Raw genomic sequence first — 57,051 nt, forward strand, 5'->3', positions numbered from 1 at the left:
CTGCAGCAGCTGGCCGCGGACGAGAAGGTCGGCGGCCCGGTGCACGGCGTCGTCTTCACCGGCCGCCGCTATGACACCGGCGACCGGGGCGACTATCTGCGTGCCATTGTCAGACTCGCATGCGAACGTGAGGATCTGGGTCCGGACTTCCGGGCCTGGCTTCGCAGTTACGTCACCGAGGAGATGTAGCACCTTGAGCAGCGCGACCACCTCGTCCCCCGCCGGCCGCCCGCACCTGTGGTCGGTCGACGAGCACCTGGAGGACATCCTCAGCACCGTCCGCCCGCTCGACCCCATCGAGCTGCAGATCCTCGACGCCCAGGGCTGCGTGCTCGTCGAGGACGTGACGGTCCCGGTCTCGCTGCCCCCCTTCGACAACAGCTCCATGGACGGGTACGCGGTGCGCGTCGCCGACGTCGCGGGCGCCAGCGAGGAGTTCCCCGCCGCGCTCACCGTGATCGGCGACGTCGCGGCCGGCCAGACCGAGCAGCCCACCGTCGGCCCCGGCGAGGCCGCCCGCATCATGACCGGCGCCCCGCTGCCGCCCGGCGCCGAGGCCGTGGTCCCCGTGGAGTGGACCGACGGCGGGCTCGGCGCGGGCCCGGTCACCTCCATGCCGGCCCACTCCAGCGCCCCCGAAGGTGCCTCGGGAGAAGTTCGCGTCCACCGCCCGGCCGAAGCACGCGCGCACGTACGCGCGCAGGGCAGCGACGTCCAGGCGGGCGACCGCGCCCTCGCGGCGGGCACCGTCCTCGGACCGCCGCAGATCGCCCTGCTCGCCGCCATCGGCCGCGGCACCGTACGGGTGCACCCGCGCCCGCGCGTGGTCGTCGTCTCCACCGGCAGCGAACTCGTGCAGCCCGGCGAGGAGTTGCGCCACGGCCAGATCCACGACTCCAACAGCTTCTCCCTCACCGCCGCGGCCCGCGACGCCGGAGCCATCGGCTACCGGGTCGGCGCGGTCTCCGACGACGCCGAGACCCTGCGCTCCACCATCGAGGACCAGCTGATCCGCGCCGACCTCGTCGTCACCACCGGCGGCGTCAGCGTCGGCGCCTACGACGTCGTCAAGGAAGCCCTCTCCTCGATCGGCGACCCGGACGAGGAGTACGGCATCGGCGCGGGCAGCGGCGTCGAGTTCCGCAAGCTCGCCATGCAGCCCGGCAAGCCGCAGGGCTTCGGCACCGTCGGCCCCGACCACACCCCGCTGCTCGCCCTGCCCGGCAACCCGGTCTCCAGCTACGTCTCCTTCGAGCTGTTCGTCCGGCCGGCGATCCGCGCCCTGATGGGGCTGCCCGGCGCCGACCTGCGCCGCCCCACCACGCGCGCGGTGCTCACCGCCGACAAGGCCCTGACCTCTCCGCAGGGCCGCCGCCAGTTCCTGCGCGGCGCCCACGACGCCGAGGCGGGCACCGTCGCCCCGGTCGGCGGCTCCGGCTCGCACCTGATCGCCGCGCTCGCCCAGGCCGACGCGCTGATCGTGGTGGCCGAGGACGTCACGTCGGTGGAGCCCGGCACCGAGGTGGACGTCATCCCGCTGGGCTGAACGACCGCCGCCCCACCGTGCGGCTCCGGGCGGCCCGGCCCCGCTGTTTGCGCCGCACCCGCGATACCGTGTCGCGCACAACAGTCCGGCGCGCCGCACCGCGCACGGCTCGGATCGGGAGCGCCACAGCACCATGAGCACTTCGCAGGACCGACTCACCCACCTCGACGACGCGGGCGCCGCCCGCATGGTCGACGTGTCGCAGAAGGACGTCACCGCGCGCACCGCCCGCGCCAGCGGCCGCGTCCTCGTCTCGCCGCGCGTGGTCGAACTGCTGCGCGGCGAGGGCGTACCCAAGGGCGACGCCCTCGCGACGGCCCGCATCGCCGGGATCATGGGGGCCAAGCGCACCCCGGACCTGATCCCGCTCTGCCACCCGCTCGCCGTCTCCGGGGTGAAGCTGGACCTGGCCGTGACCGACGACGCCGTCGAGATCCTCGCCACGGTGAAGACGACCGACCGTACGGGCGTCGAGATGGAGGCCCTCACCGCGGTCTCCGTCGCCGCGCTCACCGTCGTCGACATGGTCAAGGCGGTCGACAAGGGCGCGGTCATCACCGACGTCCGCGTCGAGGAGAAGACCGGCGGCAAGTCCGGCACCTGGCAGCGCGGGGAGCGGTCATGACCGGCTCCTACCGCGCTCTCGTCGTCACCGCCTCCAACCGGGCCGCCGCGGGCGTCTACGCCGACCGGGGCGGCCCGCTGATCGCCGACGCCCTGCGGCAGCTGGGCTTCACCGTCGAAGGCCCCCAGGTCGTGCCGGACGGGGACCCCGTGGAGGCCGCGCTGCGGGCCGCGGTCGAGGCCGCGTACGACGTCGTCGTCACCACCGGCGGCACCGGGATCTCGCCGACCGACCGGACCCCGGAGGCGACGGCCCGCGTCATCGAGCGCACCGTCCCGGGCATCCCCGAGGCGATCCGCGCGTACGGGCGCGAGCACGTGCCCACCGCCGCCCTCTCGCGCGGCCTCGCCGGCGTCGCCGGCCGCACCCTGATCGTGAACCTGCCGGGATCGAGCGGCGGCGTGCGGGACGGCCTCGCGGTCCTGGAGCCGCTGCTCGTCCACGCCGTGGACCAGCTGCGCGGCGGTGACCATGCCAGACCCGTCACCGACGCCGGGGGTGCGCACTGAACGGCCCGTCCTGGCCCGCGGTCCTGGTGGAGGGCGACGTCGTCCTGCGCCCCATAAAGCTGCGCGACCAGAGCGCCTGGCGGGACGTCAACCGCCGCAACCGCGACTGGCTGCGCCCCTGGGAGGCGACCATCCCGCCGCCCACCCCGAGCGGCCCGGTCGCGCACCGCCCGACCTACCGGCAGATGGTCCGCCACCTGCGCGCGGAGGCGAACGCGGGCCGGATGCTGCCCTTCGTCATCGAGTACCAGGGCCGCCTCGTGGGCCAGTTGACGGTCGCCGGGATCACCTGGGGCTCCATGTGCTCGGGCCACGTCGGCTACTGGGTGGACCAGGGCGTGGCCGGGCGCGGAGTGATGCCCACCGCCGTCGCGCTCGCCGTCGACCACTGCTTCCGCACGGTGGGCCTGCACCGCATCGAGGTCTGCATTCGCCCGGAGAACGGGCCCAGCCGCCGGGTGGTGGAGAAACTCGGATTCCGCGAGGAGGGGCTGCGGCCCCGGTATCTGCACATCGACGGCGGCTGGCGGGACCATCTCGTCTTCGCGCTCACCGCCGAGGAGGTGCCCGAGGGGCTGCTGAGGCGCTGGCGGCGCGGGCAGCGCGGCAACCCCGCAGGTCCCGGGGGAGCCGGCGCGGTCGATCCCGGCACCTCCTCGAAATAAAATAAATGTTCGAAATTGATCGGCGGTCGACCGCGGGAGTCATTGAATTCCCGGCCCGGGCGGCCAGTTGATCGCACCAGTCGCAAAAAAAGCTCGAAATATCAGCCAGATCGTGCGACACACCGGCTCAATTGGCGGATGGCTTCCCGCAAACCCCTCTACGGTGTGAGGCGTGAGCAGCAGCGGCCTCATCTACGCAGTCATCGTCGGGGCCTGGGCCGCCTACTTGGTGCCGATGTGGCTCCGTAGGCAGGACGAGCTGAACGAAGCCCGTCCGACGGAACGCTTCAGCACCGCCATCCGACTCCTGTCCGGACGAGCGGGCATGGAGCGCCGGTACGCCAAGGACCTGGAGACCCGCTCGCCGCAGACGCAGGAGCGGCGCGGCACCCCGGACGACCCGGACGCGGCCACCGAGGCGGTGGACGTCCGGCCCCCCGCCGTGCCCCCGCCCGCCGATCGGCAGCGCCCCGAGCCCCGCCGCGAGCCGGAGCCCGACCCCGCACCGCAGCCCGACCCCGTGGCCGCCGCCGCCAAGTCCCGCCGCCCCCGCGTCACTTCCGCCGAGGCCCAGGCCCGCGCCCGGCGCACCAAGGTGCTCGCCCGTCGCCGCCGCACGACCGTGATGCTCTTCATCGCCTTCAGCGTCGGCGCGATCGTGGCCGGCGTCGGCGGCATCGCGTTCCTGTGGGCCCCCGCCGCCCCCGCCCTGCTGCTCAGCACCTACATCGTCTACCTGCGGGCCCAGGAACGACGCCGCTTCGCCTACGTCATGGACCGCCGCCGCGCCGAGATCGCCGCGCAGCGCCTGCGGGAGCGCCAGCCACGCCGACGCCAGGCGGCCGCCCGGCGCGGCGCGGCCGAAGAACCGGAGGACGGTCCAGCCACCGAGCCGGGCACCGGCACCGGCCTGGACTCCCTCGCCGCCGACCGGCGCGCGCTCGTCGAGCAGACCGACCACGCCGAGTGGGTCGACCAGCAGCGCGAGCGCCAGCGCCGCCCGGGCCCCGGCGAGAGCTGGGACCCCGTCCCCGTCCCGCTGCCCACGTACGTCACGGCCCCCGTCGCCCCCCGGGCCGGCGGCGGCATCGACTACGGCGCCCCCGAGACCTGGAGCGCCACCCGCTCCTCCGCCGCCGAGCAGTCCGTCCCCGACCGGCCCGAGCAGGATCCGGAACCGGCCGCCGACGACGGACGCAGCGACGCCCGCCGGGCCGCCTCCGCGCGGCGCTCCCGCGAGCGCGGCCGCACCCCCCTGTTCGATCAGTACGACGCCGGCGCCGCCGGGAGCGCCGGTTCCGACGGGCGGCCCCGGGCCGCCAACGAGTGACCCGGCTGACCAGCCAGGGAGCGGATTTCCGAGCACCCCGATCGGGATGCTAGAGTTTCACTCGTTGCAAGGGCCTGTGGCGCAGTCTGGTAGCGCACCTCGTTCGCATCGAGGGGGTCTGGGGTTCAAATCCCCACAGGTCCACCGCAATTGAGAACCCCGCCGGGTCACCCCGGCGGGGTTCTTGCTGTTCCCCCGGGCGGAGGAGGCCCACCGGGGCGGGCCCGGCGGGCGGCTACAGGGACTTCGCGTAGCAGCGGCTCAGCTCCTCGAACCGGTAGAGGCCGAACTTGGCGCACGGCTCGTACCCACCGGAGACGTAGAGCGCTATCGCCTCCGGCTGCTTCGTCCCCGTCTCCAGGACCATGCGGGTGCGGCCCGCCGCACGGGCGTCCGCCTCCAGCTCGGCGAGGATCCGCCGGGCCAGCCCCAGGCCGCGCGCCTCCGGCGTGACGTACATCCGCTTCAGCTCGGCGTCGCCGTCCGCGTACGCCTCCTCGTTCGCGTCCTGGGCGCGCCAGCCGCCGGTCGCCAGCGGGGTGCCGTCCGCGTCGTACGCGATCAGGTACAGGCCCCGCGGCGGGGAGAACATCGCCGGGTCCAGCGGTGTGACATCGCCCTCATCGCCGTAGCGCTCCGCGTACTCGAGCTGGACGCGGTCGTTCAGGGCGCGTGCGTCGGGGTGGTCGAAGGAGACGCGCCGCAGGGCGGGCGCGATGGCGGGGCCGGCGGACGCGGGATGAATACTCATGCGGGTGATCGTATCTCTATGCTCGCGGGTGGGGGTACCCGCCAAGTGTGCCGGTACCGTGGCCCGGTGCTGACAGTGACCACCGTGAATGTGAACGGGCTCCGCGCCGCCGCCAAGAAGGGCTTCGTCGCGTGGCTGGCTGGAACCTCCGCCGACGTGCTGTGCCTCCAGGAAGTACGCGCCGAGCCGGCGCAGCTCCCCGCCGAGGTGCGCGAACCGGAGGGCTGGCACGTCGTGCACGCCCCGGCCGCCGCCAAGGGGCGGGCCGGCGTCTCGCTCTACACGCGGCGCGCGCCGGAGCGGGTGCGGATCGGCTTCGGGTCCGCCGAGTTCGACACCGCCGGCCGGTACGTGGAGGTCGACCTGCCGGGCGTCGTCGTCGCCAGCCTCTACCTGCCCTCCGGTGAGGTCGGCACCGAGCGCCAGGACGAGAAGGTCCGCTTCATGGCCGAGTTCCTGGAGTACCTGAAGGAGCTGCGGGTCCGCGCCGCCGCCGACGGCCGCGAGGTCGTCGTCTGCGGCGACTGGAACATCGCCCACGCCGAGGCCGACCTGAAGAACTGGCGGGCCAACAAGAAGAACTCCGGCTTCCTCCCCGAGGAGCGGGCCTGGCTGAGCCGGGTCCTCGACGCGGCGGACGGCGGCTACGTCGACGTCGTGCGGGCACTGCACCCGGAGGCGGAGGGGCCGTACTCGTGGTGGTCGTACCGGGGGCGGGCCTTCGACAACGATGCAGGTTGGAGGATCGACTTGGCTGTGGCCACGCCCGGGCTCGCCGCCCGCGCGGTCAAGGGGCTCGTGGAGCGGGCCGCGAGCCACGAGGAGCGCTGGTCGGACCATGCCCCGGTGACGGTGGTCTTCGCGTAGTCCCCGAGCGGGCCGGTCAGGGCCGGGGACCCAGGGTGCGGTCCAGGGCCATCGAGAGTTCCGCCTCGACCACCGACTTGGCCAGGGGGCGCAGGCGCTGGACGTCCTTGTGGGTGCCGTGGGCGAGGACCATCTCGGTGAAGAGGGTGGCCATGGCGTCGGCGTGCTCGCGCAGGCGGCTCGCCGCCGCGAGGACCTCGGCCAGCGGGATGCCCTCGCGGACCAGGGCGGCCGAGACCTCCAGGAGGCGGCGGCTGATGTGGACGATCTCCTCGCCGTCGGTGCCCAGGTAGCCGAGGTCCAGGGCGGCCTGGAGGTTCTCGGGGGTGTCCTGGCCGGCGAAGTGGTCGGCCAGCTCCTCGGGGGTGAGGCGGACCGGGGTCTCCTCGGTGGGTTCGCCGAGGCCGAGGAGTTCGCCGACGTCGCGGCCGCGGTCGAAGGCCTCGGAGAGCTCCGCGATGCCGTTCAGGGTGTGGCCGCGGTCCAGGAGCGCGGCGATCGTGCGCAGCCGCGTGAGGTGCGTCTCGTCGTACCAGGCGATGCGGCCCTCGCGGCGGGGCGGTCTGATGAGGCCGCGCTCGCGGTAGAAGCGCACGGTGCGCACGGTGATGCCGGCCGCCCGCGCCAGCTCCGCCATGCGGAATTCGCGGGGCCGGCCGTCGCCGCCGTGCTCGCCGTCCTTGTCGGCCGTGCTGCCCGGTTCCGTCGCTTCGTTCGCCACCCGGGAACCCTATGCCGTACCGCCAGTAACTTTCCTCGGCCGGACCCCTACCCATCGGTACGGCGCTGCTCTACGCTCCCAATCACGCCAGTGTTCACTGGCAGAGTCGCGCGGCAAGGGAGGCGCCGGGATGACCGAGCAGGAGCGCGAGCACGTACGCGTGGCGGTGATCGGGTCCGGCTTCGGCGGGCTCGGCGCCGCCGTCAGACTGCGCCGCGAGGGCGTCACGGACTTCGTGGTCCTGGAGCGGGCCGGCGCCGTCGGCGGCACCTGGCGCGACAACAGCTACCCGGGCTGCGCCTGCGACGTCCCCTCCCACCTGTACTCGTTCTCCTTCGCGCCGAACCCGGAGTGGCCGCGCACCTTCTCGGGCCAGGAGCGGATCCGCGAGTACCTGGAGCACGTCGCCGACGTCTTCCGGCTGCGCCCGCACATCCGGCTGAACGCGGAGGTGACCGAGGTGCGGTGGGACGCCGAGCGGCTGTGGTGGGAGGTCGACACCGCGTCCGGGACGCTCACCGCCGACGTCGTCGTCTCCGCGACCGGGCCGCTCTCCGACCCGAAGACGCCGGACATCCCCGGGATCGCCACCTTCCCCGGCAAGATCTTTCACTCCGCGCGCTGGGACCACGACTACGACCTGCGCGGCAAGCGCGTCGCCATGATCGGCACCGGCGCCTCCGCCATCCAGATCGTGCCCGCGATCCAGCGGGAGGTCGGCCGCCTCACCCTCTTCCAGCGGACTCCGCCCTGGGTCATGCCGCGCGCCGACCGCGCCATCACCGGGGCCGAGCGCTGGCTGCACCGGCAGCTGCCCTTCACCACCCGTGCGCGGCGCGGACTGCTGTGGGGCATCCGGGAGTTGCAGGTCCAGGCGTTCACCAAGCACCCCGACGAGCTGGGCCTGGTCGAGCAGCTGGCCAAGCGGAACATGCACCGGGCGGTCAAGGACCCGGGGCTGCGTGCCAAGCTCACCCCGGACTACCGCATCGGCTGCAAGCGGATCCTGCTGTCGAACACCTACTACCCGGCGCTCGCCCAGCCCAATGTCGACGTCGTCGCGTCCGGGCTGAGCCAGATCCGGGGCAACACGCTCGTCGCCGCCGACGGCAGCGAGGCCGAGGTGGACGCGATCGTCTTCGGCACCGGGTTCCACGTCACGGACATGCCGATCGCGCAGCGCGTCATCGGCGCGGACGGCGTCAGCCTGGCCGAGAGCTGGAAGGGGGGGATGGCGGCGCTGCGCGGAGCGACCGCCGCGGGTTTCCCGAACTTCATGACGGTCATCGGCCCCAACACCGGGCTCGGCAACTCCTCGATGATCCTGATGATCGAGGCGCAGCTGAACTATCTGGCCGACTATCTGCGGCAGTTGCACGTGCTGGGCGGCCGCGTCGCCCTCACCCCGCGGCCGAGTGCCGTCGCCGGCTGGAACAACCGCGTCCAGGACCGGATGAAGCGGACCGTGTGGAACACGGGTGGCTGCAACAGCTGGTATCTCGACGAGAACGGGGTCAACACGACCGTGTGGCCCGGCACCACGACCGAGTTCCGGCAGGCCACGCGCCGGGTGGACGTCGGGGAGTACGAAGTGCTCCGCCCGTCCGCCGCGGCGCGGGCCTCCGCGCAACCGGCCCCGACGGAGAAGGAAGTGAGCGCCGCGTGAGCCGGCCGACCCCCCTGAGGACCGGGCCCTACGCGCCACCGGTCGCCGCCCGTGAGCTGACCGCCGTCTCGGCGGACGGATCGCGGCTGCACGTCGAGGTGCACGGCCCCGACGGCGCGCCCGCCGTGGTGCTGTCGCACGGCTGGACCTGCTCGACGGCGTTCTGGGCGGCGCAACTGCGCGCCCTCGCCACCGACCACCGGGTGATCGTCTACGACCAGCGCGGGCACGGGCGTTCGCCCGCCGCCACGCGGCTGCCGTACACCGCGGACATGCTCGCCGACGACCTGGAGGCCGTGCTCGGCGCGGTGCTGGCGCCGGGCGAGCGGGCGGTGCTCGCCGGGCACTCGATGGGCGGTATGACGATGATGGCCGCGGCCGGGCGGCCGGCGTTCACCGAGCACGCCGCGGCCGTACTGCTGTGCAGCACCGGCAGTTCGCGCCTGGTCACCGAGGCGACGGTGGTGCCGCTGTTGGCCGCGGGCGCGCTGCGGACCCGGATGACCCGCGCGGTCCTCGGGTCGAAGGCGCCGCTCGGGCCGGTCACGCCGCTGGGCAAGCGGATACTGAAGTTCGCGACCCTGGGGCCCGCTGCCTCGCCCGGCGCGGTCGAGGCCTGCGCGCGGATCGTGCACGCCTGCCCGCGCGGGGTGCGGCACGGCTGGTCGCACGTCCTGGAGACGCTCGACATGGACGCGGCGCTGGCGGAGCTGACGCTGCCGGTGGCCGTGCTCGGCGGCACCGCCGACCGGATGACGCCCATCGTGCACGCCCGGCGGATCGCCGCCGCGCTGCCGCACTGCGTGGGGCTGACGGAACTGCCGGGCCGCGGCCACATGACGCCCGTCGAGGCACCGGAGGCCGTCACGGAGAAGATCCGTGAACTGGCCCACGCTTACCTGGAATCACAGTCGCACGCACAGTCGCAGAAGGGGGCGGATGTCGCATGAGCAAGGTCAGCCTGGAGGGTCAGGTCGCGGTCGTCACGGGAGCGGCGCGCGGCGTCGGTGAGCTGCTCGCCCGCAAGCTGTCGGCGCGCGGCGCCAAGATCGCGCTGGTCGGCCTGGAGCCGGACGAGCTGAAGCAGGTCGCGAGCCGGCTGCACGCCGACGCGGACTGGTGGCACGCCGACGTCACGGACCACGAGGCGATGGCACGGGTCGCCGAGGAGGTGAAGGAACGCTTCGGCAAGGTCGACATCGTCGTGGCCAACGCCGGTGTGGCCACGGGCGGTCCCTTCGTCGACTCCGACCCCGTCGCCTGGCGCCGGGTCATCGAGGTCAACCTCATCGGCTCCGCCGTGACCGGCCGCGCCTTTCTGCCCCTGCTGACGCAGTCGCGCGGCTACCTGTTGCAGATCGCCTCGCTCGCCGCGATCACGCCGGCGCCGATGATGTCCGCGTACTGCGCGTCCAAGTCCGGTGTGGAGGCGTACGCGCACAGCCTGCGCGCCGAGGTCGGCTACAAGGGCGTACGGGTCGGGGTCGGGTACCTGTCCTGGACCGACACCGACATGGTGCGCGGCGCCGACCAGGACGACGTGATGCGCGAGCTGCGCCAGCGGCTGCCCTGGCCGTCGAACAAGACGTATCCGCTGGGTCCGGCCGTCGACCGGCTGGTGGACGGCATCGAGCGGCGCTCCTCGCACGTGTACGCGCAGTGGTGGCTGCGCGGCATGCAGGGAATCCGCGGTTACCTGCCCGCGGTCATCGGCTCCGTGGGCCAGCGCGAGATGCGGCGCTTCGAGCCGCGGCTGGGCAGCGTGTCGCGGGGTCTGGTCGGTGCGGGCGGTGCGGCCGACGAAACCGTGCGGGGGCGCTGACCTGCGGTTTCCCGCGGTGTGTACGGTCCGTTATTGATCGAAATGCGCGTGTTGTCGGGGCGTGTCAGTCTGATCGAGCCCCACCCCCCCAACCCACATCGGGAGTGAACACAGCATGGGCATCAAGGATCAGTTCAAGGACAAGAGCGACGACCTGGCGAACAAGGCCAAGGGCGCCATGGGCGACACCGAGGACCAGGCGCGCGAGCGCGGTCAGCAGGGCCGCGACCAGCTGCGCGAGCGTGGCTCGCAGGGCCGGGAGCAGGCGCGGGACCGCGCCCAGGAGCAGCGGGACACGTTCGACCAGGACTTCGACGCCTGACGCTCTGTCCTGAGCGCGTGGGCCCCACCCGGGACGCCGGGTGGGGCCCACGCACGTGTGCGGCCCGCGGTCACCGGGGCGGCAGCGGGGGCCGCCGCCGGTCCGGCACGTCCGAGTGGTCCGGCGGGTTCTTCGCGCCCTGCTCCTCCAGCAGGTCCAGGGCGAGGTGGACCGCGTCGTCGAGCTGCGCGTACCGGCCCTCCGCCCAGTCCAGCGGGGTGCGCAGCGCCTCGATGTCGGGGTCGACGCCGCGGTTCTCGATGGACCAGCCGTACTCGGGGAACCAGGCCGCGTTCATCGGCACCGTGATCACCGTGCCGTCGCCGAGCTTGTGCCGGCCGGTCATGCCGACGACGCCGCCCCAGGTGCGCTGGCCCACGACGGGGCCGAGCCCGAGCAGCTTGAACGCGGCGGTGATCATGTCGCCGTCCGAGGAGGTCGCCTCGTCGGCGAGGGCGACGACCGGGCCCCGGGGCGCGTTCGAGGCGTAGGAGACCGCCTGGGCGTTGCGGGTCAGGTCCCAGCCGATGATCTTGCGGGTCAGCTTCTCCACGACCAGCTCGCTGATGTGGCCGCCCGCGTTGCCGCGCACGTCGACGATGAGCGCGGGGCGGGAGACCTCCATGCGCAGATCCCGGTTGAACTGGGCCCAGCCGGAGCCGCCCATGTCGGGGATGTGCAGATAGCCGCACTTGCCGTTGCTCAGCTCGCGCACGACGGCCCGGCGTTTGGCCACCCAGTCCTGGTAGCGCAGGGGCCGTTCGTCGACGAGCGGCACCACGGCCACCCGGCGCGCCCGGCCGCCGCCCCCGGCCTGGGTGAAGGTCAGCTCGACGGTGGTGCCGCCCGCCCCGGCAAGGAGCGGGAACGGTCCGGTGACGGGGTCGACCGGGCGCCCGTCGACGTGGGTGAGGACCGCGCCCTCGCGGATGCCGGTGCCGGCCAGCGGGGAGCGGGCCTTGGAGTCGGAGGACTCGCCGGGCAGGATCCGGCAGAGCGTCCACTGCCCGTCCCGGCAGACGAGGTTGGCGCCGAGCAGGCCCTGGGCGCGCTGGTAGTGGGCCGGGCCCTCGTTGCGGCGGGCCGCGGAGACGTAGGCGTGCGAGGTGCCCAGCTCGCCGAGGACCTCGCGGAGCAGGTCCGCGAACTCGTCGGGGGAGGCGACCCGTTCGACCAGCGGCCGGTACTGGTCGAGCACCGCGGTCCAGTCGATGCCGCACATGTCGGGTTCCCAGAAGTAGGCGCGGATGATCCGGCCCGCCTCTTCGAAGGCGCCGCGCCACTCGGCGGCCGGGTCCGCCTCGTGCAGGATGCGGCGCAGGTCGATCCAGACGGTGGAGTCGTTGTCCCCGGCCTCGGTGGCGGGCACGGCGCGCAGCTCGCCCTCGTCGCCGACCACGAGCCGGCTGCCGTCGCCGCTGACCGCGAACCAGTCCATGTGGTCGACGAGCTGGGTCTTCTTGCACTTGGCGAGGGAGAAGTGTTCGAGGGTGGGCTGCGAGGAGGTGTCGGCGGGGTTGGCGAACGTCTCGCCGAGCGCGCCCGAGATCGGCCAGCGCAGCCAGACCAGGCCGCCGCCCGCGACGGGGTGCAGCCCCGAGTACTTGGAGGCGGAGACGGGGAAGGGGACCACGCGGCTGGCGAGGCCCTCGATCTCCACGGTCGGCGCGGCCTGGGTCAGGCCCGAGCCGCTCTCCTCGCCGGGGTCGAGACCGCCCGCGGCGGTGCGCCCGTCGGGGGAGAGCGCGAAGGGCGAGGCCGTCGCCGACGACAGCGGGACGAGGTAGGGGCGGCAGCCCAGCGGGAAGGACAGGTCGCCGGTGTGCACGTCGTAGACCGGGTCGAAGCCGCGCCAGGACAGGAACGCCAGATAGCGGCCGTCGCGGGTGAAGACCGGGTTCTCGTCCTCGAAGCGGCCGTTGGTGACGTCGACGATGGTGCGGTCCTTGATGCGGGCCATCTTGATCTGCCGCAGGGAGCGGCCGATGCCCGGGTGCGACCAGGTCAGCCAGGCCCCGTCGGGGGAGAAGGCGAGGTCGCGGACGGGGCCGTTCGTGGACCGGATCAGCTCGGTGACCTCGACCCCGGTCTCCTGCGTCCCCTCGGCGCCCGCGGCGGCGTCCGCCTCCTCGGGCACGGTGACGAGCAGCAGCCGGCCGTCGTTCGAGGCGACGGCCAGGCGGCCGCCGTCCGGGTCGCTGACCAGTTCCTGGACGCGGCCCAGGTCGCCGCAGTCGAGCCGCAGCGGGGGGCGGTCGCCCGCGGCGCGCGGCAGGTAGGCGATCTCGACGCCGTCCTCGCCCCGCGCGTCGGTGACGTAGGCGACCTGGCCGCCGCTGCCGAGCATCTCGGGCAGCCGCACCCGCACGCCCGGGGTGTCGGTGATGGTGCGGGCCGGTCCGTCGCGGTGGGTCAGCCAGTACAGGCTGCCGCGCACGACGACCGCGCTGGCCCGGCCGGTGTCGTCGACGGAGAGGGCGTCGACGTGGTGGGCGGCCGGGACCTGGTAGGGGCGGCGCCCGGCGCGTGGGCCGCCGAGGCGCACGCGCAGCCGGTGCGGCCGGGAGTCCGGGCGCAGGGAGTCCAGCAGCCACAGCTCGCCCGCGCACTGGTAGACGATCCGCTCGCCGTCCGAGGAGGCGTGCCGGGCGTAGAACTCGGCGTGGTCGGTGTGCCGGGTCAGGTCGGAGCCGTCGGGCAGGCACGAGTAGACGTTGCCGATGCCCTCGTGGTCGGAGAGGAAGGCGATCCGGCCGTCCACGAACATCGGGTCGTCGAGGTGGCCGTCCAGGTCGGCGAGGATGCGCCGCCCGTGCACCCACAGCCGGCCCTGGGCGCCGCCCCGGTAGCGCTTCCAGGCGGCCGGCTCGTGCGGGGGCGTGCCGGTCAGCAGCAGGGTCCGGCGCTCGCCGTCGATGTCGGCGACCTGGATGTCGGAGACCGGGCCCCAGGGGAGCTTGCCGCCGGGGGAGCCGTCGGTCGGCACGCTGTAGGCGAAGGTGAAGTAGGAGAACGGCTCGCCGTGCGAGGCGACCGCGAGGATGTCGCCGTCCGGGGTCCAGCCGCGCACCTGGGTGTCGACGCTGCCCCAGTAGGTGAGGCGGCGCGCGGAGCCGCCGTCGACCGGCGCCAGGCAGATCTCCGGATCGAGGCTGCGCCAGGTCGTGTACGCGATGTGGGTGCCGTCGGGGGAGAACCGCGGATGGCTGACCTTGGTGCGGTCGACGGTGATCCGCCAGGCCCGCTCCGAGCCGTCGACGGGCGCGACCCACAGGTCGTCCTCGACGACGAAGCACAGGCGCTCGCCGCTCAGGTGCGGGAACCTCAGGTACGCCTCGGCTGCATCTTCTGTCACCACCCCATGCTTTTCCGCGTGCGGACCTCCGGCAACCGGGCGCCGCGCACGGGTGTGGCCCATCACACGTACGAAACGGTTTCGTTTCGTTAGCTCCGGGGGTAAGGTCAGGGCGTACGAGAGCGGACGAGAGGTGACGATCATGGTCGCGGAAGCAACGGCGCGCCGCAGCCGGATCACCCCCGAGCGCGAGGCCGAGCTGTACGCGGCCGTGCTCGACCTGCTCCGCGAGGTGGGGTACGACGCCCTGACGATGGACGCCGTGGCCGCCCGCACCCGGGCCAGCAAGGCGACGCTCTACCGGCAGTGGGGCGGCAAGGCCGAGCTGGTCGTGAAGGCGCTGCGGCACCAGAAGCCGCGGTTCGCCGAGATCGACACCGGCTCGCTCCGCGGTGACCTGCACGCGATGGCCGTCCGTGAGGACGACTGTCACATGGAGCAGAACAGCGCGCTGATGCGCGGCCTGATGGTCGCCGTGCACGCCAACCCCGATCTGCTGGCGGCCTTCCGCGAGTGGATCGTCGCGCCCGAGCTGTCGGGGCTCGACCGGCTCCTGGAGAGAGCCGTGGCGCGCGGTGAGATCCGGGCCGGCAACCCGGCGCTCCACTATGTGCTCCAGATGCTGATCGGGGCGTTCGCCACCCGCACGCTCATCGACGAGAAGCCACCCACCCAGGCCTATCTGACCTCGTACATCGACGCCGTGGTCCTCCCCGCCCTCAGCGCCTGACCGATCCGACCGACCCGTATCTCCCCGCACCTGACGCGACCGCTCACGTCGTCGGGCTGATCCGCCCTGCCCCCTGACCTGACCGGAGTACGCCCTCGTGGCCACGTTCCTCTACAAACTCGGCAAGCTCGCCTTCCGCAGGCGCCATTTCGTCGCCCTGATATGGGTGGCGCTGCTCACGCTCGCGGGCGTGGGCGCCGCCTCCGCGCCGACCGCCGCCTCCAGCTCCTTCTCCATCCCCGGCACCGAGGCCCAGAAGGCCTTCGACCTGCTGGACGCCCGCTTCCCCGGCTCGGCCGCCGACGGGGCCACCGCCCGCGTCGTCTTCAAGGCCCCGGCCCACGAGAAGCTCACCGGCGCCGCGAACAAGGCGGACGTCCAGGACACCGTCGCCGCCCTGAAGTCCAGCTCCACGCAGGTGGCCTCGGTCGCCGACCCGTTCGCGGCCAAGACGGTCAGCAAGGACGGCACGATCGCCTACACCTCGGCCACGTACAAGGTCTCCTCGATGGAGCTGAGCGACGACGACCGGGACGGGCTGCAGAAGGTCATCGACGAGGCGAAGAAGACCGGCCTGACCGTCGAGGTCGGCGGGGACGCGCTCCAGGCCATGCCGGAGACCGGCGCCACCGAGGTCATCGGCATCGCCATCGCCGCCGTGGTCCTCGTCATCACCTTCGGCTCGCTGCTCGCGGCCGGGCTGCCGCTGCTCACCGCGCTGATCGGGGTCGGCATCGGCGTCTCGTCGATCACGGCGCTCGCCAACGCGCTGGACCTCGGCACCACCACCTCCACGCTGGCGATGATGATCGGCCTCGCGGTCGGCATCGACTACGCCCTGTTCATCGTCTCCCGCTACCGCGCCGAACTGGCTCTGGGCCGTGAACGCGAGGAGGCGGCCGGACGGGCCGTCGGCACCGCGGGCTCGGCCGTCGTCTTCGCCGGCCTGACCGTCGTCATCGCGCTGGTCGGCCTCGCCGTCGTCAACATCCCGATGCTGACGAAGATGGGCATCGCCGCGGCGGGCACGGTCGCCATCGCCGTCCTCATCGCGCTCACCCTGATACCCGCCCTGCTCGGCTACGCGGGCAAGCGCGTCCACGGCCGCAAGGCCCGCAAGGCGCTCGACTCCACGCAGCAGGCCGAGCCCAAGGCCAACACGGGCACCCGCTGGGCCCGCTTCGTGCTGCGCCGCCCGGTCCTGGTCCTCGTCGCGGGCGTCATCGGCCTCGGCGCCATGGCCGTCCCGGTCGCCTCCCTCGAACTCGGCCTGCCCGACGACGGCGTCCAGCCCACCGACACCACCCAGCGCAAGGCCTACGACCTGCTCTCCGAGGGCTTCGGCCCCGGCTTCAACGGGCCGCTCATGACGGTCGTCGACGCCAAGGGCGCCGACGACCCGAAGGCCGCCGTCGACCGGGTCGTCGCCACGATCAAGAAGACGGACGGCGTCGCGGCCGTCGCCCCGGCGACCTTCAACAAGGCCGGCGACACCGCGATCGTCAGCGTCGTCTCGAAGTACAAGCCGTCTTCCGTCGAGACCGAGGACGTCGTCCACGCGATCCGCGACGCGGGCCAGGACATCAAGGCCGACACCGGCGCCGAACTCTCGGTCACCGGCTCCACGGCCATGAACATCGACGTCTCGCAGAAGCTCAACGACGCGCTCGTGCCCTACCTGGCGCTCGTCGTCGGCCTGGCGTTCCTGCTCCTGATGGTCGTCTTCCGCTCGGTCCTGGTCCCGCTCAAGGCGGCCCTCGGCTTCCTGCTCTCGGTGCTCGCCGCGCTCGGCGCCGTCGTCGCCGTCTTCCAGTGGGGCTGGCTCGGCTCGCTCTTCGGGGTGGAGCAGACGGGCCCGGTCATGTCGATGATGCCGATCTTCATGGTGGGCGTGGTCTTCGGCCTGGCGATGGACTACGAGGTCTTCCTCGTGACCCGCATGCGCGAGGCGTACGTCCACGGGGAGCGGCCCGCGCAGGCCGTCGTCACCGGCTTCAAGCACGGGGCCCGGGTGGTCACGGCGGCGGCGGTCATCATGATCGCGGTCTTCTCGGGCTTCATCGGCTCCTCGGAGCAGATGGTGAAGATGATCGGCTTCGGCCTGGCGATCGCCGTCTTCTTCGACGCGTTCGTGGTCCGCATGGCGATCGTGCCGGCCGTGCTCGCGCTGCTCGGCAAGCGGGCCTGGTGGCTGCCGAAGTGGCTGGACCGCCTGCTGCCCAACGTGGACGTCGAGGGCGAGGGCCTGAACGCGGCCGAGGCCGCGGGCCGTCCCGAGGAGGACAAGAACCTCGTCTCCGCCTGACCGGATGGTCAGTGCGTGACCGTCGCCGGGGTGACGGCCGTGTACGTACGACGCAGGAAGCGGATCAGCGCTTTCACGTCGAACTGCACGACCGTCACCCCGTTCGGCTGTCCGGGGCCGTGCGCGTGGAACTCGATGACCGCCTGCACCCGCCCGCACGGCCAGATCCGGATGGCGTCGCCGCTGACCGGCGCCCGCAGACCGCTCTCCAGAAGGTCGCGCGGGAAGCCCCACTCGCCGAGGCCCGGCAGGGAGACGCGGATGCGGCCGTCGTAGCGCAGCACGACCGGCACGGCACGGGTCGCGTCCGGGGAGTCGGTGACGACATGCGCCCGGGTGTACTGCTCCACGTACTGCTCGACGGCGGTCATGCCAACCAATGTCCCATATGTCCGGGTATTCGGGCCAGGGATGCGCGGGTGCGCACCTGAAGACGAGACGCTCTTGCGAGGGGTTTGCAACAAGGCACTATCATCGAACGGTTACCCAGCTGCCCGAGCGCCGGAGTCCCCGCCATGCATGTACCCGACGGATTCATCAACGCCCCGGTCTCCGCGGCCGCCGGTGTCGTCGCCGCGGGCGCCGTCGCCGTCAGCCTGCGCGGCGCCCGCCGCGAACTCGACGAGCGCACCGCGCCCCTCGCCGGACTGGTCGCGGCGTTCATCTTCGCCGTGCAGATGCTCAACTTCCCCGTCGCGGCGGGCACCAGCGGCCACCTCCTCGGCGGCGCGCTGGCCGCGATATTGGTGGGCCCCTACACGGGGGTCCTGTGCGTGTCCGTGGTGCTCCTGATGCAGGGCGTGCTCTTCGCCGACGGCGGCCTCACCGCGCTCGGCGTGAACATCACCGACATGGCGATCACCACCACGGTCGTCGCCTACCTCGTCTTCCGCGGCCTGGTGAAGGTGCTGCCCCGCAAGCGCCGCTCGATCACCGTCGCCTCCTTCGTCGCCGCCGTGCTCTCCGTCCCGGCCGCCGCCGTCGTCTTCACCCTCATCTACGCCGTCGGGGGGACGACCGACGTCTCCATCGGCAAGGTCGCCACCGCGATGATCGGCGTGCACGTCCTCATCGGCGTCGGCGAGGCCGCGATCACCGCCCTCACCGTCGGCGCCGTCGTCGCCGTGCGCCCGGACCTCGTGTACGGCGCCCGCGGCCTGACGCGGCCGCTCAAGCTCAAGGTCGGCGGCGAACTCGTCGACGCCCCGGCCGCGGCGCCCGCCCCCGTGGCCGCCCGCTCGCACCGAAAGATCTGGATCACCGGCCTGGTCACCTCCCTCGTGCTCGCCGGGTTCGTCTCCTTCTACGCCTCGGCCAGCCCCGACGGCCTGGAGAAGGTCGCCCACGACCAGGGCATCGACAGCAAGACCGAGGAGCACGCCTCCGCCGACTCGCCGCTCGCCGACTACGGCGTCAAGGACGTCACCGACGCCCGGCTCTCCGGCGGCCTCGCCGGGATCATCGGCGTCGGGGTGACCGTCGTCGCCGGGTCCGGGATCTTCTGGGCGCTGCGCAGGCGCCGGACGAGCGAGGCGGCCGCCACCGAGCTCCCCGCGGACGAGAGGGTCTGACATGGGCGCCGGCCACGCCCACCGCCTCTACCGCCACGGGCACTCGCCCGTGCACGCGCTGCCCCCGCACACCAAACTCGCCGCCGTCTTCTGCTTCGTCGTGGTCGTCGTCTCCACGCCGCGCGAGGCGATGTGGGCGTTCGCGCTGTACGCGCTGCTGCTGGCGGCCGTCGCCGCCGCGGCCCGCGTCCCGGCGGGATACCTGCTCAAGCGGCTGCTCATCGAGGTCCCCTTCGTCGCCTTCGCGGTCCTCATGCCGTTCGTCGCCGAGGGGGAACGGGTGCAGGTGCTGGGCCTGTCGCTGAGCGAGAGCGGCCTGTGGGGCGCGTGGAACGTGCTGGCCAAGGGCACGCTCGGGGTCGCCGCCTCGGTGCTGCTGGCCTCCACCACCGAACTGCGCGAACTCCTCCTCGGCCTGCAGCGGCTGAAGCTGCCGCCGCTGCTCGTCCAGATCGCCTCCTTCATGATCCGCTACGGTGACGTCATCACGGACGAGATGCGGCGCATGAAGATCGCCCGGGAGTCGCGCGGCTTCGCGGCGAGCGGCGTGCGCCACTGGGGCGTCCTCGCCAAATCGGCCGGCGCGCTGTTCATCCGCTCCTACGAGCGCGGCGAGCGCGTGCACCTGGCGATGGTCAGCCGCGGGTACGCCGGATCGATGCCGGTGATCGACCAGGTCACGGCGGCCCGCACCCAGTGGGTCTCCGCGCTGGCCCTGCCGGGTGCGGCCCTCGTGGTGTGTCTGCTGGGATGGACGCTGTGACTGCATCTTTGAACGTCTCCGGGCTCGCCTTCGCCTACCCCGACGGACACCAGGCCCTCTTCGGCGTCGACCTGACGATCGGCAAGGGCGAGCGGGTCGCACTGCTCGGCCCGAACGGCGCGGGCAAGACCACCCTCGTCCTGCACCTGAACGGCATCCTGACCGGCGGCGCGGGCACCGTCACCGTCGCCGGCCTGCCCGTCGACAAGCGGAACATGGCGGAGGTCCGCCGCAAGGTCGGCATCGTCTTCCAGGACCCGGACGACCAGCTGTTCATGCCGACGGTCCGCGAGGACGTGGCGTTCGGCCCGGCCGCGGCCGGCCTGAAGGGCCCCGAGCTGGAGGCGCGGGTCCACGCGGCGCTCGCCTCGGTCGGCATGGCGCAGTACGCCGACCGGCCTCCGCACCACCTCTCCTTCGGCCAGCGCCGCCGCGTCGCGGTCGCCACGGTCCTCGCGATGGAGCCCGAGATCCTCGTCCTGGACGAGCCGTCCTCCAACCTCGACCCCGCCTCGCGCCGCGAACTCGCCGACATCCTGCGCTCGTTGGACGTCACCGTCCTGATGGTCACGCACGATCTGCCCTACGCCATGGAGCTGTGCCCGCGCGCGGTGATCCTCAGCGAGGGCACGATCGTCGCGGACGGCGCCACCGGCGACCTCCTCGGGGACGAGGAGCTGATGCGGGCCCACCGCCTGGAGCTGCCCTTCGGCTTCGACCCGGCCTCCGTCGCACGCGGGGCGAGCCCGGCCTGAGCGGAATCAACCCGCATCGATGGCTGTTGCACCGACCGTGGACACAGCAGTGAACGGCACCCTCGCCCCTGGATTCGAAGGCGTCGGCGCGGCCTTCGCCCGCAACTTCGCGGAGCGCGGCGAACGCGGCGCGGGCGTCGTCGTCTACCGGGACGGACACAAGGTCGTCGACCTGTACGCGGGGACGCGCGACGTCGACGGGCAGGCGCCCTGGACACCCGGGACCGGGCAGATCCTGCGCTCCGCCACGAAGGGGGTCTCCGCCGCCGCCCTGCTCCTGCTGCACCAGCGCGGCGCACTCGACCCGGACGCGCCCGTGGGCACGTACTGGCCCGAGTTCAAGGCCCACGGCAAGGAGACGGCGCTTGTGCGGCACGTCCTCGCGCACCGCGCCGGTGTCCCGGCCCTGGACCGGCCGCTGACCCCGGCCGAGGCCGCCGACCCGGAGCGCGGCGCCGCCGCCGTCGCCGCGCAGGCCCCGTTCTGGGCGCCCGGCACGGACCACGGCTACCACGCCCAGACCTACAGCTGGCTCACCGGCGAACTCGTGCGCCGGGTCACCGGCCGCTCCCTCGGCACCTTCGTCGCCGAGGAGATCGCCGGGCCGGCCCGCGCCGACGTGTGGATCGGGCTGCCCGCCGACCGGGCCCAGCGGGCCGGCCGCGTCGGACCCGTCACGGCCCCCGCCGTCCCCGGCGCCCCGCGCTCGCGCCCCAAGGCGGCCCTGCGCGAGGCGTACACGAACCCCGCGTCGCTGACCCGGCGCGCCTTCGACTCGGTGGCCCCGGCGCCGGACGAGAACGATCCGGGCTACCGCGCCGCCGAACTCCCCGGCTCCAACGGCATCGGCACCGCGGACGGCCTGGCCCGCTTCTACGCCGCCCTGATCGGCGACGTGGACGGCGGCGCCCGGCTGTTCAGCCCGGAGACCGTCCGGCTCGCCCGCACGGAGGCCTCGGCGGGCCCCGACCGCGTCCTCGCCGTCCCCTCCCGCTTCGGCCTCGGCTACATGCTGCACGGCGTCGCCTCGCCGCTCCTGACCCCGCACTCCTTCGGCCACCCCGGCCGCGGCGGCGCCCTCGGCTTCGCGGACCCGCAGACGGGCATCGCGTTCGGCTACGTCACCAACGGGATGGGCAAGGGCGTCACCGCGGACCCGCGCGCCCAGGCGCTGGTCGGGGCCGTGCGCGAGGCGGCCGCGGCCCGCTGAACCCGCGGGGCTGACCCGGGCGGCGCCGCCGGAGTAGCGTCGGGGCCATGACACGTTTCGAGGGGTACGCGGCACTGGTCACCGGCGCGGGACGCGGCATCGGCGCCGCCGTCGCCCACCGGCTCGCCGCCGAGGGCGGGCAGGTGCTGGTCACCGACATCGACCTGGCCGGCGCGGAGAAGACGGCGGCACAGATCCGCGAGGGGGGCGGCGCCGCCCTCGCGCACCCCTGCGATGTCGGCGACGCCGGCTCGGTGCGGGCCGCCGTCGCGGGCGCCGTCGACGCCTTCGGCCGCCTCGACGTCCTCGTCAACAACGCCTACGCCTGCCACTCCGACGCCCCGCTCTTCGAGGACGAGGACGACGACGCGTGGGCCCGCGACCTGGACCTCTCCCTCACCGGCGCCTACCGCTGCTGCAAGGCGGCCCTGCCGCACCTCGCCGCCTCCGGGCGCGGCGCGATCGTCAGCATCGGCTCCGTCAACGGCCTCCAGGACTTCGGCTGCCACGCTTACAGCGCCGCCAAGGCGGGCCTGATCTCCCTGACCCGGACCCTCGCCGGTCACGCCGGTCCGCGCGGCGTCCGCGTCAACCTCGTCGCCCCCGGCACGGTGCGGACCCCCGCCTGGACGGGCCAGGGCCGCGACCCGGACGTCCTGGCGGGCCTCTACCCACTCGGCCGGGTCGGGGAGCCCGAGGACATCGCGGCGGCGGTGGCGTTTCTCGCGTCCGCGGATGCGGCGTGGGTGACAGGTGCGGTTCTTCCGGTGGACGGCGGGATCACGGCGGTGGCCTCCGGCTTCAAGAACGCGGCGCCCTGAGCGTCCGCTCCAACCGGGTCCTCGTGTCGTTCTCGGCTGCGGGTCGGTGGGGGCGGGTCGCGCAGTTCCCCGCGCCCCTAAAAGACGCACTGCGTGCGCCCCCGTTTTCGGCTGCGGCCCGGTGGGGCTTCTCGCGCAGTTCCCCGCGCCCCTGGAGCATGCGGCTTCGCCGCAGCCCCATGGGCCCGATGAGATGGCGCACGCAGTGCGCATCTCAGGGGCGCGGGGAACTGCGCGACCAGCCACGACGGCGGGGCAGTCGAAGGGGTGCCGGGGTGACCCGGGCCGGGGTCACCCCCCGTTCAGCAGCATCGCCCGCACGACCGGCCCCGCCGAATCCCCGCCATGGCCCCCTTGTTGCACCACCGCCGCCGACGCGAGATCCCCGCGCCAGGCCGTGAACCAGCCGTTGGGCTCCTTCTGCCCGTCGACCTCGGCCGAACCGGTCTTCGCGCCCATGTCGGAGCCGAGCCCGGACATCGGCTCGACGGCCGTGCCCGCGACCGCCGTGTAGTGCATCAGCTCCCGCAGACCCGCCAGAGTCCCGGCCGACAGGCGCCGCGCGGCCGTCGCGAGGGTGCGGTGGTCGACGTCGGGCGAGACCAGGTAGGGCTGGTGGAAGGTGCCGGACTTCACGGTCGCGGCGACCGACGCCATGTTCAGCGGGTTCATCCGCACCCCGCCCTGCCCGATCAGCGACGCCGCCATCTGCGCCTGCGACTGCACCGGCACCGCGCCGTCGAAACTCGGCACCCCGATCGCCCAGTTGTCCAGACCGAGCCCGAAGACCTGCTGCGCCTGCTTGGTCAGCGAGTCGTCCTCCAGCTTCGGGGCCTGGCTGATGAAGGCCGTGTTGCAGGAGCGCGCGAAGCTCGCCTTGAACGTGCCGTCCTTGATCTCGAACTTGTCGTCGTTCTGGAACTTCCAGTGCCCGTACGTGAAGTACTTCGGGCACGGGTGCTTCTTGTCGACGCCGGCCAGCCCCTTCTCCAGGAGCAGCGAGGAGGTGATGACCTTCATCGTGGAGCCGGGCGCCAGCGAGCCCTGGAACGCCGTGTTGAAGCCGGGGCTGGAGTTGGCCACGCCGAGGATCTCACCGGTCGAGGGGCGCAGCACGACGACCGAGGCCCGCTCGCGGGAGGCGACCTGCTTCTCGGCGGCGGCCTGCACCGACGGGCTGATCGTGGTGTGCACCGTGCCCGGGGTGCCCTCGGAGAGGGTGACCAGGGTCTTGTCGGGCAGCGCGTTCTTCTCGGCACCCTTGGCCGGGGCCTTGCGCACGACGCGCAGTTCGACGCCGGCGGTGCCGCCCGCCTTCTTGCCGTACTTCTCGCGCAGTCCGTCCAGGACGGTGCCGAGCGAGGGGTACTTCTTGGCCGTCAGCTCCCCGCCCGCCCGGTCCACCGCCGTGACCGGCGGATCGCCGGCCTCCCCGGTGACCAGCCGGTCGCCGTCCTTCAGCTCCGGGTGCACGACGGCCGGCTCCCAGCCGACGAGGACCTTGCCGTCGCTCTTGCGGCGCACGGCCGTGAGCGAGGAGTCGTAGGCGTAGGGCTTGCTGACGCCGGGGCCGCCCGCCTTCTTCGCGTACGAGACCATCGCCGTGACGTGGAAGGGGACCTTGGCGCCCGTCCGGGTCCCCGGCGCGAGCTTCACCTCGGAGAGGTGGGCGTCCTTGGTCAGGCCGGTGAGCGCGGCCCGCGCGGCGCCCGCGTCGTCCGTGGCCGCGGCCGCCTTCGCCACGTCGCCGGACTGCCAGGCGGTGAGGAAGCCGGTGGCCACCGCCTTGACCTCGGCGGCGCTCGGCGGACCCGAGGGGACCGCGGGCTTGCCGTCCACCGTCGCGGAGGAGGCCGCGCCGCCGTCCATCAGGACGTACGCCCCGACACCGGCCCCGACCACGGCGACGGCCGCGGCCGCCCCGATCACCAGCGTGCTGGTGTTCCGGCGCGCGGGCGCGTCCCTGCGCTTGCCTCTGGTGCCCAACGTCGTCCTCCGGTGGTTCTGCGGGTGGCTCAGATTACGGGGTCGCCCCACGTCGCTTACGTCGTAGGACAGAACGCCGTACGCGGGGCCCCGGTTTCGCCTACGATCCCGCGCGCAGCACGGACGCCACGATCGGTCCGGCCGCGTCGCCGCCATGGCCGCCGCCCTCCACCATGGCCGCGGCGGCGGTGTCGCCGCGGTACGCCGTGAACCAGGAGTTGGAGACGGTCTGCCCGCCGACCTCCGCGGAGCCCGTCTTCGCCCCGATGTCACCGCCGAGCCCGGCCATCGCGTGCGTGGCCGTGCCGATGGCCGAGGTCGCGGTCAGCCGCATCATCTGCTTGAGCTGGACCACGGTCGAGGCGGGCAGCCCCTGCGCGGTGGCGAGGCGCCGGTCGCCCAGCTCCGGGGAGACCAGGACGGGCTGCCGGAAGCTGCCGGTGATCGCGGTCGCCGTCACCGAGGCCATGTTCAGCGGGTTCATCAGCACCTTGCCCTGGCCGATCATCCCCGCCGGGTCGTCCGAGTTCCCGTTGACGGGCACCGAACCGTCGTACGAGACGATCCCGGTCTGCCAGTCCTTGCCGAGCCCGAACCGGTTCTGGGCCTCCGCCGCGAACTTCTGCGCACCCAGGTCGTCGGAGAGCTTGACGAAGGCGGTGTTGCAGGAGCGCTGGAAGCTGGAGGAGAGCGTCGCGCCCTCGTCGGGCGCCATGCCCGTCAGGTTGTGGAAGGTCTGGCTGAGCGCGGGCGCCGTGTCCGGGCACGGCGCCGGTCCGGTCATCGAGGTGACACCGTTGTCGATCAGCGCCGCCGCCGTGATGATCTTCATCGTGGAGCCGGGGGCGAGCCGTCCCTCGAAGGCGGCGTTGAACTGGCCGTACCCGTGGTTGGCGACCGCGAGGACCTCGCCGGTGGACGGCTTGACCGCCACCACCGCCGACTTGGGGAACTTGGTCACCGTCTGCTCGGCCGCCGCCTGCGCGCTCGCGCTGATCGTCGTGTGCAGCGTGCCCGGCCTGCCCTTGGCGAGGGTGAGCAGCGTCTTCGCGCCGCTCTCCGCGCCGCCCGCGCGCCGTATGAACGTCTCGACGCCCGGCGAACCGCCCGCGTCCTTGCCGTACTTGGCGCGCAGCGTCTCCAGGACGGGCCCGAGCGAGGGGTACTTCTCCTTGGTCAGCACCGCGCCACCGCGGTCGACGGCCTCGATGGGCGGCGCCGCGGCCTCGCCGGTGACGAGCGTGTCGCCCTCGCGCAGGTCCGGGTGGAGCACGGACGGCCGCCAGCGCACCAGCGCCCTGCCGGTGGTCTCCCCGCGCACGACCGTCAGCGACGAACCGTAGGCCAGCGTCCGCTTCTTGCCCTCGAACGACACCGTCGCCTTCACCGTGAAGGGGACCTTCGCCCCGGCCGGGGTGCCCGCCGTCAGGACGGTGTGCGTGATGTGCGCGTCGTCGTGCCAGCCGCGCAGCGCGGGAGCGGCGCTCCCGGCGTAGTTCGTGTACGCCGCCGCGCCGTCCGCGTCGTTCTTCGCCCACGCCGCCAGGAACTTCGCCGACGTCTCCTCGACCTCCGCGCCGCTCGGCGGCCCGCTGCGGCGCGCGGCCGGCGCGCCCGCCGACGACGAACCACCGTCCCCCGCCACCGCCGTCACGATGTTGTACGCCCCGTACCCGGCGCCGCCCACCATCACGGTGAACACCCCGCCGACGATGGCGACCTTGGCCCCCTTGCGCATGCGCGCCCCTCCCCAGGTTGTCGGAAGGGACTGTAGGCATGTCAGGAGCCTGTCGGGCGCGGTGTTTTCCAGATGGTGTCCGAAGGTGTCCGAAGAGTGATCACGATTCCGTCCGAAACCGGCTCAGACCCAGGTATCCAGCCACATCCGCGACCGCCACGAGTCCATCGGGATCGCCGTGCCCGTGTAGATCGGCCAGAAGTAGATGAAGTTCCAGGCGATCAGCAGCACGAGCACCCCGGCCGCCGCCGCCCCGGCCACCCGGCGGCGTTCACCCGCACCGGGGCGGCCGATGACCGCGCCGAGTGTCATCGCCAGGGCCAGGCAGAGGAACGGCGCGAAGACGACCGCGTAGAAGTAGAAGATCGTCCGCTCCTGGTACTGGAACCAGGGCGCGTAGCCCGCCACGACGCCGCAGACGATCGCGCCCGCCCGCCAGTCGCGGCGGAAGAACCAGCGCCACAGGACGAACAGGAGCGCGAAGCAGGCCGCCCACCACAGCAGCGGGGTGCCGAGCGCCAGCACCTCGCGGGCGCACTTGTCGGCCGCGTCCGCCGGGCAGCCCTGCCGGCCCGCCGCGGGGGACTCGTAGAAGTACGAGACCGGGCGGCCGTCGACCATCCAGCTCCACGGGTTGGACTGGTAGGTGTGCGGCGAGCTGAGGTGGGTGTTGAACTCCCAGACCTCGTGCTCGTAGTGCCACAGGCTGCGCACCCAGTCCGGCAGCCAGCGGTGGTGGCTGCCCTTGCCCGCGGTCGCCGCCCAGTTGCGGAAGTAGCCGCCGCTGCCGTCGGCGGGGGAGAGGATCCAGCCCAGCCACGACAGGACGTACGTGGCGAGCGCGACCGGCACCGTCGAGACGAACGCGGGCAGGACGTCCCGCTTCAGCACCGCCAGGTACGGGCGGCGCGCCCCGGCGACCCGGCGCGAGCCGACATCCCACAGGACCGACATCAGCGCGAAGGCGGCCAGGTAGATGAAGCCGTTCCACTTCGTGCCCGCGGCCAGGCCCAGGCACAGGCCCGCCAGGAGCCGCCAGGGGCGCCACCCCAGGCGCAGGGTCTCGGCGACGTGCGCGTCCGGGCGGACCAGGCCGTGCCCGTCCACCGGGAGCGCCGCCGCGAGCCGTTCGCGGGCCCGGTCCCGGTCCACGAGCAGGCAGCCGAACGCCGCCACCACGAAGAAGACCAGGATCGAGTCGAGCAGCGCGGTGCGGCTCATCACGAACGCCAGGCCGTCCACCATGAGCAGCGCCCCGGCCAGGCACCCCAGGAACGTCGAGCGGAACAGCCGCCGCCCGATCCGGCACACCATCAGCACGCAGAGCGTCCCGAGGACCGCCGTCATGAACCGCCAGCCGAAGGGGTCGAACCCGAACAGCCACTCGCCGATCCCGATGACGTACTTGCCGACCGGCGGATGCACGACGTACGAGGCGTCCGCCGGGATTCCGACGTGGCCGTTCTTCTCCAGGATCAGGTCGTTGGCGTTTTTCGCCCAGTTCACCTCGTACCCGCGGTGGATGAGCGCCCACGCGTCCTTGGCGTAGTACGTCTCGTCGAATATCACCGCCTTGGGGCTGCCGAGGTGCCAGAACCGCAGCACACCGGCGACGAGGGTGACGAGCAGCGGCCCGGCCCAGCCGAGCAGGCGCCCGGCGCGGGCCGCCGTGAACCGGCTCAGGCCGAACGCCGCCCACAGCCGGGAGGAGGGCGCGGGATACGGCGGCACGAGGCGCGCGCGGACGTCACCGCTGCTCCCCTGCGCCCGGTACCCGAACCGGCGCAGCCCGCGCAGCCACGCCGGGGGCTGCCGCTCCCCGACGGGGGGCTGGCCGGGCGGGGCGCTGGTCGGGGCCGGGTGGGACGACGACGCGGTACTGGTCACCGCGCCATCGTAGGGAACCGCGCTGCGCGCGTCCCGTGTGCGCCCCGACTCGGCCCCCGCGCGGCCCTGCGAGGATGGGCACCGTGACAGGAAGCCCCGATTCCCCCCAGTCCGCCGCCCCGCACGCGGCCGGAACGCTCGTGCTCGCCGGTACGCCCATCGGTGACGTCGCCGACGCGCCGCCGCGGCTCGCCCAGGAGCTGGCCGGCGCCGACGTCGTCGCCGCCGAGGACACCCGGCGCATGAAGCGGCTCGCCCAGGCGCTCGACGTACGTGTCGGCGGGCGCGTCGTGTCCTACTTCGAGGGCAATGAGGCGGCGCGCACGCCGGAGCTGGTCGAGGCGCTCGCGGGCGGCGCGCGCGTGCTGCTCGTGACCGACGCGGGCATGCCGTCCGTCTCCGACCCCGGCTACCGGCTGGTCGCCGCCGCCGTCGAGCGCTCGATCCGGGTCACGGCCGTACCCGGCCCCTCCGCCGTGCTGACCGCCCTCGCGCTCTCCGGACTGCCCGTCGACCGGTTCTGCTTCGAGGGGTTCCTGCCGCGCAAGGCGGGCGAGCGGCTGAGCCGCCTGAAGGACGCCGCGGCCGAGCGCCGCACCCTCGTCTACTTCGAGGCCCCGCACCGGCTCGACGACACCCTCGCCGCGATGGTGGAGGCGTTCGGGGCACAGCGCCGGGCCGCCGTGTGCCGGGAGCTGACCAAGACCTACGAGGAGGTGAAGCGCGGGCCGCTGGCGGAGCTGGCCGCCTGGGCCGCCGAGGGGGTCCGCGGTGAGATCACCGTCGTCGTGGAGGGTGCCCCCGAGAAGTCGGGCGACGATCTCACCCCCGCGGAGCTGGTACGCAGGGTGCGGGTGCGCGAGGAGGCGGGGGAGCGGCGCAAGGAGGCGATCGCCGCCGTCGCAGCGGACGCGGGGCTGCCCAAGCGGGAGGTCTTCGATGCCGTGGTCGCGGCAAAGAATGCGGAGCGAACCACCCCATAGACGCGTAAAGGACTAGCCTGAAAAGCAAAGCGAAGACCGGGTGCCAGGCCATTTCGGCAGGGAAATGCCAAATCGGCTCCAACAGTCGACAGGTCTTTTGCGCTCGGCCCGGCGGAGACGTCCACTGGTCGAAGGGACGTACCCGTCCCCACGCTGCCCGCGGGCAGCGCTTGTCCAGCGGACAAGGAGAGCCCGGACATGAGCGAGTTCGCAGTCCCCAAGACGGCCACCGGTGCGCAGACGCCCCCTGCTCCGGACCGCGGCACGGCGATATCCGTCGGTCACGAGTCGTACGCGTTCGCCTGCATGCGGTGCGGACACGGCTGGGAGCAGTCGTACGAGATAGAGCACCACGTCGACGGTGACGGTGCGGAGTTCGTGACCTACGTGGCGGACGGCGCCTGCGTGCCCTCGCCGCTGACCCGGCCCACCTGCGTGAACTGCGGCGGCCACGTCGTGCGGATCATGCGGGCCGGGCGGGTCTCCTCGGTCCTCGACGTGCTGCGCCCGCAGCACGTCCCCCCGCCCGCCGCCGGACCGGTGGGCACCCCCGCCCCCCTGGCCGCGGTCCCCGACGGGGAGCGCCACCACTGGCACCTGTCCGATCTGCTGCACCCCTTCGCGCACCACAAGAAGGAGGCGTGAGCACGGCTTCGTAGGATCGGGGCATGAGCCCCGAGCGTTCCAAGGACGTCACCCCGCCGCCGCTGCCCGCTCCCCTCGCGGTGGAGGTCGCCGACTCGCACACCCACCTGGACATGCAGGCGGGCACCGTGGAGGAGGGCCTCGCCAAGGCGGCGTCGGTGGGCGTGACGACCGTCGTGCAGGTCGGCTGCGACCTGGCCGGCTCGCGCTGGGCGGCCGAGGTGGCCGCCGCCCACACGCGCGTGCACGCCACCGTCGCCCTGCACCCGAACGAAGCCCCGCGCATCGTCCACGGCGACCCCGACAACTGGTCGCGCCAGGGCGCCCGGCAGCCGCTCGGCGACGCGGGGCTCGACGAGGCGCTCGCCGAGATCGACCGGCTCGCCGCGCTGGCGCAGGTCAAGGGTGTCGGCGAGACGGGCCTCGACTACTTCCGCACCGGCCCCGAGGGCAAGGCCGCGCAGGAGCGCTCCTTCCGCGCCCACATCGAGATCGCCAAGCGGCACGGCAAGGCGCTGGTCATCCACGACCGCGACGCGCACGAGGATGTGCTACGCGTCCTGAAGGAGGAGGGCGCCCCCGAGCGGACCGTCTTCCACTGCTACTCCGGCGACGCGGCCATGGCCCAAGTCTGCGCGGAGCACGGCTACTTCATGTCCTTCGCGGGCAACATGACGTTCAAGAACGCCCAGCCGCTGCGCGACGCCCTCGCCGTGGCCCCCCTCGATCTGGTCCTCGTGGAGACCGACGCGCCCTTCCTGACCCCGGCCCCGTACCGCGGTCGGCCCAATGCCCCGTATCTCATTCCGGTCACGCTGCGCGCCATGGCGGCGGTCAAGGGCGTCGACGAGGACACCCTCGCGACCGCGGTCTCCGCCAATACGGCACGCGCCTTCGGTTACTGACCGATAACGATCGGACCCGCCCGGCTCCGGGCAGAGTCACGACACAGCGTAGTCGCGTCGCTTGGGAGAGTGACCGGCGCTCCGCTAGGTTCTGCTCGCCCGCTCCGCCCCCTGCCCGGGGGCGGACCCCTGGAGCGCCTGGAGCGTCGTCGTGAGCAATACGCCGTACGAGACGTACGAGGACACGTACGCCGACCCGTACCGGCCCGCGTACGAGGCGGACACCTGCCGGCCCGCGTCCGCGGACGCGCGGGCCGCCGCCCCCGCCGAGCCCCGGCTGCCGCGCCAGACGCTCCCGCCTCCCGGCCCGGCCGTCGCCGGCCCTCCCGCCTCCGCGGCCGGGACCGGCCGGGCCGCCGCCCGCCGGGCCGCCCGCCGCAAGAAGGCCGGGCAGCGGCCCGAGGCGCTGCGGCGGCTGCTCCCGCAGGCCCTGGTCGTGGCGTTCCTCGCCGGCGGCACCTCCGCGTTCGTCGCCGACGACAAGGCGATCCACCTCAGCGTCGACGGCAAGGAACGCACCCTGCACACCTTCGCCGACGACGTCACCGAACTCCTCACCGAGGAGGGCGTCGACGTCGGCGACCACGACCTCGTGGCGCCCGGCCGGACCACCGCGCTGGCCAGCGGCGACGAGGTCGCCGTCCGCTACGGCCGCCCCGTGCGGCTCACCCTCGACGGCCACCGCCGCCAGGTGTGGACGACCGCCCGCACCGTCGACGGGGCGCTGCGCCAGCTCGGCGTGCGGGCCGAGGGTGCCTACGTCTCCACCTCCCGCTCCCACCGCATCGGCCGGCACGGCCTCGACCTCGACGTCCGCACCGAACGCAGCGTCACCGTCATGGCCGACGGCCGCCGTCGCACCCTGCGCACGAACGCGGCGACCGTGCGCGAGGCCATGGACGAGGCCGGGATCTTCCTGCACGGCCAGGACACCACCTCCGTGCCGGCCGACAGCTTCCCGCGCGACGGGCAGACGATCACGGTCATGCGGGTGACCGGCTCGAAAGAGGTCCGCGAGGAGCCCATCGCGTACGCGACCGAACGCGTCGAGGACCCCACCGCCTTCCGGGGCACCGAGGTCGTCACCCAGACCGGGGCGCCGGGTATGCGGCGGGTCACGTACGCGCTGCGCACCGTCAACGGCGTCCGGCAGCGGCCGCGCCGCCTGACGACCGAGACGGTGCGCGAGCCGCGCACCCAGCGCATCCGTGTCGGCACCCGGCCGATGCCCGCCTCCGTCGCCGGCGCCGACTCCCTGAACTGGTCCGCACTGGCCTCCTGCGAGTCCGGCGGCCGCCCCGCCGCCACCGACGCGACCGGCACCTACGGCGGCCTCTACCAGTTCGACGCGCAGACCTGGCAGAGCCTCGGCGGCTCGGGCCGGCCCCAGGACGCCCCGGCCGCCGAGCAGACGTACCGGGCGAAGAAGCTGTACGTGCGGCGCGGCGCGAGCCCCTGGCCGCACTGCGGTCCCCGGCTGCACGGGTGACCAGGCGTCCGGCGCGCCCCGTACCCTTGAACGGTGAGCACCCCTGATCCCCAAGGCCCCCTGTTCGGCGCCGCCGACATCCGCGAGCTGGCCGCCGCCCTCGGCGTGCGGCCCACCAAGCAGCGCGGCCAGAACTTCGTCATCGACGCCAACACCGTCCGCCGGATCGTGCGCACCGCCGAGGTCACCGCGGACGACGTGGTCGTCGAGGTCGGCCCGGGCCTCGGCTCGCTCACCCTCGCGCTGCTCGAAGCGGCCCGGCACGTGACCGCCGTCGAGATCGACGACACGCTCGCCGCCGCGCTGCCCGCCACGATCGCGGCCCGCCTCCCGGCCAAGAAGGACGCCTTCGACCTGGTCAACATGGACGCCATGCAGGTGACCGCAGTACCCGGCCCGGCGCCCACCGCCCTCGTCGCGAACCTCCCCTACAACGTCGCGGTCCCGGTCCTGCTGCACATGCTCGACGCCTTCCCGACCATCGAGCGCACCCTCGTCATGGTCCAGGCCGAGGTCGCCGACCGGCTCGCCGCCGGCCCCGGCTCGCGGGTCTACGGCGTCCCGTCCGTCAAGGCCAACTGGTACGCCGAGGTCAAGCGCGCGGGCAGGATCGGGCGGAACGTGTTCTGGCCCGCGCCCAACGTCGACAGCGGCCTGGTCGCCCTGGTCCGGCGCGCGGAGCCGGTCGCCACGACCGCGTCCAAGGACGAGGTCTTCGCGGTGGTCGACGCCGCGTTCGCCCAGCGCCGCAAGACTCTGCGCGCCGCCCTCGCCGGCTGGGCCGGCTCCGCCGCCGCGGCCGAGGCGGCGCTCGTCGCGGCCGGGGTGTCGCCGCAGGCGCGCGGCGAGGCGCTGACGGTGGAGGAGTTCGCGCGGATCGCGGAGGCGAAGCAGTGAAGCCGGGATCATCGGTGACCGTCCGCGTCCCCGCCAAGGTCAACGTGCAGCTCGCGGTGGGCGGCGCCCGCCCCGACGGCTTCCACGACCTGGCCAACGTCTTCCTCGCGGTGGGCCTGTACGACGAGGTGACGGTGGCGCCCGCCCCGGCCTTCGCGCTCACCTGCACGGGCCCCGGATCCGACCAGGTCCCCCTCGACCGGACGAATCTGGCGGCGCGCGCGGCGATCGCCCTCGCCGGGCGGCACGGACTCGGCGACGACCCGAAGGTCCGGATCCACATCGCCAAGGACATCCCGGTGGCCGGCGGCATGGCCGGTGGTTCCGCGGACGCGGCGGGTGCGCTGGTGGCCTGCGACGCGCTGTGGGGGACCGGGGCGACGCGCGAGGAACTCCTCGAGATCTGCGCCGAGTTGGGCAGCGACGTGCCGTTCAGCCTGGTGGGCGGGGCGGCGCTGGGCACCGGGCGCGGCGAGCGGCTCGAACCGCTCACCGTGGGCGGGGAGTTCTGGTGGGTCTTCGCCGTCGCGGACGGCGGTCTGTCCACGCCCGCGGTGTACCGGGAGTTCGACCGGCTCACCCCGGACGCGCCCGAGCCCGTGGCGGCGCCCGCGCTGCTGGCGGCGCTGCGCACCGGCTCCGTACCGGACCTGGCCCGGGCGGTCACCAACGACCTCCAGCCCGCCGCGCTCTCCCTCTTCCCGTCCCTGAAGGCGACCCTCGACGCGGGCACGGCGGCCGGCGCTCTGGCCGCGCTGGTCTCCGGCTCCGGGCCGACGACCGCGTACCTGGCGGCGGACGAGGCGGCCGCGCGCCGGATCGCCGCCGCGCTGACCGCCTCCGGAACCTGCCGCGCGGCGCGCGTCGCGCCATCGCCCGCGCCGGGCGCCTCCCTCGTCACCGGGTGACGGGTCGCGGCCGCGGGCCCGGTGGGGGCCGGCCGCGCAGTTCCCCGCGCCCCTGAAAGACGCACTGCGTGCGCCGGGGAGCTGCGGCGAAGCCGCACGCTCCAGGGGCGCGGGGAACTGCGCGCCCAGCCACGACGCGACCGGAACCGGGCAACGCACCCCCGCACCCCGCGGCGCGAGGCCCACCCCGCCACCCCGACTACGCTGGACAACCGGTCACCCCCTGGCAGGAGCGAAATGGCAGTCAATCTGGTCAACGTCGAGAACGTCACGAAGGTCTATGGCACACGGGCCCTGCTCGACGGCGTCTCCCTCGGCGTATCGGAAGGTGACCGGATCGGTGTGGTCGGCCGCAACGGGGACGGGAAGACGACCCTGATCCGGATGCTCGGCAAGCTGGAGGAGGCCGACACGGGCCGGGTCACCCACAGTGGCGGCCTGCGCCTGGGCATGCTCACGCAGCACGACTCCCTCGACCCGGCGGCGACCGTCCGGCACGAGGTGATCGGGGACCTCGCCGACCACGAGTGGGCGGGCAACGCCAAGATCAGGGACGTGCTGACCGGCCTCTTCGGCGGCCTGGAGATGCCGGGCTTCGACCAGGGCCTGGACACCGTCATCGGCCCGCTCTCCGGCGGCGAGCGGCGCCGCATCGCGCTGGCCAAGCTGCTCATCGACGACCCCGACCTGCTCATCCTCGACGAGCCCACCAACCACCTCGACGTGGAGGGCATCGCCTGGCTCGCCCGCCACCTCCAGGCCCGCCGCTCCGCCCTCGTCTGCGTCACGCACGACCGCTGGTTCCTCGACCAGGTCTGCACCCGCATGTGGGACGTGCAGAAGGGCGACGTCTACGAGTACGAGGGCGGCTACTCGGACTACGTGTTCGCCCGCGCCGAGCGCGAGCGGATCGCCGCGACCGAGGAGACCAAGCGGCAGAACCTGATGCGCAAGGAGCTGGCCTGGCTGCGCCGCGGCGCCCCGGCCCGCACCTCCAAGCCCCGCTACCGCATCGAGGCGGCCAACGAACTGATCGCCGACGTACCGCCGCCGCGCGACACCAGCGAGCTGATGCGGTTCGCGGGCGCCCGGCTCGGCAGGACCGTCTTCGACCTGGAGGACGTGACGGTCCAGGCCGGCCCCAAGGTGCTGCTCAAGCACCTCACCTGGCACCTCGGCCCCGGCGACCGCGTCGGCCTGGTCGGCGTGAACGGCGCGGGCAAGACCTCCCTGCTGCGCGCCCTCGCGGACGCCGCCCGCACCCAGGGCGAGGCGCAGCCCGCCGCCGGGCGGATCGTCGTCGGCAAGACGGTCCGGCTCGCCTACCTCTCGCAGGACGTGACCGAGCTGCCCGCCACGCTGCGGGTCCTGGAGGCCGTCCAGCAGATCCGCGACCGCGTGGACCTCGGCAAGGGCCGCGAGATGACCGCGGGCCAGCTCTGCGAGCAGTTCGGCTTCAGCAAGGAGAAGCAGTGGACGCCCGTCGGCGACCTCTCCGGCGGTGAGCGGCGCCGCCTGCAACTGCTGCGCCTGCTCATGGACGAGCCGAACGTGCTCTTCCTCGACGAGCCGACGAACGACCTCGACATCGAGACCCTGACCCAGCTGGAGGACCTGCTCGACGGCTGGCCGGGCTCCATGATCGTCATCTCCCACGACCGGTTCTTCATCGAGCGCACCACCGACAACACCTACGCGCTGCTCGGCGACGCCACCCTGCGGATGCTGCCGCGCGGCATCGAGGAGTACCTGGAGCGGCGTCAGCGGATGATCGAGGCCGCGACGCCCGCGCCCGCGGCGGCCCCCGCCGCCGCGAAGTCCGGCCCGTCCGCCGCCGACACCCGTGCCGCCAAGAAGGAGCTGCAGAAGATCGAGCGGCAGCTGGACAAGGTCTCCGCGAAGGAGACCAAGCTGCACGCGCAGATCGCGGAGAACGCCGCGGACTTCGCGAAGGTGGCCGGGCTCGACGCGGAACTGCGCGAACTCGTCGCCGAGCGCGACGAGCTGGAGCTGCGCTGGCTGGAACTTGCCGACGATGCGTGAAGGCCTGGTGCAGGCGCGTAACGGACGCATCACAGGCCGGTCCACCCTTGGGAACAGGGGCTCGACCGGCCCTTCGGATGGCTGCCCCAAGTGATAGAAAGGGCCGCTGGGGGGCGGCCTGAGCGCACCCCGTGACCGATCTGAGAACGTCCGGAAACCACCCAGGCGTGCCGGTACATCAGCAGGGGAAGAGGGGGGAGCGCTGATGACACAGCCGCCCAGCCAGCCGCCGTCCGGCGGCTTCGGAGCACCACAGGATCCACCGGCGTCCGGCGCGCAGCCGACGCCGCCGCCACCGGCCGCTCCGCCGCAGCCGCCGCAGCCCGGTTACGGCTACCCCCAGCAGCAGCCCGGCCCCTACGGCCAGCAGCAGCCGGGACCGTACAACCAGCCGCCGCAGCCCGGCCCTTACGGCCAGCAGCCGCCGCAGCCCGGCCCGTACGGCTACCCCCAGCAGCAGGGCCCGTACGCCCAGCAGCCCGGCCCCTACGGGCAGCAGCAGCCGCAGTACGGCTACCCGCCCCAGCAGCCCCCGCCCCCGCCGGGCAAGGGCGGCCGCAACAAGGTGTGGGTGATCGCGGCCGCCGCCGTGGCACTGCTCGTCGTCGCGGGCGGTGTCGTCTACGCCGTGACCAGTGGCGACGACGGGAACGGCAAGAAGGACCCGGCGGACAACGCCAAGGACAAGGACCCCAAGGCGTCCGCCTCCGCGCCGGTCAACCCCGGTGACGGGGAAGGCGACGGCCGCGGCGGCGAGGAGGACCTCAACGCGGGCCGCCAGGACGGCGAGGCGAAGGTCCTCTGGTACAAGACGGCCCCCAAGGTGGGCAGCGACGGCGGCAACGCCCCCGGCATGTGGATCACCGGCAAGGTCGCGGTCAAGGCCGCGTACAAGGAGGTCCTGGGGTACGACGTCGCGGACGGCAAGGTCAGCTGGCCCGCGATCACCCTGCCGCAGAAGATCTGCTCCGTCACCAAGAACGCGTCGGACACCGGGAAGATCGTCGTCGCGTACATGAGCGGCACCAGCTCGCGCGCCCACTGCAACCAGGTCCAGGAGATCGACCTGGCCACCGGGGCGAAGGGCTGGTCGGCGAAGATCCCCGAGCGGGAGAACAAGGACGACTTCTTCGACGGCACCGGCTCCAGCATCTCGCTCACCTACGTCGGCGGCGACACCCTGATGGTCGGCCGTTCGATGTCGGGGCTCGCGCTGGACGCCAGGACCGGCGCCAAGAAGAAATTCGTCGTCGAGCAGTACGGCGACGACTGCTTCCCCAAGGCCTTCACCGGCAACAAGGACAAGCTGCTCTCCGTGGCGTCCTGCGGCGCCGGCGGCGACAACGCGCACGAGGAGCTGCGCCAGCTGGACCCCGGGACCGGCAAGGTCCGGTGGACCAAGAAGCTCCCCAAGGACTGGTCCGTCGGGAACGTGTACTCCGTCAGCCCGCTGGTCGTCTACAGCACGAACCAGGACGACAAGAAGTACAACATCTCCTCCTTCGCGGACAACAGCGCCACCGTGCGGGCCGAGGTCGGCGTCGACGGCCTCGACACCGGCTGCGGCGCCAGCTTCTCCTTCCTGACCAGGAACCTGGACGGCTGCGAGGGCGTCACCACGGACGGCTCCACCCTGTACATGCCGACCAAGGGGAAGACGGGCGGCGCGAACGAGGTCGTGGCGATCAGCCTCACCAGCGGCAAGGAGCGCTGGCGGGCCTCGTCGCCCGAGGAGCAGTCGCTGCTGCCGATGAAGGTCGAGAACGGCGCCGTCGTCGCCTACATGGAGGCGTCGTACGGCGGCACCGCGGGACGCGTCGTGTCCATCCCGGTCTCCGGCGCCCACACGCCGAAGACCCTGTTGCAGAACCCGGCGGGCACGGCCGAGATCGAGAGCGGCTTCTACTCCAAGGACGTCGCCTGGGCCGACGGGCGCTTCTACCTCTCCGCCACCAACCTCTCCGGCACCGCCAAGGGCCAGCAGAAGCTGATGCTGGCCTACGGCGACTGAGAGCCCGCCCGCGCACGCGTGCACCACTGACGCCGCCCGGCGCCCCGGCCCCGCCCCCTTCCGTCCCCGTCTCCAGGCATCCCGAGGTACCCACGCCATGACGCAGCCGCCCCCGCCCCCGCAGCAGCCGCCGAACGAGCCGCCCCAGGACCCGCTGCGCAAGCGGCCCGAAACCCCCGCGGCCCCGCAGCCGCCCGCCGCCCCGCCCGGCCCGTCCGCCGGTGGCTTCGGCGCGCCGACCCCGCCCCCGCCCGGCGGTTTCGGCGCCCCGGTGCCGCCGCAGGACGGCCCCGGCTACGGCTACCCGCAGCAGGCCCCGCCCCCGCCGCCCCAGGGCGCGCCGGGCTACGGCTACCCGGGCCAGCAGCCGCAGCAGCCGCCCCAGCCCGCGTACGGCCAACAGCCCTACGGCCAGCCGCAGTACGGCCAGCAGCCGCCGTACGGGCAGCCGCAGTACGGCTATCCGCAGCAGCCTCCCACCACGCCGATGGCGGCTCCGGGCGGCGGCGGCAAGAAGCCCTCGCCGATCGTCTGGATCATCACCGCGGCCGTCGTGGTGATCGCCCTGATCGTCGGCGGCGGGATCCTCTACGCGAACTCCTCCGACGACGGCAAGGACGACACGAAGAACTCCGCCGACGGCAAGGACGGCAAGGGCAAGGACGGCGTCTCGGGCGGTGTGGAGAAGGTCCCGGGCTCCACCTCGGCGAGCATCGCCTTCCAGCTGCCCGCGCCCAAGGTCGCCAAGGACGCCGTGTGGAGCGTGGCGGGCTCCTGGCTGACCGACTCCACGTACGTCAAGGCCGGTCTCGACCAGCTCGTCGGCTACGAGCCGGACTCGGGCACCGAGAAGTGGACCCTGCCGCTGTCCGGCCAGACCTGCGGCGCCTCGCCCGAGGTGAGCGGGAAGGGCCTGGCCGCCGTGCTCTCCGAGGACGGCAAGCGCAAGAAGGACAAGGACTACTTCAAGTGCACCGAGATCACGGTGTTCGACGTGAACACCGGGAAAAAGGTGTGGTCGGACAGTGTCGAGGCCGGCGGCCAGAAGATCGCGTTCAAGGAACTGTCCATCAGCGGCTCCACGCTGGCGGTCGGCGGCGGCTACGACGGCGGCGCGGCCTTCGACCTCACCTCCGGCAAGTCGCTGTGGAAGCCGCAGCAGGGCAGCTGCGAGGACCAGGGCTACCGCGGCGGCGAGCAGCTCGTCGCCGTCCGCAAGTGCGGTGACTTCGACGCCGAGTCCTACGAGATCCAGATCCTCGACCCGGCCACGGGCAAGCCGAAGTCGACGTACAAGGTCCCCGGCGCGCCCGGCAGCGTCAACCTGCTCTCGGTCTTCTCCACCAAGCCGGTGACCTTCGGCGTCGCCCTCGGCGAAGAGGTCAAGTACACCGACGTCTTCTCGCTCGACGACACCGGCAACAAGCTGCGCGCCAAGATCACCGTCGACCCGGAGAAGTACGACATCGACTGCTCGGTCGGCGAGGTGCACGGCTGCAAGGGAGTCGTGGTCGGCAACGACCGGCTGTACCTGCCCTCCAAGCAGCACGACGGCAGCGGCACCGACCAGGTCAACGAGATCGTGTCGTACTCCCTCGCCGACGGGAAGCTCACCAGTGACCGCTTCGACAGCGGCGCGGGCTACGAGATCTTCCCGCTGCGCATGGACGGCGGCAACGTGCTGGCGTACAAGGACGGCCCGTACGACAAGGGCGCCCAGGTCGTCACCATCGACGCCAAGGCGAAGGAGACCAAGCTCCTGGAGACGCCCGCGACGCAGACCGTGCGCAACTCGCTGAGCCGCATGGTGCCGAAGTCCTCCGAGATGCTGTACTCCAACGGCCGGCTCTTCCTCGGCAAGGACCTGATCAGCGAGCCCTACTCGGCGGACGACAAGCAGTACGCCGTCCTCGGGTTCACGGCCAAGTAGCCCCGGCACACGGCCCCACGGCGGCCCCGCAACCGAACTCGGGTGCGGGGCCGCCGTGCTGAGCGCGCGTTACCGTCAACCGGCCCTGTCCCGCGGGGATTTCAGCATTGCGGGCCGCATCTGGCCAGTAGGGGGCGCGCGACGTCGAACAAGCGTGTAGCTTCCGGGGGACGACGGAGGGCGGGGAGTCGGGGGGCTCGCCCGTCCATGGGGGGCCCGGGAGCCCACGGCTGCTTCTGAGGCGAACTGGGGGGTTGGCTCAATGGGTGTGCGGCTCATGGTGGTCGACGACCATCGCTTGCTCGCCGAGGCGCTCGCCTCGGCCCTGAAGCTGCGCGGGCACCGGGTGCTCGCCGCGGCGGCGCCCACGGCCGGCGCGGCCGATCTGGTCATCACCCGGGCGCCCGAGGTCTGCCTCATCGGCACGGCGACCCCGGCGGAGCCGGGCACGTTCGACCCGGTCGTCCGGATCAAGCGGGAGCGCCCCCAGGTGGCGGTCGTGGTCCTCGGTCCGGTCCCGTCCCCGCGCGGTATCGCGGCGGCGTTCGCGGCCGGCGCCTCCGGATACGTCCGCCACGACGAGCGCATAGAGGGCGTCGAGCGGGCCCTGATGAAGGCGCGGGCGGGGGAGGCGGCGGTGGCCCCGACGCTGCTCCAGGGCGCGTTCGGCGAACTCCTCAACCCCGCGGCGCAGCCCGACGACGAAGGACAGCGGCTCCTTGAGATGCTGACGCCGCGTGAGGTCGAGGTCCTGGTGCGGGTCGCGGACGGCGAGGACACCCGCCTGATCGCGGCGGGCATGGGCATCGCGCCCTCGACGGCGCGCACGCACGTCCAGCGGGTGCTGATGAAGCTGGGCGTCGGATCCCGCCTGGAGGCCGCCGCCCTCGCCGCGCGGACCGGACTGCTGGACCGCGCGGGCCCGATCGCCCCCGCCGCCGGCCCGTCCGCGTCCCCGGTGGCACCGGATTCGCCAGATCCGGATTCCTGAGTTACGGTTGATCTTGTTGGTCACCGCAACTGCGGCTGACGGACAGTGCGTTGGTCGTCCAAGGAAAGACGCCCCGCTTCCTGCGGGGAAATGCAGGTGCAAGGCCTGCCCAGCGCTCCACCCTTACGTCCCGTCCCGCTTCCGAGCGGGGCGGGACGTTCGCGTGCGGCCTCACTCTTGTGCCGCACAGGCCCGCGCCTGCGCCAGGTACCCCGCCACCGGACCCAGCGTCAGCATCCCCGAGGCGGCGCCCGCGTGCTCGGCCGCGGCCTCGTGCAGCGCGCTCGCCGCGCGCGCCGCGACCGTGCGTGCGTCCAGGCGCACGGCGGCGCGGGCGGTCAGGCACCACAGGGCCTCCTGCACGTGGTCCCGCGGCGGTTCGGGCACCGCGTCCAGCGCCGCCCGGGCCTCCCCGGCCCGGCCCTGCGCGAGCAGGACGAGCGGCCGGGCCCACGGCAGATACGGGCCCCAGTCCAGGTGCGGGTCGGTGGGCGCGGGCCGCCCGTGCAGCAGGCGCAGCCCCAGGAGCGCGAGCGGGAACAGGCCGCGGTGCAGCCCCGGCATGCCGGCCGTCCGCAGGGCGTCCTCGGCGGCGCGGTACCCGGCCGCGGCCGCGGCCGGGGACGGCCCGCCGGGGGTGGTGCTGCGGGCGGCCGTGACCCGGGCCCGGAACCACGCGGTGAGGACGGGCACGAGCGGCGCCTCGGCGGTGACGGCGAGCCGTTCGGCGGCCGCGGCGTGGGCGGCCGCGGCGGTGAGGTCGCCGAGCGCCGAGGCGGACTGGAGCCGGACGAGGTGGCCGAGGACCGCGAAGCTCGCCGGCGCCTGCCGCGCGGCCAGGTCCAGCAGCTCGGCGCCGATCCGGTCCCGTACGGGCGCGCGGCCGCAGCCGGTGAAGGAGTGCAGGAAGACCCCGTTCAGGGCGAAGGCCAGCAGGGCGGGGTCGCCCACCCGCCGGGCCAGCTCCTCGGCCCGCAGCGCCGCCTGCCGCGCACGCTCCCGCTCGGCCCCGGTCAGAGCGGCGCTGCGGCTCTCCACGGCGACCGTGGCCAGCAGACGGGCGGACAGGTCGTCGGGGGCGTCGGGGCCGAGCGCGGCGAGCGTGCGCTCGGCGGCCGCGACGACGGCGCGGGACTGCCCGGGGTCGTCGGCGCGGCTCCACAGGGCGGGCACGTCGTAGGCGCCGATGATCCGGGCCGTCAGGAAGCGGTCCCCGGTGCGCTCCGCCGCCTGGATCGCCGCGAGCCGGTCGCGCCGCGCGTGGACGAGCGCGTCGCCGCCCGCCAGGGACAGCGTGCGGGCCAGCTCCACGGTGGTGCGCGGGCCGAGCCGGACGCCGGGCGCGCCCCACGCGCCGGGTCCGTCGGCGCGGGGTGCGGAGCCGGTGAGAATCTCTGTCTCCAGCTGCCGCAGTTCGGGGCCGGGGTCGAGTCCGAGCTGTCCGGCGAGGAGCGCGCGGGCCCGGCGCAGGGTGGCGAGCGCGTCGGCCTGGCGGCCCGCGTCGTACAGGGCGCGGGCGAGCAGTCCCCAGGCCGGTTCGCGCCAGGGGTGTTCGGTGACGTGGGCGCCCAGCTCGGCGGCGAGCCCCGCCCCCTGGCCGGCGTCGAGGAGGAGGCGGGCGCGCAGTTCGACCGCGTCGAGCCGCAGCTCCTCCAGGCGGGTGCGCTCGCGCCGGGCCCACGCGGAGTCGGGCACGTCGGCGTAGGCGGGTCCGCGCCAGGCCGCGAGGGCCGCGCCGAGGTCGCCCACCGCGCCGGGGGTGTGCCGGGCGCGGGCCAGGGTGTCCTGGAAGCGGTGGACGTCCACGTCCTCGCGGGCCAGGCGCAGGGCGTAGCCGGGGCCCTCGGTGACGATCAGGCGCGGTGGCTCGCGCGGCGGGCGGGCCGGTTCGAGGGCGCGGCGCAGCGCGGCGACGAACGTGCGCAGGGCGCCCACCGCGCGCGGCGGCGGGTCGGTCCACAGGTCGCCGACGAGGGTGTCCGTGGTGACCATCCGGCCCTCGGCGGCGACCAGCCGGGCCAGGACCTCGCGGTGGCGGGGCCCGCCCAGCTCCACCGCGGTGCCGTCGTCACGGCGGACCCGCACGGCACCGAGCACGTCGATTCGCATGGCCCCATCCTCGGCGGTGCGACGCCGCTCCGCTCCGCCACGCTGATCGGTTGCTGATCGCCCTCGCTCAGGCTGGCCGGGTCGCTCTCCCCGTAGCTCTCCTGTCGAAGGACGGTCCCTCATGCCCCTCTCGATCCCCGGCTTCGCGCCGGTCCGGCTGCCCGGTGCGGACGGCGTGGAGCTGTTCGCCGCCGTCGGCGGCAGCGGCAGCCCCGTCGTGCTGCTGCACGGTTTTCCCCAGACCCACCTGATGTGGCGGCACGTCGCCGAGCGGCTCGCGGACGGGCACACGGTGATCTGTCCCGACCTGCGGGGCTACGGCGCCTCGGACAAGCCGCCCGCCGACGGCCCCGAGGTGTACGCCAAGCGCGCCATGGCCGCGGACGTCGTGGCGCTGGCGGCGGCGCTCGGTCACGAGCGGTTCGCGCTGGCCGGGCACGACCGCGGCGCCCTGGTCGCCTTCCGCGCGGGCCTCGACCACCCCGAGACCGTCACCCACCTGGGCATCCTCGACGTCGTCCCGACGCTCGACATGTGGCAGGTCCTCCAGGGCGTGCCGGCCGCGGTCGGCTACCACCTCTTCCTGATGGCGCAGCCACCCGGCCTGCCGGAGACGATGATCGCCAACAGCGCGGACGCGTTCTTCGGCTCGTTCCTCGACGCCTGGGCCGCCGACCCGGCGGCCCTGCCGGCGCCGGTGCGGGCGGAGTACCTGCGGGCGAGCGCCGCGGCGGTGCCGTCGATCGTCGCGGACTACCGGGCCTCGGCGGGCATCGACGTCGCGCACGACCGGGCGGACCTGGACGCCGGTTCGCAGCTGGCCATGCCCGTCACCGTCGTCCAGCAGGACTGGGGCGCGCACCTCGGCTACGACGCGGCGGCGGTGTGGCGGGCCTGGGCCCCGGACCTGGACCACCGGCTGACCCGCGCGGGCCACTTCATGGCCGAGGAGGCGCCGGACGAGATCACCGCCGCGCTCCGGTCCCTGCTGGCCCGCTGAGCCCGAGGGGCCGGGGTCCTTGCCCGTGGGCAGAGGGACCCCGGCCCCGCCGGAGTGTGCCGTGGACCGCTACGCGGACTCGTCCGGCGTCGGCGGCGCGATCGGGCGCAGCTTCAGCCAGACCAGGAAGAACAGGCCCAGGGCGAGCATGCCGAGGCCCGTCCACAGGTTGATGTTGATGTCCTCGGCCTTCTTCAGGTCGGCGTCGGAGGCGGTGATCCCGGCGATGGTGACGAGGACGCCGTAGACGACGAACAGGCCACCGATGATGCGGCGGATGTCGAAGAGGCGGGCCGCCGTCGCCGACTTGCTCTCCAGCTCGGAGACTTCGTTGTGCAGTTCGGACATGAGTCGGGCCTCCGATCAGAGGGAGTAGGGGAGGTAGCAGAGCGCGGCCACGACGACGGCGCCCCAGCCGAGCAGCGCCGGCCTGCGGTACCAGGCGTCGTCGCCCTGGGCGGGCGGCTCCTCCAGACCCGGCGCCGTCGTGCCGTACACCAGGCCTGCCAGCTCCGCGGCCGGCTTGGGGGCGGTGAAGAGCGTGACCACGACCATGACGACCGCGCCCGCGACGAAGCCGACGATCGCGGAGACGAAGTTGGCGCCCTGGTCGGTCGGGATGTCGATGACGCCCTGCTTGTAGATGTAGAAGTAGTTGATCATCGCGGCCGAGGTGCCCGCGACCAGGCCCCAGACGCCCGACTTCATGGACGCGCGCTTCCAGAACATGCCGATGATGAAGACGACGAACATCGGGACGTTGAAGAAGGAGAAGAGGGTCTGGAGGTAGCCCATGATGTTCGAGAAGGACGACGCGATGAACGCCGTGCCGATCGAGAGCACCACGCCGATCGCCGTGATGGCGCGGCCGAACTTCAGGTAGTACCCGTCCGGCTTGTCGGTCTTCACGTACTTGGCCCAGATGTCGTACGTGAACACGGTGTTGAAGGACGACACGTTCGCCGCCATGCCCGCCATGAAGGCGGCCAGCAGGCCGGTCACCGCGATGCCGAGGACACCGTTGGGCAGCAGTTCCTGCATCAGGTAGGGGATCGCGTCGTTGTAGGTGAGGTCCGAGCCCGGGCCGCCGATCTTCGGGACGAGGACCGCGGCCACCATGCCCGGGATCATCACCAGGAAGACGATGAAGATCTTCGGGAACGCGGCGATCAGCGGGGTGCGCTGGGCCGCCGAGAGGTTCTTGGCGGACAGGGCGCGCTGCACCTCGGCGAAGTTCGTCGTCCAGTAGCCGAAGGAGAGCACGAAGCCGAGGCCGAGGATGATCGTGAGCCAGTTCGCACCGAGCGGGTTGGCGTCACCGATGCCGGTGCCGCCCCAGGCCGACATGAAGTTGTCGCCGTGCTGCGCCTTCAGCGAGTCGCTCATGCCGCCCCAGCCGCCGACCCGCTTGAGGCCGATGATGCAGATGGGGATGAGGGCCGCCAGGATCACGAAGAACTGAAGGACCTCGTTGTAGATCGCCGAGGAGAGGCCGCCGATGGTGATGTACGCGAGGACGAAGGCCCCCGCGACCACGATGGCCACCCACTGCGGCCAGCCGAGCAGCGCCTCGACGACGATCGACAGGGCGTACAGGTTGACGCCCGCGATCAATATTGCCGCGAAGGCGAACAGGACCGAGCTGAGCAGATGTGCGGACTTGTCGAATCGCTGGAGCAGGAACTCCGGGACCGAGCGCACCTTCGAGCGGTAGTAGAACGGCATCATGACCAGGCCGAGGAAGACCATGGCCGGGATGGCGCCGATCCAGTACCAGTGGACGACGGCGACGCCGTACTGCGCGCCGGTCGCGGCCATGCCGAGGATCTCGGTGGCGCCCAGGTTGGCGGCGACGAAGGCGAGACCCGTGACCCAGGCGGGCAGGGAGCGCCCGGAGAGGAAGAAGTCGAGGCTCGTCTTCACCGAGCGGCGGGCCATGAAGCCGATGCCGAGGACGACCACGAAGTAGATCGCGAGGATCGCGTAGTCGAGGCCGTTGGTGGGCAGCCGTAGCCCTTCGGCCAGGGTGGTGGAGGCAGACAGTGTGGGGGACTGCATGGGAACTCGCTTCGTTGCGCGAACTGAATCAGACCGGAACCTACGCCTCAGCCTTCAATAAGTGAACACTTCTGGTGACGTTCTTTGTTTGATTGTGATCGAGATCCCGTCGGCTCCGGGGTGTCGGCCCAGGTGTGCGCGTTCCCTTGACGGCCGTGTTGGCTTATGCTTTGTTGTGTTCGGTTCTGTTTGTTTGGTCGCGATGAGGAGTGTCCGACGTGAAGAAGACGTCGACCCGGCTGGCCGATGGGCGCGAGCTCATCTACTACGACTCACGCGACGACGTGGTCCGCGACGCGGCCGACCGCCGCCCCCTGGAGCCCACCGTCACCACCTCCGAGGTGCGCCGCGACCCGCTCCTCGGCGACGCGGTCGCGATCGCCTCGCACCGCCAGGCCCGCACCTACCACCCGCCGGCCGACCAGTGCCCGCTCTGCCCGACCGAGGGCGACCGGCTCAGCGAGGTCCCGGACTCCTCCTACGATGTCGCCGTCTTCGAGAACCGCTTCCCCTCGCTCGCCGGTGACTCGGGCCGCTGCGAGGTCGTCTGCTTCACCTCCGACCACGACAAGTCCTTCGCCGACCTCAGCGAGGAGCAGGCGGGGCTCGTCCTGGAGGCGTGGACCGACCGCACCGCCGAACTCGCCCACCTCGACTCCGTCGAGCAGGTCTTCTGCTTCGAGAACCGCGGCGCCGAGATCGGTGTCACCCTCGGCCACCCGCACGGCCAGATCTACGGCTATCCCTTCACCACCCCGCGCACCGCCCTGATGCTCCGCTCGCTCGCCCAGCACAAGGAGCAGACCGGCGGCCGCAACCTCTTCGCCGACGTCGTCGACAAGGAACTGGCGGACGGCGAGCGGATCGTCCTGGAAGGCGAGCACTGGGTGGCCTTCGTGCCGTACGCGGCGCACTGGCCCTACGAGGTCCACCTGTACCCCAAGCGCCAGGTGCCGGACCTGCTCGGGCTCGACGCCGACGCACGCACAGAGTTCCCCCAGGTCTATCTGGAACTCTTGAAGCGCTTCGACCGGATCTTCGGCGACGGTGAGCCGCCGACGCCGTACATCGCGGCCTGGCACCAGGCCCCGTTCGGCACGCTGGAGGAGTTCGAGGGGGTGAACCGCGACGATTTCGCGCTCCACCTCGAGCTTTTCACCATCCGCCGTACTTCCGGCAAGCTGAAGTTCCTCGCGGGTTCCGAATCCGGCATGAGCGTGTTCATCAACGATGTGCCGCCGGAGACCGCGGCCGAGCGACTGCGAGAGGTAGCGAGCAAGTAATGGGCAACGCCGTTCCGAAGAAGTACATGGTCACGGGTGGTGCGGGCTACGTCGGCAGCGTCGTCGCCCAGCATCTGCTCGAAGCGGGCCACGACGTCACGGTTCTCGACAACCTCTCCACCGGCTTCCGCGCGGGCGTGCCCGCGGGCGCCGTCTTCATCGAGGGCGACATCCGCGACGCCGCCAAATGGCTGGACCCCTCCTACGACGCGGTCCTGCACTTCGCCGCGTTCTCCCAGGTCGGCGAGTCCGTCGTCAAGCCCGAGAAGTACTGGGACAACAACGTCGGCGGCACCATGGCCCTGCTCGCCGCCCTGCGCGAGGCGGGCGTGCGCAAGCTCGTCTTCTCCTCCACCGCGGCCACCTACGGTGAGCCGGTCAGCACCCCGATCACCGAGACCGACCCGACCGCGCCCACCTCCCCCTACGGCGCCTCGAAACTCGCCGTCGACCACATGATCAGCGGAGAGGCGGCCGCGCACGGCCTCGCCGCCGTCTCGCTGCGGTACTTCAACGTGGCGGGCGCGTACGGCGGTTGCGGCGAACGGCACGACCCGGAGTCGCACCTGATCCCGCTCGTCCTCCAGGTCGCCCAGGGCCGGCGCGACGCCATCTCCGTCTACGGCGACGACTACCCGACCCCCGACGGCACCTGCGTGCGCGACTACATCCACGTCGCGGACCTCGCCGACGCCCACCTCCTCGCCCTGGACGCAGCCCGCCCGGCCGAACACCTCATCTGCAACCTCGGCAACGGCAACGGCTTCTCGGTCCGCGAGGTCATCGAGACCGTCCGCCAGGTCACCGGCCACCCGATCCCCGAGGTCATGGCCCCGCGCCGGAGCGGCGACCCGGCCGTCCTCGTCGCCTCCGCCGCCACCGCGCGCGAGCGCCTCGGCTGGCAGCCGTCCCGCGCGGACCTCGCGGGAATCGTCGCCGACGCCTGGCAGTTCGCCCAGGCGCGCCAGTAGCCGACACCCGTCGGGCCGTCGTCATTCGTAGCAGGGGTAGGTAGTCCATTCATGTCTGTCGCCGCGCAGTTCAGTGAGTTGTACGGGTACGAGCCCGCGGGGGTGTGGGCGGCCCCCGGCCGGGTCAACCTCATCGGCGAGTACACCGACTTCAACGAGGGCTTCGTCCTGCCGCTCGCGCTGCCGCACACCGCCGTCGCCGCGGTGGCCCGGCGCACGGACGGCGTGCTGCGCCTGCACTCCGCCGACATCGACGCCCCCGTCGCCGAACTGCGCGTCGACGCACTCACCCCGCTCTCCTCGTACGGGCAGGGCGGCTGGGCGGCGTACCCGGCGGGCGTCGTCTGGGCGCTGCGCGACGCGGGGCACCCGGTCACCGGCGCGGACCTGCACCTGGCCTCCACGGTGCCGACCGGCGCGGGCCTGTCCTCCTCGGCCGCGCTGGAGGTCGTGACCGCGTACGCCCTCAACGACCTCTTCGAACTGGGGCTCAGCGGGTCCGAGTTGGCGGTCATCGCCCAGCGCGCCGAGAACGTCTTCGTCGGCGTACCGTGCGGCGTCATGGACCAGATGGCGTCCGCGTGCGCCACCGAGGGCCACGCGCTGCACCTGGACTGCCGGGACCTGTCACTCCGTCAGGTGCCCTTCGACCTGGCGGCGCAGGGGCTCAGGCTCCTCGTCGTCGACACCCGCGTCAAGCACGAGCTGGGCGACGGCGCGTACGCGGAGCGCCGCGCCGGCTGCGAGGAGGGCGCCCGGGTCCTCGGCGTCTCCCACCTGCGCGATGTCGCGTACGGCGAACTCGACGGCGCCCTCGCGCAGTTGGCGCGGGCCGGGGTGGACGAGAAGGTCGTCCGCTACGTCCGCCACGTCGTCAGCGACGACCACCGGGTGGAGCGGGTCATCGGCCTGCTGGACACCGGCGACGCCGCCGACGTCCGCGCCATCGGCCCGATCCTCACCGAGGGCCACACCTCGCTCCGCGACGACCTGCGCATCTCCTGCCCGGAGCTGGACCTCGTCGTGGCGACGGCCGGAGCGGCCGGCGCGCTCGGCGCGCGGATGACGGGCGGCGGCTTCGGCGGCTCGGCGGTCGTCCTGGTGGAGAGCGCGGACGCGGACGCCGTCACCAAGGCGGTCCGCACCGCCTTCGAAGAGGCCGGGTACACGGCTCCGCGCGTCTTTCCCGCGGTGCCCTCACCCGGCGCGCACCGGGTGGCCTGAACCGGTCGGGCTCAGCCCAGCCGCTTCGTCAGCGTGAACTCCTTGACCCCCGGCGGGTAGTCCGGCACGACGGCGACCACGTCGTACCCGTGCTGCCGGTAGAAGCCGGGGGCCTGGAAGTCCCACGTCTGAACCCGCGAGCTGACGCAGCCGTGCTCGTCGTGCGCGAGGCGCTCCGCCTCCGTCAGGAGCCGCGAGCCGAGGCCCGCGCCGCGGTGCCGGTCCGCGACCCAGAGCAGGTTCACATGGAGCCAGCTCGCCCACGTATGGGCGTCGAGCCCCGCGGCCAGCTCCCCGTCGGGCGCCGACGCCCAGACCTGGAGCGGCGTTTCGCGCTCGGCCGCGGTGCCGCGCAACTCCCGCAGGGCGGGGGACGCGGCCCGGTTGGCGTCCTGGAGCAGCGACCGGAGCAGAAGGCGGCGCTCTTTGTCGACTTCTGTCTCGATGCGAAACATGTACCTCACCATAAACGCGCTCCACGGTCGCCGACCGGCCATCGGGTAACCAGTTCTGTGAATTGCCTTCCCCTGAAAGCGCGCAGCCCTACTCTGAGGACAACACCGGTGGGGGCCGGTGTTGATCAGGGGGCGAGACAGCCGGGTACGACGCCCGGTGTGGGGGTGGCGGTTCGGCGCGGCGGCGGCCGGGCGACCGCGGTGACCCGCACACCGGGCGCCGTACCCGCGTTGGTCCCTCTCCCGAGGACGGGGTACCCCGCACCCGGTCGAGCGTGCGGGGAAGGGGGTTGTCACGTGGTTCGTATCCGGGTTCTGGTCGTCGACGACCATCGCATCTTCGCCGAGTCGCTGGCCGCGGCGCTCGCCGCCGAGCCGGACGTCGAGGTGGCGGCCGCGGGCAGCGGGCCGGCCGCCCTGCGCTGTCTGGACCGGGGGGCCGCCGAGGGGCGCAGATTCGATGTGCTGCTGGTCGACGCCGACCTGGGCGCGGCGTCCATGCAGGGCATGCGGCCACCGGCCGTGGTGCCCGACGGCCCCGCGCAGGAAGGGCTCGTCGACGGCATCTCGCTGGTCGCCGGCGTCCGCTCCGGCCAGCCCGCCGTCCGCACGGTCGTCCTCGCCGAGTGCGACGACCCGCGGCGCGCGGCGCTCGCGCTCCAGGCCGGGGCCTCGGGCTGGGTCGCCAAGGACTGTTCGCTCTCCCGGCTGCTCGCCGTCATCCGCGGTGTGCTGCGCGACGAGACGCATCTGCCGCCGGCGCTCCTGACGGGCGTCCTGCGGGAGCTGACCGCGGCCCGCAAGCACCGCACCGAGTCGGAACGCCTGGTCGAATCGCTGACGCCGCGCGAGCGGGAGGTCCTGCGGTGCATGGTGGCGGGGCTCGGGCGCAAGGCGGTCGCCGAGCGGTTGTTCCTGTCACCGCACACGGTACGGACGCACATGCAGAACGTCCTCGGAAAACTCGGCGTGCACTCGACCCTGGCCGCGGTGGCCCTGGCCCGCCGGGCCGGGGTGGGACCGGTGGATCTGGAGGCGGCGAGTTAGAGAGCCCTGTCGGGCAGTCAGCCGAACCCCGCGGAGCGGTCAGCCCGGGATGTTGTCGAACGGGGCCGTCAACTGGCGGAGCAGTGAGGCCAGTTCGCCGCGCTCGGAGCGGGAGAGTTCGGCCAGGATCGCCCGTTCCTGCGCGAGCAGTCCCGCCAGGGCCTGGTCCGCGCGGTCCCGTCCCTCCGCCGTGAGGCGCACGAGCACGCCGCGGCGGTCGCTGGGGTCGGGCAGCCGCTCGACGAGGCCCTTCTTGGCGAGGCGGTCGATGCGGTTGGTCATCGTGCCGGACGTCACCAGGGTCTGCGTCAGGAGCTGCCCGGGAGAGAGCTGGTAGGGCTCGCCGGCCCGGCGCAGGGACGTCAGGACGTCGAACTCCCACGGCTCCAGCTGGTGCTCGGCGAAGGCGAGACGGCGGGCGCGGTCGAGATGGCGCGCGAGTCTGCTGACCCGACTGAGCACCTCGAGGGGCTCCACGTCGAGGTCGGGGCGCTCCCGGCGCCACGCTGCGACCAACCGGTCGACCTCGTCCTCCATGACGATCAGTGTAGAGGGTGTGTCGATGTGAAGTCTCTTGACATCGATATTCTTGACATCGAGATATAGGGTTCGGGACCCTGGAGCCATGACGACCGGCTCACCCCTCTGGGACCCCCAGCAGTACCTGCGCCACGCCGGCCACCGCGGCCGCCCCTACGCGGACCTGCTCGCCCGCGTCCCCGCCCTGCCCCGCCGACCATCCCGGATCGCCGACCTGGGCTGCGGCCCCGGCAACCTCACCGCCACACTCGCCGAACGCTGGCCCACCGCGCACATCACCGGATACGACAACTCGCCCGAGATGCTGGAGCGGGCCGCGCCCCACGCGGGCCCCACCGCGGGCGGCGGCCGGCTCGACTTCGCCCACGCCGACCTCAGGCGCTGGACGCCCCCGGAGACGTACGACCTCATCGCGTCGAACGCCACCCTCCAATGGGTCCCGGACCACGCCGACGCCTTCCCCGGCCTGCTGGACGCGCTCGCTCCCGGCGGCACCTTCGCCTTCCAGGTGCCCGGCAACTTCGAGGCACCCACCCACGTGCTGATGCGCGAACTCGCCGCGTCCGCGCGGTGGCGCGACCGGCTCGCCGGGGTGCTGCGCCACGGCGATGCCGTGCTCACCCCCACCGCCTATCTGGAGCGGCTCACCGGCGCCGGCTGCACGGTGGACGCCTGGGAGACGACCTACGCCCACCTGCTGACCGGCGACGACCCCGTCCTGGACTGGGTGCAGGGAACCGGCCTGCGGCCCGTGCTCACCGCGCTCGCGGACGACCCGCCGGAGCGCGACGCGTTCGTCGCCGCCTACCGCGACCTCCTGCGCGAGGCGTACCCGGCGACACCGCACGGCACGGTGCTGCCGTTCCGGCGGATCTTCGTGGTGGCGGTGAAACCGGCGTGATCGCGGCCCTGGACCACGTCCAGCTCGCCGCACCCGCGGGCAGCGCCTCGATGTCCCGTACGAGCAGCCCGGGGTGGGCGGTGCGCGCCGGCCGGAGGGAGTCGCGATCCCGAGGGTGGAGCCGGACGGCCGTACGCGCGGCGGCTCGCGGCCGGTGGCGCCGTCGTCGAGTGGGACGACGCGCTCCCCGGCGTTCCTACTGCGCCGACCCCGTCGGCAACCGGCTGGAGTTCCTGGCGCCGTCGCACGCGCAGGCGCCCGGAGCCGTCCTGGACTAGCTCTTGCGGTGGCCTATCAAGCGGGGCTTGGGCTCCAGGCCGTCCAGGCCGTGCCAGGCGAGGTTCACGAGGTGCGCGGCGACCTCCGCCTTCTTCGGCTTGCGCGCGTCCAGCCACCACTGCCCCGTCAGCGCGACCATCCCGACCAGCGCCTGCGCGTACAGCGGCGCCAGGTGGGAGTCGAAGCCGCGGGCCTTGAACTCGCGGCCCAGGATGTCCTCCACCTGCGTGGCGATATCGGAGATCAGCGACGCGAAGGAGCCCGTGGACTGCGGGATCGGGGAGTCGCGGACCAGGATGCGGAAGCCGTCCGTGTACTCCTCGATGTAGTCGAGGAGCGCGAACGCCGCCTGCTCGCACAGCTCACGCGGGTGCCCCGCCGTCAGGGAGCTGGTCACCATGTCCAGGAGCTGGCGCATCTCCCGGTCCACGACGACCGCGTACAGCCCCTCCTTGCCGCCGAAGTGCTCGTACACCACCGGCTTGGAGACTCCGGCCTTCGCCGCGATCTCCTCCACCGACGCGCCCTCGAAGCCCTTGGCGGCGAAGACCGTACGACCGATCTCCAGCAGCTGCTGGCGGCGCTCCGCCCCCGTCATCCGCGTGCGGCGCGCACGCCGCGTCTTGTCGGGCCTGTCGCTGCCCGCATTGCCCGGAGTGCTTGAGTCGGTCGCCACGCTCCCCATCATGCCGTGCCGGCCCCGGTCACCGTCGGCGGCCTCGCCCCGGGGCCAGACGAGCACCGACCGGGCCCCGGCACCCGGCGCCAGATGCCCTCGGCCCCGGTCCGGACAGCCCCGGCACCATGGCGCCCGGCGCCAGACGACGTCAGCCCCGACGCCGGTACCCGTGACACCCGGCACCCTGCGCCAGATGGCCTAAGCCTCGATCAGGCCGGACTCGGCACCATGGCGCCCGGCGCCAGACGACGTCAGCCCCACCCGGCAGACGTGGCGCCCGGCGCCGGACTCTCCGACCCGGCATTCATGGCACCCGGCGCCAGGTGCTTCATCCCCAGGCCCGGCACCCTGGCATCCGGCGTCAGACGGCGTCAGCCCCGGCCCCGGTCGGGCCCGGGCGTCCTGGCATCCGGCGTCAGCCCTGCCCGGCACCCTGGCACCTGGCGCCAGACAGCCTCAGCCCCGGCCAGATCAGGCCGGGCCGACCCCTCGGCGCTCGGTGCCAGACGCCTCAGGCCCGGCCCGGCACCCCGGCGCCGGACGCCTCGGCCCCGGCCAGGCCCAGCCCGGTGGCACCCAGCGCCAGTCCCCCCAACCCGGCACCCACGGCACCCGGCACCAGACCCGCCCCGCCCCATCCGCGGCACCCGGACACCCCGCACCCCCCGGACGCGTCAGACCGCGTCCACCGCCTCCGTCTGGCGCCGCGCAGCGACCCGCTCCTTCGACGGCCAGCGCACGTCATGCGCCCAGCCCAGCTGTTCGAACCAGCGGATGAAGCGCGCCGAGGAGTCGATCTGGCCGCGCAGCACCCCGTGGCGCGCCGACGTCGGGTCCGCGTGGTGCAGGTTGTGCCAGGACTCGCCGCAGGACAGGACGGCCAGCCACCACACGTTGCCCGAGCGGTCGCGGGACTTGAAGGGGCGCTTGCCGACCGCGTGGCAGATCGAGTTGATCGACCACGTCACGTGGTGCAGCAACGCCACCCGGACGAGCGAACCCCAGAAGAACCCCGTGAACGCCCCCCACCACGACATCGTCACCAGGCCGCCGATCAGCGCGGGCAGCCCGAGCGACACCGTCGTCCACAGGACGAACTGCCGCGAGACCGCCCGCAGCGCCGGGTCCTTGATCAGGTCGGGCGCGTACTTCTCCTGCGAGGTCTGCTCCTCGTCGAACATCCAGCCCATGTGCGCCCACCACAGCCCCTTCATCAGGGCCGGCAGCGTCTCCCCGTACCGCCACGGCGAGTGCGGGTCGCCCTCCGCGTCGGAGAACTTGTGGTGCTTGCGGTGGTCGGCGACCCAGCGCACGAGCGGCCCCTCGACCGCCATCGAGCCCATGACGGCCAGCGCGATGCGCAGCGGGCGCTTCGCCTTGAAGGAGCCGTGCGTGAAGTAGCGGTGGAAGCCGATCGTGATGCCGTGGCAGCCGAGGTAGTAGAAGAAGACGAGCAGCCCGATGTCGAGCCAGCTGACCCCCCACCCCCAGGCCAGCGGCACCGCCGCGACCAGGGCGACGAACGGCACGGCGATGAACAGCAGCAGCGCCAGCTGTTCGACGGAGCGCTTCTGCTCGCCGCCGAGCGTCGCCGGCGGCGTGGCGGCGGGGGAGGGTCCTGGCGCCCCTTCCGGGGCGCCTTCGATCACATCGGAACGTGTGGCCATGAGAGTCCCTAGTACGTCGAGGGCCTTGGGGTCGAGAACATCGAGGAGGTCGGGGCGGTCGGGAGGGTTGAGAGGGGTCGCGACGGGTGAGGAGACCCCCTGAGATCCGCGGACAGAGTGCCTCCGTTTTCCCTACGGTTCCGTAACTTACGGGGTCGTGACCATGGCAGCGCGTATCCGGCGCCACGAGGCCCCGGGCGGTGCCGGCGGCGCAGGCACATATCCTTGGAAACGGTCGGACAGCGCGGTCCGCTCTGAATCTCCACCCGGACCTTGTACCCGGTTCCGGGGACTCCTCCCTCCAGACGAGCTTCACCACTGCAAGGAGCCGCACCTGTGAGCAGTGCCGACGATCAGACCGTTGCGACGAGAACCAGTGCCGAGCTGCGCGCCGACATCCGCCGTCTCGGCGATCTGCTGGGCGAGACACTCGTCCGGCAGGAGGGGCCCGAGCTCCTCGAACTCGTCGAGAAGGTCCGCCGACTGACCCGCGAGGACGGCGAGGCCGCCGCCGAGCTGCTGCGCGGCACCGAACTGGAGACGGCGGCCAAGCTGGTCCGCGCCTTCTCCACCTACTTCCACCTCGCCAACGTGACCGAGCAGGTCCACCGCGGCCGCGAGCTGCGCGCCAAGCGCGAGGCCGAGGGCGGCCTGCTGGCCCGCACCGCGGACCGCCTCAAGGACGCCGACCCCGACCACCTGCGCGAGACCGTGCAGCACCTGAACGTACGGCCGGTCTTCACCGCCCACCCCACCGAGGCCGCCCGCCGCTCCGTCCTGAACAAGCTGCGCCGCATCGCCACCCTCCTGGAGACGCCGGTCCTGGAGACCGACCGCCGCCGCTACGACACCCGCCTGGCCGAGAACATCGACCTGGTCTGGCAGACCGACGAGCTGCGCGTCGTGCGCCCCGAGGTCACCGACGAGTCGCGCAACGCGATCTACTACCTCGACGAGCTGCACGCCGGCGCCGTCGGCGACGTCCTGGAGGACCTCACCGCCGAACTGGAGCGCGTCGGCGTCACCCTCCCCGAGGAGACCCGCCCGCTCACCTTCGGCACCTGGATCGGCGGCGACCGCGACGGCAACCCGAACGTCACCCCGCAGGTGACCTGGGACGTCCTGATCCTCCAGCACGAGCACGGCATCAACGACGCCCTCGCCCTCATCGACGAGCTGCGCGGCTTCCTGTCGAACTCGATCCGCTACACCGGCGCCACCGAGGAGCTGCTCACCTCCCTCCAGGGCGACCTGGAGCGGCTGCCGGAGATCAGCCCCCGCTACAAGCGGCTCAACGCCGAGGAGCCCTACCGGCTCAAGGCCACCGCGATCCGGCAGAAGCTGGAGAACACCAAGGAACGGCTGGCGAAGAACACCCCGCACGTCGAGGGCCGCGACTACCTCGGCACCGCCGAACTGCTGCGCGACCTCACCCTCATCCAGACCTCGCTGCGCGAGCACCGCGGCGGACTCTTCGCCGACGGCCGGATGAACCGGACGATCCGCACCCTCGCCGCGTTCGGCCTCCAGCTCGCCACCATGGACGTACGCGAGCACGCCGACGCCCACCACCACGCCCTCGGCCAGCTCTTCGACCGGCTCGGCGAGGAGTCCTGGCGCTACGCCGACATGCCCCGCGACTACCGCGGCAAGCTCCTCGCCAAGGAACTCAGGTCGCGCCGCCCGCTCGCCCCGACCCCGGCGCCGCTCGACGCGGCCGGCGAGAAGACCCTCGGCGTCTTCCACACCATGGCCAAGGCCCTCGACGTGTTCGGACCCGAGGTCATCGAGTCGTACATCATCTCGATGTGCCAGGGCGCCGACGACGTCTTCGCCGCGACCGTCCTCGCCCGCGAGGCCGGCCTCCTCGACCTGCACGCCGGCTGGGCGAAGATCGGCATCGTGCCGCTCCTGGAGACGACGGACGAACTCAAGGCCGCCGACACGATCCTGGAGGACATGCTCTCCGACCCCTCCTACCGGCGCCTGGTCGCGCTCAACGGGGACGTCCAGGAGGTCATGCTCGGCTACTCCGACTCCTCCAAGTTCGGCGGCATCACCACCTCGCAGTGGGAGATCCACCGCGCCCAG

At 72.9% G+C, this 57,051-nt stretch carries 48 protein-coding genes, 1 tRNA gene and 1 pseudogene (1 of these 50 only partly in view); 36 read left to right on the forward strand and 14 right to left on the reverse strand.

The features are described from left to right. From ABZY33_RS09290 to ABZY33_RS09320, 7 genes and pseudogenes are all read left to right on the forward strand, one after another. Positions 1–189 (forward strand): annotated as a pseudogene (locus ABZY33_RS09290) (UTP--glucose-1-phosphate uridylyltransferase); the annotation flags it as partial. Positions 190–193: 4 nt separating this feature from the next. Then, positions 194–1,546 carry a gephyrin-like molybdotransferase Glp gene (glp, locus tag ABZY33_RS09295; protein WP_356490901.1) on the forward strand — a complete coding sequence of 451 codons (1,353 nt, stop codon included), beginning with the start codon at positions 194–196 and terminating at the stop codon, positions 1,544–1,546. Positions 1,547–1,679: 133 nt separating this feature from the next. Next, a complete protein-coding gene (gene moaC, locus ABZY33_RS09300; protein ID WP_356490902.1) occupies positions 1,680–2,171 on the forward strand; it encodes a cyclic pyranopterin monophosphate synthase MoaC in 492 nt (163 codons plus the stop codon). After that, entirely contained in the window at positions 2,168–2,680 is a 513-nt protein-coding gene (locus tag ABZY33_RS09305) for a MogA/MoaB family molybdenum cofactor biosynthesis protein (protein WP_356490903.1), read from the forward strand. Before moaC ends, ABZY33_RS09305 begins: the two co-directional genes overlap by 4 nt. After that, a complete protein-coding gene (locus tag ABZY33_RS09310; protein ID WP_356491013.1) occupies positions 2,677–3,345 on the forward strand; it encodes a GNAT family protein in 669 nt (222 codons plus the stop codon). The genes ABZY33_RS09305 and ABZY33_RS09310 overlap by 4 nt, the downstream gene beginning before the upstream one ends. A 172-nt stretch (positions 3,346–3,517) precedes the next feature. Beyond that, complete coding sequence (gene glpR / locus ABZY33_RS09315) at positions 3,518–4,675, forward strand: gephyrin-like molybdotransferase receptor GlpR (protein WP_356490904.1); 1,158 nt, start codon at positions 3,518–3,520, stop codon at positions 4,673–4,675. A gap of 70 nt (positions 4,676–4,745) precedes the next feature. After that, positions 4,746–4,819 (forward strand) — tRNA-Ala (locus tag ABZY33_RS09320). A 91-nt stretch (positions 4,820–4,910) separates the two neighbouring features. On the opposite strand, the gene ABZY33_RS09325 is transcribed toward ABZY33_RS09320, so the two are convergent. Next, positions 4,911–5,426: a GNAT family N-acetyltransferase gene (locus tag ABZY33_RS09325; RefSeq protein ID WP_356490905.1), complete on the reverse strand. Its 516-nt coding sequence runs from the start codon at positions 5,424–5,426 to the stop codon at positions 4,911–4,913. 66 nt (positions 5,427–5,492) lie between these two features. On the opposite strand from ABZY33_RS09325, the gene ABZY33_RS09330 reads away from it, so the two are divergent. Then, positions 5,493–6,293, forward strand: a complete 801-nt coding sequence (locus ABZY33_RS09330; RefSeq protein ID WP_356490906.1) for an exodeoxyribonuclease III — start codon at positions 5,493–5,495, stop codon at positions 6,291–6,293. 16 nt (positions 6,294–6,309) lie between these two features. Here the strand turns inward: ABZY33_RS09330 and ABZY33_RS09335 are convergent, their stop codons facing one another. Continuing rightward, positions 6,310–6,930, reverse strand: a complete 621-nt coding sequence (locus tag ABZY33_RS09335; protein ID WP_356491014.1) for a MerR family transcriptional regulator — start codon at positions 6,928–6,930, stop codon at positions 6,310–6,312. Between the two features lie 214 nt (positions 6,931–7,144). Between ABZY33_RS09335 and ABZY33_RS09340 the strand changes: the two genes are divergently transcribed. The 4 genes from ABZY33_RS09340 (at position 7,145) to ABZY33_RS09355 (ending at position 10,824) form a co-directional block, all read left to right on the forward strand. After that, complete coding sequence (locus tag ABZY33_RS09340) at positions 7,145–8,680, forward strand: NAD(P)/FAD-dependent oxidoreductase (protein ID WP_356490907.1); 1,536 nt, start codon at positions 7,145–7,147, stop codon at positions 8,678–8,680. Beyond that, entirely contained in the window at positions 8,677–9,630 is a 954-nt protein-coding gene (locus ABZY33_RS09345; protein WP_356490908.1) for an alpha/beta hydrolase, read from the forward strand. The genes ABZY33_RS09340 and ABZY33_RS09345 overlap by 4 nt, the downstream gene beginning before the upstream one ends. Further along, the gene (locus tag ABZY33_RS09350; protein ID WP_356490909.1) at positions 9,627–10,502 is read left to right on the forward strand and encodes an SDR family oxidoreductase; all 876 of its coding nucleotides are present in this window, start codon (positions 9,627–9,629) and stop codon (positions 10,500–10,502) included. The genes ABZY33_RS09345 and ABZY33_RS09350 overlap by 4 nt, the downstream gene beginning before the upstream one ends. A 115-nt stretch (positions 10,503–10,617) precedes the next feature. Beyond that, positions 10,618–10,824: a hypothetical protein gene (locus ABZY33_RS09355; protein ID WP_356490910.1), complete on the forward strand. Its 207-nt coding sequence runs from the start codon at positions 10,618–10,620 to the stop codon at positions 10,822–10,824. 70 nt (positions 10,825–10,894) lie between these two features. On the opposite strand, the gene ABZY33_RS09360 is transcribed toward ABZY33_RS09355, so the two are convergent. Next, entirely contained in the window at positions 10,895–14,182 is a 3,288-nt protein-coding gene (locus ABZY33_RS09360) for a S41 family peptidase (RefSeq protein WP_356490911.1), read from the reverse strand. Between the two features lie 139 nt (positions 14,183–14,321). On the opposite strand from ABZY33_RS09360, the gene ABZY33_RS09365 reads away from it, so the two are divergent. Together ABZY33_RS09365 and ABZY33_RS09370 are read left to right on the forward strand one after the other, a co-directional pair. Next, positions 14,322–14,909, forward strand: coding sequence for a TetR/AcrR family transcriptional regulator (locus ABZY33_RS09365; protein ID WP_356490912.1), 588 nt, complete (start codon positions 14,322–14,324; stop codon positions 14,907–14,909). Positions 14,910–15,006: 97 nt separating this feature from the next. Further along, positions 15,007–17,214, forward strand: coding sequence for an MMPL family transporter (locus tag ABZY33_RS09370; protein WP_356490913.1), 2,208 nt, complete (start codon positions 15,007–15,009; stop codon positions 17,212–17,214). Between the two features lie 8 nt (positions 17,215–17,222). On the opposite strand, the gene ABZY33_RS09375 is transcribed toward ABZY33_RS09370, so the two are convergent. Continuing rightward, positions 17,223–17,585 carry an SsgA family sporulation/cell division regulator gene (locus ABZY33_RS09375; protein ID WP_356490914.1) on the reverse strand — a complete coding sequence of 121 codons (363 nt, stop codon included), beginning with the start codon at positions 17,583–17,585 and terminating at the stop codon, positions 17,223–17,225. Positions 17,586–17,729: 144 nt separating this feature from the next. Here ABZY33_RS09375 and ABZY33_RS09380 point away from each other — a divergent pair, with 144 nt between their 5' ends. Genes ABZY33_RS09380 through ABZY33_RS09400 form a run of 5 tightly spaced genes read left to right on the forward strand, consistent with a single transcriptional unit; the run spans position 17,730 to position 22,334 of the window. After that, positions 17,730–18,785: an energy-coupling factor ABC transporter permease gene (locus tag ABZY33_RS09380; protein ID WP_356490915.1), complete on the forward strand. Its 1,056-nt coding sequence runs from the start codon at positions 17,730–17,732 to the stop codon at positions 18,783–18,785. A 1-nt stretch (position 18,786) separates the two neighbouring features. Further along, positions 18,787–19,548, forward strand: a complete 762-nt coding sequence (cbiQ, locus tag ABZY33_RS09385) for a cobalt ECF transporter T component CbiQ (RefSeq protein WP_356490916.1) — start codon at positions 18,787–18,789, stop codon at positions 19,546–19,548. Continuing rightward, on the forward strand, positions 19,536–20,303 hold the full coding sequence (locus tag ABZY33_RS09390) for an ABC transporter ATP-binding protein (RefSeq protein WP_356490917.1): 768 nt from the start codon (positions 19,536–19,538) through the stop codon (positions 20,301–20,303). Before cbiQ ends, ABZY33_RS09390 begins: the two co-directional genes overlap by 13 nt. Positions 20,304–20,322: 19 nt before the next feature. Continuing rightward, a complete protein-coding gene (locus ABZY33_RS09395) occupies positions 20,323–21,513 on the forward strand; it encodes a serine hydrolase domain-containing protein (RefSeq protein ID WP_356490918.1) in 1,191 nt (396 codons plus the stop codon). Between the two features lie 47 nt (positions 21,514–21,560). Continuing rightward, the gene (locus ABZY33_RS09400) at positions 21,561–22,334 is read left to right on the forward strand and encodes an SDR family NAD(P)-dependent oxidoreductase (RefSeq protein ID WP_356490919.1); all 774 of its coding nucleotides are present in this window, start codon (positions 21,561–21,563) and stop codon (positions 22,332–22,334) included. Positions 22,335–22,625: 291 nt separating this feature from the next. Here ABZY33_RS09400 and ABZY33_RS09405 read toward each other — a convergent pair whose 3' ends face one another. From ABZY33_RS09405 to ABZY33_RS09415, 3 genes are all read right to left on the reverse strand, one after another. Further along, on the reverse strand, positions 22,626–24,203 hold the full coding sequence (locus ABZY33_RS09405; RefSeq protein ID WP_356491015.1) for a penicillin-binding transpeptidase domain-containing protein: 1,578 nt from the start codon (positions 24,201–24,203) through the stop codon (positions 22,626–22,628). Positions 24,204–24,420: 217 nt separating this feature from the next. Beyond that, positions 24,421–26,058 carry a penicillin-binding transpeptidase domain-containing protein gene (locus ABZY33_RS09410; RefSeq protein ID WP_356490920.1) on the reverse strand — a complete coding sequence of 546 codons (1,638 nt, stop codon included), beginning with the start codon at positions 26,056–26,058 and terminating at the stop codon, positions 24,421–24,423. A 123-nt stretch (positions 26,059–26,181) separates the two neighbouring features. Then, positions 26,182–27,945: a phospholipid carrier-dependent glycosyltransferase gene (locus ABZY33_RS09415; protein WP_356490921.1), complete on the reverse strand. Its 1,764-nt coding sequence runs from the start codon at positions 27,943–27,945 to the stop codon at positions 26,182–26,184. A gap of 83 nt (positions 27,946–28,028) precedes the next feature. Between ABZY33_RS09415 and rsmI the strand changes: the two genes are divergently transcribed. From rsmI to ABZY33_RS09465, 10 genes are all read left to right on the forward strand, one after another. Continuing rightward, a complete protein-coding gene (rsmI, locus tag ABZY33_RS09420; RefSeq protein ID WP_356490922.1) occupies positions 28,029–28,928 on the forward strand; it encodes a 16S rRNA (cytidine(1402)-2'-O)-methyltransferase in 900 nt (299 codons plus the stop codon). Positions 28,929–29,126: 198 nt separating this feature from the next. Then, positions 29,127–29,573, forward strand: coding sequence for a hypothetical protein (locus ABZY33_RS09425; protein ID WP_356490923.1), 447 nt, complete (start codon positions 29,127–29,129; stop codon positions 29,571–29,573). A gap of 23 nt (positions 29,574–29,596) precedes the next feature. Continuing rightward, complete coding sequence (locus tag ABZY33_RS09430; protein ID WP_356490924.1) at positions 29,597–30,478, forward strand: TatD family hydrolase; 882 nt, start codon at positions 29,597–29,599, stop codon at positions 30,476–30,478. Positions 30,479–30,629: 151 nt separating this feature from the next. Further along, complete coding sequence (locus ABZY33_RS09435) at positions 30,630–31,967, forward strand: ubiquitin-like domain-containing protein (RefSeq protein WP_356490925.1); 1,338 nt, start codon at positions 30,630–30,632, stop codon at positions 31,965–31,967. 33 nt (positions 31,968–32,000) lie between these two features. After that, positions 32,001–32,864: a 16S rRNA (adenine(1518)-N(6)/adenine(1519)-N(6))-dimethyltransferase RsmA gene (gene rsmA, locus ABZY33_RS09440; RefSeq protein ID WP_356490926.1), complete on the forward strand. Its 864-nt coding sequence runs from the start codon at positions 32,001–32,003 to the stop codon at positions 32,862–32,864. A 14-nt stretch (positions 32,865–32,878) separates the two neighbouring features. Next, positions 32,879–33,772, forward strand: coding sequence for a 4-(cytidine 5'-diphospho)-2-C-methyl-D-erythritol kinase (locus tag ABZY33_RS09445; protein WP_356490927.1), 894 nt, complete (start codon positions 32,879–32,881; stop codon positions 33,770–33,772). 237 nt (positions 33,773–34,009) lie between these two features. Then, positions 34,010–35,815 carry an ABC-F family ATP-binding cassette domain-containing protein gene (locus ABZY33_RS09450; RefSeq protein ID WP_356490928.1) on the forward strand — a complete coding sequence of 602 codons (1,806 nt, stop codon included), beginning with the start codon at positions 34,010–34,012 and terminating at the stop codon, positions 35,813–35,815. A 205-nt stretch (positions 35,816–36,020) separates the two neighbouring features. Next, the gene (locus ABZY33_RS09455) at positions 36,021–37,826 is read left to right on the forward strand and encodes a PQQ-binding-like beta-propeller repeat protein (RefSeq protein ID WP_356490929.1); all 1,806 of its coding nucleotides are present in this window, start codon (positions 36,021–36,023) and stop codon (positions 37,824–37,826) included. 97 nt (positions 37,827–37,923) lie between these two features. Continuing rightward, complete coding sequence (locus ABZY33_RS09460) at positions 37,924–39,756, forward strand: PQQ-binding-like beta-propeller repeat protein (RefSeq protein WP_356490930.1); 1,833 nt, start codon at positions 37,924–37,926, stop codon at positions 39,754–39,756. 262 nt (positions 39,757–40,018) lie between these two features. Further along, the gene (locus ABZY33_RS09465) at positions 40,019–40,747 is read left to right on the forward strand and encodes a response regulator transcription factor (protein ID WP_356490931.1); all 729 of its coding nucleotides are present in this window, start codon (positions 40,019–40,021) and stop codon (positions 40,745–40,747) included. A 171-nt stretch (positions 40,748–40,918) separates the two neighbouring features. On the opposite strand, the gene ABZY33_RS09470 is transcribed toward ABZY33_RS09465, so the two are convergent. After that, positions 40,919–42,856, reverse strand: coding sequence for a BTAD domain-containing putative transcriptional regulator (locus ABZY33_RS09470; RefSeq protein WP_356490932.1), 1,938 nt, complete (start codon positions 42,854–42,856; stop codon positions 40,919–40,921). Between the two features lie 121 nt (positions 42,857–42,977). On the opposite strand from ABZY33_RS09470, the gene ABZY33_RS09475 reads away from it, so the two are divergent. Further along, positions 42,978–43,856 carry an alpha/beta hydrolase gene (locus ABZY33_RS09475; protein WP_356490933.1) on the forward strand — a complete coding sequence of 293 codons (879 nt, stop codon included), beginning with the start codon at positions 42,978–42,980 and terminating at the stop codon, positions 43,854–43,856. 69 nt (positions 43,857–43,925) lie between these two features. Here the strand turns inward: ABZY33_RS09475 and ABZY33_RS09480 are convergent, their stop codons facing one another. Both ABZY33_RS09480 and ABZY33_RS09485 read right to left on the reverse strand, forming a co-directional pair. Continuing rightward, entirely contained in the window at positions 43,926–44,204 is a 279-nt protein-coding gene (locus ABZY33_RS09480) for a hypothetical protein (RefSeq protein ID WP_356490934.1), read from the reverse strand. Positions 44,205–44,219: 15 nt separating this feature from the next. Next, positions 44,220–45,914 carry a sodium:solute symporter family protein gene (locus ABZY33_RS09485; RefSeq protein WP_356490935.1) on the reverse strand — a complete coding sequence of 565 codons (1,695 nt, stop codon included), beginning with the start codon at positions 45,912–45,914 and terminating at the stop codon, positions 44,220–44,222. A 218-nt stretch (positions 45,915–46,132) separates the two neighbouring features. On the opposite strand from ABZY33_RS09485, the gene galT reads away from it, so the two are divergent. From galT to galK, 3 genes are read left to right on the forward strand one after another with little or no spacing between them, the layout of a single operon-like run. Next, positions 46,133–47,197: a galactose-1-phosphate uridylyltransferase gene (gene galT / locus ABZY33_RS09490; protein WP_356490936.1), complete on the forward strand. Its 1,065-nt coding sequence runs from the start codon at positions 46,133–46,135 to the stop codon at positions 47,195–47,197. After that, on the forward strand, positions 47,197–48,168 hold the full coding sequence (gene galE, locus ABZY33_RS09495) for a UDP-glucose 4-epimerase GalE (protein WP_356490937.1): 972 nt from the start codon (positions 47,197–47,199) through the stop codon (positions 48,166–48,168). The genes galT and galE overlap by 1 nt, the downstream gene beginning before the upstream one ends. A gap of 51 nt (positions 48,169–48,219) precedes the next feature. Next, positions 48,220–49,392 carry a galactokinase gene (gene galK / locus ABZY33_RS09500; protein ID WP_356490938.1) on the forward strand — a complete coding sequence of 391 codons (1,173 nt, stop codon included), beginning with the start codon at positions 48,220–48,222 and terminating at the stop codon, positions 49,390–49,392. Positions 49,393–49,403: 11 nt separating this feature from the next. On the opposite strand, the gene ABZY33_RS09505 is transcribed toward galK, so the two are convergent. Continuing rightward, complete coding sequence (locus ABZY33_RS09505) at positions 49,404–49,859, reverse strand: GNAT family N-acetyltransferase (protein WP_356490939.1); 456 nt, start codon at positions 49,857–49,859, stop codon at positions 49,404–49,406. Between the two features lie 285 nt (positions 49,860–50,144). Between ABZY33_RS09505 and ABZY33_RS09510 the strand changes: the two genes are divergently transcribed. Further along, a complete protein-coding gene (locus ABZY33_RS09510) occupies positions 50,145–50,894 on the forward strand; it encodes a response regulator transcription factor (RefSeq protein ID WP_356490940.1) in 750 nt (249 codons plus the stop codon). Positions 50,895–50,933: 39 nt separating this feature from the next. Here ABZY33_RS09510 and ABZY33_RS09515 read toward each other — a convergent pair whose 3' ends face one another. After that, positions 50,934–51,431, reverse strand: coding sequence for a MarR family transcriptional regulator (locus ABZY33_RS09515; RefSeq protein ID WP_356490941.1), 498 nt, complete (start codon positions 51,429–51,431; stop codon positions 50,934–50,936). Between the two features lie 88 nt (positions 51,432–51,519). Between ABZY33_RS09515 and ABZY33_RS09520 the strand changes: the two genes are divergently transcribed. Continuing rightward, positions 51,520–52,335, forward strand: coding sequence for a trans-aconitate 2-methyltransferase (locus ABZY33_RS09520; RefSeq protein WP_356490942.1), 816 nt, complete (start codon positions 51,520–51,522; stop codon positions 52,333–52,335). Positions 52,336–52,609: 274 nt separating this feature from the next. Here the strand turns inward: ABZY33_RS09520 and ABZY33_RS09525 are convergent, their stop codons facing one another. Then, positions 52,610–53,302 (reverse strand): TetR/AcrR family transcriptional regulator, encoded by a 693-nt coding sequence (locus ABZY33_RS09525; protein WP_356491016.1) that lies wholly within the window; start codon positions 53,300–53,302, stop codon positions 52,610–52,612. Between the two features lie 665 nt (positions 53,303–53,967). After that, positions 53,968–54,960: a fatty acid desaturase gene (locus tag ABZY33_RS09530; protein ID WP_356490943.1), complete on the reverse strand. Its 993-nt coding sequence runs from the start codon at positions 54,958–54,960 to the stop codon at positions 53,968–53,970. A 336-nt stretch (positions 54,961–55,296) separates the two neighbouring features. On the opposite strand from ABZY33_RS09530, the gene ppc reads away from it, so the two are divergent. Next, on the forward strand, positions 55,297–57,051 hold the 5' portion of the coding sequence (gene ppc, locus ABZY33_RS09535) for a phosphoenolpyruvate carboxylase (protein WP_356490944.1). 984 nt of this gene lie beyond the right edge of the window; 1,755 of the gene's 2,739 nt are visible here — the first part of the coding sequence; the start codon lies at positions 55,297–55,299; its stop codon lies beyond the right edge, outside the window.

The sequence above is a fragment of the Streptomyces sp. NPDC006552 genome (genome assembly GCF_040611655.1).
In the GTDB taxonomy this organism is placed as follows: Bacteria; Actinomycetota; Actinomycetes; order Streptomycetales; family Streptomycetaceae; genus Streptomyces.

Bases quoted from the DNA above. Each gene is read 5' to 3' on its own strand.
- ABZY33_RS09470 (WP_356490932.1), bottom strand. From the start codon at position 42,856: ATGCGAATCGACGTGCTCGGTGCCGTGCGGGTCCGCCGTGACGACGGC.
- ABZY33_RS09350 (WP_356490909.1), top strand. From the start codon at position 9,627: ATGAGCAAGGTCAGCCTGGAGGGTCAGGTCGCGGTCGTCACGGGAGCG.
- galE (WP_356490937.1), top strand. From the start codon at position 47,197: ATGGGCAACGCCGTTCCGAAGAAGTACATGGTCACGGGTGGTGCGGGC.
- ABZY33_RS09380 (WP_356490915.1), top strand. From the start codon at position 17,730: ATGCATGTACCCGACGGATTCATCAACGCCCCGGTCTCCGCGGCCGCC.
- ABZY33_RS09405 (WP_356491015.1), bottom strand. From the start codon at position 24,203: ATGGACGGCGGCGCGGCCTCCTCCGCGACGGTGGACGGCAAGCCCGCG.
- ABZY33_RS09465 (WP_356490931.1), top strand. From the start codon at position 40,019: ATGGGTGTGCGGCTCATGGTGGTCGACGACCATCGCTTGCTCGCCGAG.
- ABZY33_RS09305 (WP_356490903.1), top strand. From the start codon at position 2,168: ATGACCGGCTCCTACCGCGCTCTCGTCGTCACCGCCTCCAACCGGGCC.
- ABZY33_RS09395 (WP_356490918.1), top strand. From the start codon at position 20,323: ATGGCTGTTGCACCGACCGTGGACACAGCAGTGAACGGCACCCTCGCC.
- ABZY33_RS09455 (WP_356490929.1), top strand. From the start codon at position 36,021: ATGACACAGCCGCCCAGCCAGCCGCCGTCCGGCGGCTTCGGAGCACCA.
- ABZY33_RS09530 (WP_356490943.1), bottom strand. From the start codon at position 54,960: ATGGCCACACGTTCCGATGTGATCGAAGGCGCCCCGGAAGGGGCGCCA.
- ABZY33_RS09390 (WP_356490917.1), top strand. From the start codon at position 19,536: ATGGACGCTGTGACTGCATCTTTGAACGTCTCCGGGCTCGCCTTCGCC.
- ABZY33_RS09400 (WP_356490919.1), top strand. From the start codon at position 21,561: ATGACACGTTTCGAGGGGTACGCGGCACTGGTCACCGGCGCGGGACGC.
- ABZY33_RS09425 (WP_356490923.1), top strand. From the start codon at position 29,127: ATGAGCGAGTTCGCAGTCCCCAAGACGGCCACCGGTGCGCAGACGCCC.
- ABZY33_RS09485 (WP_356490935.1), bottom strand. From the start codon at position 45,914: ATGCAGTCCCCCACACTGTCTGCCTCCACCACCCTGGCCGAAGGGCTA.
- ABZY33_RS09460 (WP_356490930.1), top strand. From the start codon at position 37,924: ATGACGCAGCCGCCCCCGCCCCCGCAGCAGCCGCCGAACGAGCCGCCC.
- ABZY33_RS09525 (WP_356491016.1), bottom strand. From the start codon at position 53,302: ATGATGGGGAGCGTGGCGACCGACTCAAGCACTCCGGGCAATGCGGGC.
- ABZY33_RS09430 (WP_356490924.1), top strand. From the start codon at position 29,597: ATGAGCCCCGAGCGTTCCAAGGACGTCACCCCGCCGCCGCTGCCCGCT.
- ABZY33_RS09475 (WP_356490933.1), top strand. From the start codon at position 42,978: ATGCCCCTCTCGATCCCCGGCTTCGCGCCGGTCCGGCTGCCCGGTGCG.
- galK (WP_356490938.1), top strand. From the start codon at position 48,220: ATGTCTGTCGCCGCGCAGTTCAGTGAGTTGTACGGGTACGAGCCCGCG.
- ABZY33_RS09365 (WP_356490912.1), top strand. From the start codon at position 14,322: ATGGTCGCGGAAGCAACGGCGCGCCGCAGCCGGATCACCCCCGAGCGC.
- ABZY33_RS09515 (WP_356490941.1), bottom strand. From the start codon at position 51,431: ATGGAGGACGAGGTCGACCGGTTGGTCGCAGCGTGGCGCCGGGAGCGC.
- ABZY33_RS09410 (WP_356490920.1), bottom strand. From the start codon at position 26,058: ATGCGCAAGGGGGCCAAGGTCGCCATCGTCGGCGGGGTGTTCACCGTG.
- ABZY33_RS09450 (WP_356490928.1), top strand. From the start codon at position 34,010: ATGGCAGTCAATCTGGTCAACGTCGAGAACGTCACGAAGGTCTATGGC.
- ABZY33_RS09355 (WP_356490910.1), top strand. From the start codon at position 10,618: ATGGGCATCAAGGATCAGTTCAAGGACAAGAGCGACGACCTGGCGAAC.
- moaC (WP_356490902.1), top strand. From the start codon at position 1,680: ATGAGCACTTCGCAGGACCGACTCACCCACCTCGACGACGCGGGCGCC.
- ABZY33_RS09505 (WP_356490939.1), bottom strand. From the start codon at position 49,859: ATGGTGAGGTACATGTTTCGCATCGAGACAGAAGTCGACAAAGAGCGC.
- cbiQ (WP_356490916.1), top strand. From the start codon at position 18,787: ATGGGCGCCGGCCACGCCCACCGCCTCTACCGCCACGGGCACTCGCCC.
- ABZY33_RS09335 (WP_356491014.1), bottom strand. From the start codon at position 6,930: ATGGCGGAGCTGGCGCGGGCGGCCGGCATCACCGTGCGCACCGTGCGC.
- ABZY33_RS09480 (WP_356490934.1), bottom strand. From the start codon at position 44,204: ATGTCCGAACTGCACAACGAAGTCTCCGAGCTGGAGAGCAAGTCGGCG.
- ABZY33_RS09375 (WP_356490914.1), bottom strand. From the start codon at position 17,585: ATGACCGCCGTCGAGCAGTACGTGGAGCAGTACACCCGGGCGCATGTC.
- ABZY33_RS09340 (WP_356490907.1), top strand. From the start codon at position 7,145: ATGACCGAGCAGGAGCGCGAGCACGTACGCGTGGCGGTGATCGGGTCC.
- ABZY33_RS09520 (WP_356490942.1), top strand. From the start codon at position 51,520: ATGACGACCGGCTCACCCCTCTGGGACCCCCAGCAGTACCTGCGCCAC.
- ABZY33_RS09325 (WP_356490905.1), bottom strand. From the start codon at position 5,426: ATGAGTATTCATCCCGCGTCCGCCGGCCCCGCCATCGCGCCCGCCCTG.